Source organism: Sphaerisporangium flaviroseum (assembly GCF_039537005.1).
GTDB lineage: Bacteria > Actinomycetota > Actinomycetes > Streptosporangiales > Streptosporangiaceae > Sphaerisporangium > Sphaerisporangium flaviroseum.
Genome location: NZ_BAAAZR010000038.1, coordinates 1 through 57,671, shown reverse-complemented (window position 1 = coordinate 57,671; position 57,671 = coordinate 1). Strand labels below are relative to the sequence as shown.

The 57,671-nt window shown below is 69.8% G+C and carries 53 protein-coding genes (1 of these 53 running past the window's edge); 40 read left to right on the top strand and 13 right to left on the bottom strand.

The genetic code is table 11. The features are described 5' to 3' along the window. Window positions 1-83, top strand: the final stretch of a protein-coding gene (locus ABD810_RS32320) for an LLM class F420-dependent oxidoreductase (protein WP_344949457.1). Its footprint begins 838 nt before the window's first position; only the last 83 of its 921 coding nucleotides appear in the window; its start codon lies beyond the left edge, outside the window; it ends in the stop codon at window positions 81-83. A 51-nt stretch (window positions 84-134) separates the two neighbouring features. Here ABD810_RS32320 and ABD810_RS32315 read toward each other — a convergent pair whose 3' ends face one another. The 3 genes from ABD810_RS32315 to ABD810_RS32305 form a co-directional block, all read right to left on the bottom strand. Continuing rightward, a complete protein-coding gene (locus ABD810_RS32315; protein WP_344949453.1) occupies window positions 135-1,580 on the bottom strand; it encodes a nickel/cobalt transporter in 1,446 nt (481 codons plus the stop codon). Continuing rightward, complete coding sequence (locus ABD810_RS32310) at window positions 1,577-2,893, bottom strand: tetratricopeptide repeat protein (protein WP_344949450.1); 1,317 nt, start codon at window positions 2,891-2,893, stop codon at window positions 1,577-1,579. The genes ABD810_RS32315 and ABD810_RS32310 overlap by 4 nt, the downstream gene beginning before the upstream one ends. 83 nt (window positions 2,894-2,976) lie before the next feature. Then, window positions 2,977-4,368, bottom strand: a complete 1,392-nt coding sequence (locus ABD810_RS32305; RefSeq protein ID WP_344949446.1) for a DUF4331 domain-containing protein — start codon at window positions 4,366-4,368, stop codon at window positions 2,977-2,979. Between the two features lie 293 nt (window positions 4,369-4,661). Between ABD810_RS32305 and ABD810_RS32300 the strand changes: the two genes are divergently transcribed. Next, window positions 4,662-5,594, top strand: coding sequence for a MurR/RpiR family transcriptional regulator (locus ABD810_RS32300; RefSeq protein WP_344949443.1), 933 nt, complete (start codon window positions 4,662-4,664; stop codon window positions 5,592-5,594). Between the two features lie 22 nt (window positions 5,595-5,616). Here the strand turns inward: ABD810_RS32300 and ABD810_RS32295 are convergent, their stop codons facing one another. The 3 genes from ABD810_RS32295 to ABD810_RS32285 form a co-directional block, all read right to left on the bottom strand. Next, on the bottom strand, window positions 5,617-6,366 hold the full coding sequence (locus tag ABD810_RS32295; RefSeq protein ID WP_344949438.1) for an ABC transporter permease: 750 nt from the start codon (window positions 6,364-6,366) through the stop codon (window positions 5,617-5,619). A 143-nt stretch (window positions 6,367-6,509) separates the two neighbouring features. After that, window positions 6,510-7,505 (bottom strand): ATP-binding cassette domain-containing protein, encoded by a 996-nt coding sequence (locus tag ABD810_RS32290; RefSeq protein WP_344949433.1) that lies wholly within the window; start codon window positions 7,503-7,505, stop codon window positions 6,510-6,512. 65 nt (window positions 7,506-7,570) lie between these two features. Then, a complete protein-coding gene (locus ABD810_RS32285; RefSeq protein ID WP_344949427.1) occupies window positions 7,571-8,101 on the bottom strand; it encodes a PadR family transcriptional regulator in 531 nt (176 codons plus the stop codon). An 83-nt stretch (window positions 8,102-8,184) separates the two neighbouring features. Between ABD810_RS32285 and ABD810_RS32280 the strand changes: the two genes are divergently transcribed. The 9 genes from ABD810_RS32280 (at window position 8,185) to ABD810_RS32240 (ending at window position 20,843) form a co-directional block, all read left to right on the top strand. Continuing rightward, on the top strand, window positions 8,185-8,880 hold the full coding sequence (locus tag ABD810_RS32280; RefSeq protein WP_344949423.1) for an SDR family oxidoreductase: 696 nt from the start codon (window positions 8,185-8,187) through the stop codon (window positions 8,878-8,880). A gap of 180 nt (window positions 8,881-9,060) precedes the next feature. Beyond that, window positions 9,061-10,410, top strand: coding sequence for a formimidoylglutamate deiminase (locus ABD810_RS32275; protein ID WP_344949418.1), 1,350 nt, complete (start codon window positions 9,061-9,063; stop codon window positions 10,408-10,410). Between the two features lie 297 nt (window positions 10,411-10,707). Continuing rightward, window positions 10,708-11,610, top strand: coding sequence for a sigma-70 family RNA polymerase sigma factor (locus tag ABD810_RS32270; protein ID WP_344949414.1), 903 nt, complete (start codon window positions 10,708-10,710; stop codon window positions 11,608-11,610). A gap of 382 nt (window positions 11,611-11,992) precedes the next feature. Next, a complete protein-coding gene (locus ABD810_RS32265; RefSeq protein WP_344949411.1) occupies window positions 11,993-13,303 on the top strand; it encodes an ammonium transporter in 1,311 nt (436 codons plus the stop codon). Next, window positions 13,300-13,638 (top strand): P-II family nitrogen regulator, encoded by a 339-nt coding sequence (locus tag ABD810_RS32260; RefSeq protein WP_262848359.1) that lies wholly within the window; start codon window positions 13,300-13,302, stop codon window positions 13,636-13,638. Before ABD810_RS32265 ends, ABD810_RS32260 begins: the two co-directional genes overlap by 4 nt. Before the next feature lie 4 nt (window positions 13,639-13,642). Further along, window positions 13,643-16,006, top strand: coding sequence for a [protein-PII] uridylyltransferase (locus tag ABD810_RS32255; RefSeq protein ID WP_344949406.1), 2,364 nt, complete (start codon window positions 13,643-13,645; stop codon window positions 16,004-16,006). Window positions 16,007-16,172: 166 nt separating this feature from the next. After that, the gene (locus ABD810_RS32250; protein WP_344949404.1) at window positions 16,173-19,916 is read left to right on the top strand and encodes a nitrate- and nitrite sensing domain-containing protein; all 3,744 of its coding nucleotides are present in this window, start codon (window positions 16,173-16,175) and stop codon (window positions 19,914-19,916) included. Continuing rightward, window positions 19,916-20,275 carry a DUF742 domain-containing protein gene (locus ABD810_RS32245; RefSeq protein WP_344949401.1) on the top strand — a complete coding sequence of 120 codons (360 nt, stop codon included), beginning with the start codon at window positions 19,916-19,918 and terminating at the stop codon, window positions 20,273-20,275. Before ABD810_RS32250 ends, ABD810_RS32245 begins: the two co-directional genes overlap by 1 nt. Next, complete coding sequence (locus ABD810_RS32240) at window positions 20,256-20,843, top strand: GTP-binding protein (protein ID WP_344949398.1); 588 nt, start codon at window positions 20,256-20,258, stop codon at window positions 20,841-20,843. The genes ABD810_RS32245 and ABD810_RS32240 overlap by 20 nt, the downstream gene beginning before the upstream one ends. 159 nt (window positions 20,844-21,002) lie before the next feature. Here ABD810_RS32240 and ABD810_RS32235 read toward each other — a convergent pair whose 3' ends face one another. Together ABD810_RS32235 and ABD810_RS32230 are read right to left on the bottom strand one after the other, a co-directional pair. Next, window positions 21,003-21,959 carry an SIS domain-containing protein gene (locus ABD810_RS32235; RefSeq protein WP_344949395.1) on the bottom strand — a complete coding sequence of 319 codons (957 nt, stop codon included), beginning with the start codon at window positions 21,957-21,959 and terminating at the stop codon, window positions 21,003-21,005. Beyond that, window positions 21,956-23,053, bottom strand: coding sequence for a hypothetical protein (locus tag ABD810_RS32230; RefSeq protein ID WP_344949392.1), 1,098 nt, complete (start codon window positions 23,051-23,053; stop codon window positions 21,956-21,958). Before ABD810_RS32230 ends, ABD810_RS32235 begins: the two co-directional genes overlap by 4 nt. Before the next feature lie 206 nt (window positions 23,054-23,259). Here ABD810_RS32230 and ABD810_RS32225 point away from each other — a divergent pair, with 206 nt between their 5' ends. The 4 genes from ABD810_RS32225 to ABD810_RS32210 are packed head-to-tail and all read left to right on the top strand — an operon-like array spanning window position 23,260 to window position 27,175. Continuing rightward, the gene (locus ABD810_RS32225; protein WP_344949389.1) at window positions 23,260-24,396 is read left to right on the top strand and encodes a polyamine ABC transporter substrate-binding protein; all 1,137 of its coding nucleotides are present in this window, start codon (window positions 23,260-23,262) and stop codon (window positions 24,394-24,396) included. A 13-nt stretch (window positions 24,397-24,409) separates the two neighbouring features. Next, entirely contained in the window at window positions 24,410-25,348 is a 939-nt protein-coding gene (locus ABD810_RS32220) for an ABC transporter permease (RefSeq protein ID WP_344949386.1), read from the top strand. Further along, window positions 25,341-26,114, top strand: a complete 774-nt coding sequence (locus tag ABD810_RS32215) for an ABC transporter permease (RefSeq protein ID WP_344949384.1) — start codon at window positions 25,341-25,343, stop codon at window positions 26,112-26,114. The genes ABD810_RS32220 and ABD810_RS32215 overlap by 8 nt, the downstream gene beginning before the upstream one ends. Beyond that, window positions 26,111-27,175, top strand: a complete 1,065-nt coding sequence (locus tag ABD810_RS32210; protein WP_344949381.1) for an ABC transporter ATP-binding protein — start codon at window positions 26,111-26,113, stop codon at window positions 27,173-27,175. Before ABD810_RS32215 ends, ABD810_RS32210 begins: the two co-directional genes overlap by 4 nt. 2 nt (window positions 27,176-27,177) lie before the next feature. Here the strand turns inward: ABD810_RS32210 and ABD810_RS32205 are convergent, their stop codons facing one another. After that, window positions 27,178-27,789, bottom strand: coding sequence for a TetR/AcrR family transcriptional regulator (locus ABD810_RS32205; protein ID WP_344949378.1), 612 nt, complete (start codon window positions 27,787-27,789; stop codon window positions 27,178-27,180). 134 nt (window positions 27,790-27,923) lie between these two features. Between ABD810_RS32205 and ABD810_RS32200 the strand changes: the two genes are divergently transcribed. The 6 genes from ABD810_RS32200 to ABD810_RS32175 all read left to right on the top strand — a co-directional run bounded on the left by ABD810_RS32200 (window position 27,924) and on the right by ABD810_RS32175 (window position 35,608). Continuing rightward, a complete protein-coding gene (locus ABD810_RS32200) occupies window positions 27,924-29,210 on the top strand; it encodes a glycosyltransferase (protein WP_344949375.1) in 1,287 nt (428 codons plus the stop codon). Between the two features lie 76 nt (window positions 29,211-29,286). Continuing rightward, window positions 29,287-30,717: an aminobutyraldehyde dehydrogenase gene (locus ABD810_RS32195; RefSeq protein ID WP_344949373.1), complete on the top strand. Its 1,431-nt coding sequence runs from the start codon at window positions 29,287-29,289 to the stop codon at window positions 30,715-30,717. Between the two features lie 239 nt (window positions 30,718-30,956). Then, a complete protein-coding gene (locus ABD810_RS32190; RefSeq protein WP_344949371.1) occupies window positions 30,957-34,127 on the top strand; it encodes a sensor histidine kinase in 3,171 nt (1,056 codons plus the stop codon). Continuing rightward, the gene (locus ABD810_RS32185) at window positions 34,124-34,546 is read left to right on the top strand and encodes a roadblock/LC7 domain-containing protein (protein WP_114028917.1); all 423 of its coding nucleotides are present in this window, start codon (window positions 34,124-34,126) and stop codon (window positions 34,544-34,546) included. The genes ABD810_RS32190 and ABD810_RS32185 overlap by 4 nt, the downstream gene beginning before the upstream one ends. A gap of 23 nt (window positions 34,547-34,569) precedes the next feature. After that, entirely contained in the window at window positions 34,570-35,031 is a 462-nt protein-coding gene (locus ABD810_RS32180) for a DUF742 domain-containing protein (protein WP_425566993.1), read from the top strand. Then, window positions 35,012-35,608 carry a GTP-binding protein gene (locus ABD810_RS32175; RefSeq protein WP_344949369.1) on the top strand — a complete coding sequence of 199 codons (597 nt, stop codon included), beginning with the start codon at window positions 35,012-35,014 and terminating at the stop codon, window positions 35,606-35,608. Before ABD810_RS32180 ends, ABD810_RS32175 begins: the two co-directional genes overlap by 20 nt. Before the next feature lie 68 nt (window positions 35,609-35,676). On the opposite strand, the gene ABD810_RS32170 is transcribed toward ABD810_RS32175, so the two are convergent. From ABD810_RS32170 to ABD810_RS32155, 4 genes are read right to left on the bottom strand one after another with little or no spacing between them, the layout of a single operon-like run. Further along, entirely contained in the window at window positions 35,677-36,453 is a 777-nt protein-coding gene (locus ABD810_RS32170; protein WP_344949366.1) for an ABC transporter ATP-binding protein, read from the bottom strand. Window positions 36,454-36,462: 9 nt separating this feature from the next. After that, window positions 36,463-37,311 (bottom strand): ABC transporter permease, encoded by an 849-nt coding sequence (locus ABD810_RS32165; protein WP_344949364.1) that lies wholly within the window; start codon window positions 37,309-37,311, stop codon window positions 36,463-36,465. Between the two features lie 14 nt (window positions 37,312-37,325). Then, on the bottom strand, window positions 37,326-38,096 hold the full coding sequence (locus ABD810_RS32160) for an ABC transporter permease (protein WP_344949361.1): 771 nt from the start codon (window positions 38,094-38,096) through the stop codon (window positions 37,326-37,328). After that, window positions 38,093-39,082, bottom strand: coding sequence for an ABC transporter substrate-binding protein (locus ABD810_RS32155; RefSeq protein WP_344949358.1), 990 nt, complete (start codon window positions 39,080-39,082; stop codon window positions 38,093-38,095). Before ABD810_RS32155 ends, ABD810_RS32160 begins: the two co-directional genes overlap by 4 nt. A gap of 687 nt (window positions 39,083-39,769) precedes the next feature. On the opposite strand from ABD810_RS32155, the gene ABD810_RS32150 reads away from it, so the two are divergent. From ABD810_RS32150 to dprA, 19 genes are all read left to right on the top strand, one after another. Beyond that, the gene (locus ABD810_RS32150; protein ID WP_344949355.1) at window positions 39,770-42,754 is read left to right on the top strand and encodes a sensor histidine kinase; all 2,985 of its coding nucleotides are present in this window, start codon (window positions 39,770-39,772) and stop codon (window positions 42,752-42,754) included. Then, window positions 42,751-43,173, top strand: a complete 423-nt coding sequence (locus ABD810_RS32145) for a roadblock/LC7 domain-containing protein (protein ID WP_248960559.1) — start codon at window positions 42,751-42,753, stop codon at window positions 43,171-43,173. The genes ABD810_RS32150 and ABD810_RS32145 overlap by 4 nt, the downstream gene beginning before the upstream one ends. 5 nt (window positions 43,174-43,178) lie before the next feature. Next, on the top strand, window positions 43,179-43,562 hold the full coding sequence (locus ABD810_RS32140; protein WP_344949353.1) for a DUF742 domain-containing protein: 384 nt from the start codon (window positions 43,179-43,181) through the stop codon (window positions 43,560-43,562). A 10-nt stretch (window positions 43,563-43,572) separates the two neighbouring features. Further along, window positions 43,573-44,133, top strand: coding sequence for a GTP-binding protein (locus ABD810_RS32135; RefSeq protein WP_344949350.1), 561 nt, complete (start codon window positions 43,573-43,575; stop codon window positions 44,131-44,133). 124 nt (window positions 44,134-44,257) lie between these two features. Then, window positions 44,258-45,817 carry a signal recognition particle protein gene (gene ffh / locus ABD810_RS32130; protein WP_344949347.1) on the top strand — a complete coding sequence of 520 codons (1,560 nt, stop codon included), beginning with the start codon at window positions 44,258-44,260 and terminating at the stop codon, window positions 45,815-45,817. Window positions 45,818-46,026: 209 nt separating this feature from the next. Next, window positions 46,027-46,494, top strand: coding sequence for a 30S ribosomal protein S16 (gene rpsP / locus ABD810_RS32125; RefSeq protein ID WP_344949344.1), 468 nt, complete (start codon window positions 46,027-46,029; stop codon window positions 46,492-46,494). Window position 46,495: 1 nt separating this feature from the next. Further along, the gene (locus ABD810_RS32120; protein ID WP_203991432.1) at window positions 46,496-46,738 is read left to right on the top strand and encodes an RNA-binding protein; all 243 of its coding nucleotides are present in this window, start codon (window positions 46,496-46,498) and stop codon (window positions 46,736-46,738) included. Between the two features lie 165 nt (window positions 46,739-46,903). Continuing rightward, window positions 46,904-47,419 carry a ribosome maturation factor RimM gene (gene rimM, locus ABD810_RS32115; protein ID WP_344949340.1) on the top strand — a complete coding sequence of 172 codons (516 nt, stop codon included), beginning with the start codon at window positions 46,904-46,906 and terminating at the stop codon, window positions 47,417-47,419. 37 nt (window positions 47,420-47,456) lie between these two features. Beyond that, a complete protein-coding gene (gene trmD, locus ABD810_RS32110) occupies window positions 47,457-48,242 on the top strand; it encodes a tRNA (guanosine(37)-N1)-methyltransferase TrmD (RefSeq protein WP_344950088.1) in 786 nt (261 codons plus the stop codon). 162 nt (window positions 48,243-48,404) lie between these two features. Next, the gene (rplS, locus tag ABD810_RS32105) at window positions 48,405-48,770 is read left to right on the top strand and encodes a 50S ribosomal protein L19 (RefSeq protein WP_344949337.1); all 366 of its coding nucleotides are present in this window, start codon (window positions 48,405-48,407) and stop codon (window positions 48,768-48,770) included. A gap of 144 nt (window positions 48,771-48,914) precedes the next feature. Beyond that, the gene (gene lepB / locus ABD810_RS32100; RefSeq protein WP_344949335.1) at window positions 48,915-49,799 is read left to right on the top strand and encodes a signal peptidase I; all 885 of its coding nucleotides are present in this window, start codon (window positions 48,915-48,917) and stop codon (window positions 49,797-49,799) included. A 171-nt stretch (window positions 49,800-49,970) separates the two neighbouring features. Beyond that, window positions 49,971-50,729, top strand: a complete 759-nt coding sequence (gene lepB, locus ABD810_RS32095) for a signal peptidase I (RefSeq protein WP_344949333.1) — start codon at window positions 49,971-49,973, stop codon at window positions 50,727-50,729. A 129-nt stretch (window positions 50,730-50,858) separates the two neighbouring features. Then, entirely contained in the window at window positions 50,859-51,554 is a 696-nt protein-coding gene (locus ABD810_RS32090) for a ribonuclease HII (RefSeq protein WP_344949331.1), read from the top strand. 39 nt (window positions 51,555-51,593) lie between these two features. Beyond that, window positions 51,594-51,917, top strand: coding sequence for a DUF2469 domain-containing protein (locus ABD810_RS32085; protein ID WP_030511723.1), 324 nt, complete (start codon window positions 51,594-51,596; stop codon window positions 51,915-51,917). 528 nt (window positions 51,918-52,445) lie between these two features. After that, window positions 52,446-53,207, top strand: coding sequence for a MerR family transcriptional regulator (locus ABD810_RS32080; protein ID WP_344949329.1), 762 nt, complete (start codon window positions 52,446-52,448; stop codon window positions 53,205-53,207). Between the two features lie 318 nt (window positions 53,208-53,525). Then, window positions 53,526-53,687 carry a hypothetical protein gene (locus ABD810_RS32075; protein WP_344949327.1) on the top strand — a complete coding sequence of 54 codons (162 nt, stop codon included), beginning with the start codon at window positions 53,526-53,528 and terminating at the stop codon, window positions 53,685-53,687. Window positions 53,688-54,400: 713 nt separating this feature from the next. Then, complete coding sequence (locus ABD810_RS32070; protein ID WP_344949325.1) at window positions 54,401-54,754, top strand: YraN family protein; 354 nt, start codon at window positions 54,401-54,403, stop codon at window positions 54,752-54,754. Beyond that, window positions 54,755-56,299 carry a YifB family Mg chelatase-like AAA ATPase gene (locus tag ABD810_RS32065; protein ID WP_344949323.1) on the top strand — a complete coding sequence of 515 codons (1,545 nt, stop codon included), beginning with the start codon at window positions 54,755-54,757 and terminating at the stop codon, window positions 56,297-56,299. Further along, window positions 56,296-57,591 carry a DNA-processing protein DprA gene (gene dprA / locus ABD810_RS32060; RefSeq protein WP_344949320.1) on the top strand — a complete coding sequence of 432 codons (1,296 nt, stop codon included), beginning with the start codon at window positions 56,296-56,298 and terminating at the stop codon, window positions 57,589-57,591. The genes ABD810_RS32065 and dprA overlap by 4 nt, the downstream gene beginning before the upstream one ends. The last annotated feature ends 80 nt before the right edge of the window (window positions 57,592-57,671 follow it).

Sequence of the window (57,671 nt, the reverse complement as noted above, 5' to 3'; positions counted from 1 at the left end):
ACGTGTGCGTCCAGCCTCTGGTCAGCGACGCCGACCAGTGCCTGGAGCACCTCCGCGCGCTCGCCCCGGTCCTCCTCCGCTGAGACCCGGCCACCGGGCGCCGAGGCGGCCTCACCGGGCCCGGCGGGCGCCCGTCACAGGGCGCCGGCGAGGCTGCGTACGGCGAGGCCCGCGCCGAGGACGACGACCATCGTGGCCGTGCCGAGCGGGGCGAGCCCGGCGATACGCCCGGCCATCCCCTTGCGGGCCGCCGCCAGGCGGTCGAGCCGGGTCGCCAGCTTCACGAGCAGCAGCCCGGTCGCCGTCAGGGTGGCGGCCATGCCGAGGCCGTAGGCGCCGACCAGGGCGACGCCGAACCACGTACGGCCCAGCGCCGCCGCCCCCAGGAGCACGATCAGCGCCGACGGGCTCGGCACCAGCCCGCCCGCGATCCCCAGCCCGATCAGCCCGGCACGCTCGTGCCCCTGCCGCTCCTCCTGCCCATGGCCATGCCCGTGGCCATGCCCGTGCCCATGTCCGTGCCCATGTCCGTGCCCGTGCCCGTGTCCGTGTCCGTGCCCGTGCCCTAGGCCGCGGCCACGGGCGGCGGACCAGAGGAGGCGGACGCCGACGACGGCGATGAGCAGCCCGCTGGCCAGGCCGAGCCAGGACAGCACCGACTCCCCGGCCAACGAGGAGAACGCGCTGATCACCAACCCCACCACCAGCACGCCGGCGGTGTGCGTGGCGGTGACGGTGGCCCCGACGACCAGCGCGTCGCGCGGCCGGCCACGGCGACCGGCCAGGTAGGCGGCCATGATCGTCTTGCCGTGCCCCGGGATCAGCGCGTGCCCGGCCCCGAGCACGACAGCGAGCAGTACGGCCAGCAGGCCGAGCGGCACGGTCAGCGAGGAGGCGCCGATCAGGCCGGTGAACGTCCGGTCGAGCGCCGCGAGCGCGTCCCCGATCGGGCCGCCGACGCTCAGCCCGCTAAGAGAGGGCCCACGAGGCGCCGGCGCGGCGGCCGGGGCCGTGCCGGCCACGCGCAGCGTCACCGAACGCTGGTCGAGCGGGCTGGCGAGCAGATCGTCGGGATACTTCCGCAGCCGGTCGCTCGTGCTCACCGACGGCACGCCGGAGGGCGCCAGCCGTACCCCCTCGGAGACCGCGGTGATCTCACGCCAGCCGATGCGCTCGCCGAGGAAGGAGTCGGAGAACGCCACGGACGAGGTGGTGGCCACCGGTGCCGACAGCGGGCACGTCAGGCGGCTGGTGGCCAGCCCGCCCTGCCCGGGGGCGTACTCCAACGACGCCGGACCGACCTGCCAGGACACGGCCTTGCCGTCCACGACCAGCCGCTGGGCCCGCGCGAGCGCCGCGCATGTCGAGGCGGCGTAGGCGGCGTTCTCCCGCGGCGAGGCGGTCCCGGACCCGTCGGTGTCGACGGTGGTCTTGGCCTGCAGGGTGGGCAGTTCGGCGTAGTCGACGACGGCGGTGTTCACCACCTGACCGGGCCGGACCTCCAGCCCGTTGTAGTGGTTGACCGTGAAGTTGCCCAGGGGATGGGCCGCCACGACGGCGGCCAGGACAAGGGAGATCATGAGAACCTCGCGAGGGCGGGCAACTTGGGCGAGAAGCGCGGATTGTAGAGCTTGACCTGGGAGAACGAGCGGGACGAGCTCGTGCCGAGCGCCTTCTCGATCATGCCTCTGTGGTAGATGGAGAGCGCGTTGTGCCAGCCCCTGGCCGTGGCCTTCCGGGCGTACGGCAGGGCGTCTCGCGACCGGCCCGCCTTGTGCAGCGCCCAGGCCAGAGCGTCGGCGGCCACCATGTTGGGGTTGCGGGCGTACTCGGCCTCGGCATGCCGCACGGCCGCGCCGGGGGATCCGTGGTCGGCCTCGAACTCCGCCCACGTGAGGTCGTCGCGAACCCCGTTCGCGGCCATGAGCTGCTTCTGGGCCCTCAGCAGCGCCCACTGGTCACCCGGGTCCCGTCCGAGGCTCGTCAGCACCTCGCCGTACTCGACGATGTACTGGGCCAGGGGAAGGCGGGCGACCACGGCCGCGTAGCCGGTGGCGGCCTCGTCCAGCCGCCCGCCCAGCGCCGCCGCACGGGCGCGACCGGCCAGAGCGGGGACGAAATCCGGTGTGGACCGCAGCGCCGCGTCGTACATCTGGTCCGCGCGTTCGAGGTCTCCCGCGCGCAGCGCCAGCTCGCCGAGGTAGTAACGGCAGTAGGCGACGTCCTCGGGAGTGAACGCGTCGCGCAGCGCCGCCTCCAGCAGCTCCCGCGCCGCGGTGGTGTCCCCCCGCAGTTCGGCGTCGTAGGACGCGCGGGTGAAGGACGCGACACCGGGCTTGAGCTCCATCATCCGCTCGACGGCCTCGGCGGCTTCGGGATAGTCGCCGAGCTGGGTGTGGGCGTCGGTCAGCACGCCGTAGGCGGCCGACCCATAGGGGTTGGCCGCGACCGCCCGCCGCGCCAGCCGTACGGCCTTGGTGAACTCGTGGCGTCCCGCGGCCAGGGCCGCCTGCCCGGTGAGGACGGCGAAGTCCATGGGGGCCAGGGCCGCCGCGCGGTCCAGCGCCTCGTCGGCCTTGACGTAGTAGGAGGGGTCGGCGGTGATCCTGGCCTGCTGCACGTACGCCGCTCCGAGGGAGGCCCACGCCTGGTGGTCCCGCGGCAGCCGCTTCAGCCTGGCCTGCAGGCCGTTGACCGCCTGCGCCAGGCCGCTCGCCGAGGCCGGGGCCTCGGCGAGGACGACGGGGCCGGAGACCGTGCCGGCCGTTGATCGGGGTTGGGCGGGCGGGAGCAGCGTCGCTCCCGCCGTGATCGTCAGGGCGAGGCCCAGAGCGCCCACGCCCAAGACGGCCGCCGCCCGTGCCCTGCCACGAGGGCGATCGGGGTCGGACATGGTGATTCTCCTGATCCGAATGACGCGCGGACGCCGGTACCCGCGCCGGCTCCCGCGTGAGGCGACGGGAGCCGGCGCACCGGTCAGCGCTGGTTGACCGCCACCGCGCTGGGGAGCGGGATGTACGGGAACCGTGCCTGGAACGGCTTGTCGTTGGCGTTGACCTTGTCACCGGCGGCCAGGGCGTCGACCAGCTTGCCCGTCTGCGCGGCCCCCTCGACGGCCTGGAGCGAGATGTCCAGGACGTCGTCGCCGAGGCGGCGGCCGTTCGGGAAGCCCTGGAGGTCACCGGCCAGGACGCCCAGCCGGTTCGGGCTGGCCGTGGGCGGGATCGCCATGTTCAGCCGCAACATCTCCGAAGGCCGGAAGGCCTTGGGGTCGACGTCCTTGTTGAGGATCTGGGAGTTGAGGTCGGCCTTGATGGGGCCGTTGGCCTTGGCGATGCCGGTCAGGAAGATCTCGACCAGGTCGGTGCGCGGTGTCTTGGGCGCCGGGATCTTGTAGATGCCCTCGATCAGCTTGGGCAGCTCCGGCTCGGTGACGCGCTTGACGACGGCGGGGATGGAGGCGTCCTTGTCGGGGCTGATGGAGTTGAAGGTGTCCTTCAGGCCGGCGGGGATGACCACCTCGTTGACCAGCGGGTTCCCCAGCCGGGAGACCTGCCGGTAGCCGTTCGGGCTCCACTTCTCCGTGGTGGACCAGATGCCGATGACCGGGTTGCGCTTGGCGTCGCCCTTGAACGCGACTTCGTCCTTGGGCACCTGGATGGCGATGCTGTGGACGTTGTAGCCCTTGGTGGTGTCCTGCCCCACCTCGGACAGGTCGCCCCCGTACAGCAGGTCGAAGACCCGCAGGTCGAGGAAGAACGCCTCGTCGGCCTGGCCCGCGAAGGTCTGGCCGCCGCCGGGCAGCTTCTGGATGGACTGCGCCCGCAGGCGGGCGTAGTCGGGCATCGACGCGGCCCCGACGTTGCTCGGCGCCACCACGCCGTTCTTGATGACCGTCGTCCACCCCTGCTGAGCCGTGAACTTCTTGAGCGTGTAGCGCTGGCGGAACAGCAGGTTCTCGTCGTCGAGCGAGGTGACCGGGCCGTTGTTGTAGAGGAACGTGGAGTTGCCGCGCCTGTCCTCGTTGCGGAAAGTCCACTGGTAGGTCACGTCCGGCAGCCCGTTGCCGTTGCTGTCGATCTTGATGTTGTACCGGGACTGGGTGTCGAACGTGTAGAAGTTCGGCCCGCCGGCCGGCTCCTCGAACGGGATCCAGTTGGCCATCAGCGTCACGCTGTCGGGCTTGTCGGGGCTGACGAACGCGTACACGTCGGTGTTGTCGTTGCGAGGATCACCGGCGATCAGGGGGGCCTCGCGGTGCGAGGAGGCGCCGCCGGTATCAGGGCGGAGCAGGGTGAGCGAGGAGGCGGAAAGTGCCCCCACGATTCCTAGCACGATCAAAGATCGCCGGTTTATCCGGAGCTCCATGTCGTCATGGTCCTTTCGGCCGCCGGTCGCGATTGCCACCGGGCGCTGAGCAATGGGAGAGGTCCGGCCGGGTCCTCATCGGGGATACGCGGCCGTCGCCCATACGGATTGCCGACGGGGGGAAAACATTTGGAGCGGGATCCAGAGCGGTTCATCCGCCTGGGGCGCTAGGCACGGGTGATGACGCAAGGGGTCTGCGGTCGGCGCCCACGGCGCGGACCCGGCCGCCGTCCGCGGCGCCTCGGCGACACACCGATGAGGTCCTGGTGGGATGAGGAAAGCCCCCGCGGACGTTGTCGATCACGGGGCGGCTGCTCCGGGGGCTGGAGGTGGAAGTGGCGGACGAGCTCGAACGGATGGTCCAGGGCAGGCGGCTGTCGCCGGTCCAGCAGCGCATCGCGCACTACCTGAGCGGGCATCTGCCTGACGCGATCTTCCTTTCGAGTGTCGAACTGGCCGAGCGGGCCGGGGTGAGCCAGCCGTCGGTGACGCGCTTCGCGATGGCGCTCGGGTTCGCCGGATACCCGGAGTTCCGCCACGCGCTCCGCCCTCTGGTGGTCGGCGGGAACGGCGCCGCACACGCCGCCGAGCCGCGGCGCGGCGGCGTCAACGGCGCCGCCCACTCCGTGCACGACATGATCGACGATGAGATACGCCACCTGACCGCCATCCGCGATCGCCTGGCGTCGGGCCTTGATACGCCGAGGGCCGACGCCAACGGCCTTCCCGGCCGGATCGAGGGGCTCGGCACGGCGCTGGCGGCGTGTGAGCCGCTGCCGGTGCTCGGACTGCAGGGCTCATCGGGGCTGGTCACGACCTTCGCCTACTACGCCCGGCGCATCCATCCCGACGTGCGGCCGCTGATCCACGGCGGCGCGGAACTCGCAGAGGCCGTCCACGCTGCGCGCCGGGCGGGGTCGGAGTGGCTGCTCGCCTTCGTGCTGCCCCGCTACCCGGCGGATGCGGTGCACGCGCTGGAGTACGCCGCCAAGCTGGGGTTCCGCACGGCCGTCATCACCGACCGGGCCGAGGTGCCGTTCCCCGCGGACGTGGTGCTGCCCGCGCCTGTGGGCCGGCGGACGGTGTGCGACGCGCACACGGCGCCGCTGGCCCTCGCGATGCTGCTGGTGGAGGCGATGGCCGAGGCGGCGCCGCTGCGGACCCAGGCCCGCATGGAGGAACACGAGCGGATGACCGACCAGACGGGCGTGTTCCTCCAGCCGTGATCGGTCCGGCTCCTCGCCGATGTCACCCGGCGAGGCGCCGCATCGAACTCACCGACCAGCGGACGGTGACCAGGGCGAGCACCAGCATGAGCCCGAACGCCAGCGGGATCGAGGTGTTCGACAGGTCGCCGCCGAACAGCGCCCGGCCGGCCTCGACGGTGTGGTAGAGCGGGTTGAACGTGGCGACCGCCCGCATCCATTCGGGCGCCAGCGACATCGGCAGCAGGATGCCGGTCAGCAGAATCAGCGGCAGCGCGAAGAGCTGCATGATCTGCGACATCCCGTTCTCGTCCCGCAGTGCCAGCGCCAGCCCGTACGAAAGGCCGGACGCGAAGGTGCCGATCAACGCCATGAGAAGGACCATCAGCAGCAGGCCCGGCAGGCTCGGCCGCATGCCCATCAGCGTCCCGAGAGCCGCGATCACCAGCGCCTGGGCGATCAGCACGATGACGTCACGCAGAGTGCGGCCGAGCACGATGGCCGGACGGCTGGCGGGGCTGACGGCGAGCCGCTCGAGGACGCCGTTGCGGATCTCGGTGATCATGCCGAAGCCGACGAACATCGACCCGAAGAGCGCGATCATCACCATCATCCCGGGCGTGAACTGCGTCAGCGTCTCCGACTGCGGCACGCCGGGGGTCGTGTTGGCCAGCAGCGGGGCGAACAGGAGCATGTAGAGGACGGGCTGGAGGATGCCGAAGAGCGGCCAGATCGGATTGCGTGCGGTGTTCCTCAGCTCGTAGCCCAGGAACAGGGCGGTATGTCTGAACAAGGGGGGTCTCCAGGGGGAATATGGCCGGCTCGTCGGGGAGCGGGAGCGGCTCGACGGCGGTCGGCTCGTCTGGGAATGAGGGCCGGCTCGTCCAGGGACGTGTGCCGGCTCGTCCAGGGACGTGTGCCGGCTCGACGGTGGTTTCAGGCGGCGTCGCGCAGGGACCGGCCGGTCTTCTGCAGGAAGACGTCGTCGAGCGTGGCGCGGTCGAGGGCGATCGACTGGATGACCAGGGCCCGCTCCTCCAGGGAGCGCAGCAGGCCGGGAAGGGCGTGCTCGCCGTCGTCGAGGTAGATGCGGAGCTGGTCGCCGTCGACGCGCACCTCCCGCGTGTACGGCTGCGCCTCCAGCAGCTTCTGGGCGTCGGCGGCGTGTGAGGCGCCCTCGGGCAGCGGCTCGGCGCCGTCCGCGGCGGCCAGTCGCAGCGTCACCACATCGCCCGCGACCTCCCGCTTCAGCTCGGCCGGGGTGCCCTCGGCGACGATGATCCCGTGGTCGACGATCGCGAGCCGGTCGCACAGCGCGTCGGCCTCGTCGAGGTAGTGGGTGCTGAGCAGCACGCTGGTGCCGGAGGTGCGCAGCAGGCGGATCTGGTCCCACAGGTTGGCGCGGTTCTGCGGATCGAGGCCGGTCGTCGGCTCGTCCAGGAACAGCAGCGGCGGGCGGTGGACCAGCCCGAGCGCGATCGAGATCCGGCGCTTCTGCCCGCCGGAAAGCGTGCGCCCGGGGCGGTCGGCGAACTCGGTGAGGTCGAAGGCGGAGAGCATCTCCTCCACGCGTCCTGCGGCGTCGGCCTTGGCGATCCCGTTGACGCGGGCCGCCAGCATGAGGTTCGACCGGGCGCTGTTGGCCTCGTCGACGCCGCCCGCCTGGCTGACGTACCCGATCCGCTTCCGGATGCTCTCCGGCTCCCTGATGAGGTCATGCCCTGCCACCTGCGCAGTGCCGCTGGTCGGGGCGATCAGGGTGGAGAGCATGCGGATCATGGTGGTCTTGCCGGCGCCGTTCGGCCCAAGCACGCCGAAGATCTCGCCGGTCTCCACGCCGAGGTCGATGCCCTTGACCGCCTCGACGGTCTGGCTGCCCTTGCGGCTCCGGGTGGTGAAGGTCTTTTTCAACCCTTGGGCTGCGATGATCACAATGGCGTCCTCTCGTCGGGAGTTGATTCTTGGTCATGCCGCTACAGGAGGGTCAACCGAATTAATTACGGCAAATCACCGTTTTCGACCTTCTCGATGGCCTGCTCCACCCATTCGAGCTGGGCACGCACTTGCATGCTGCCCAGCAGCACGGTCTCGTCGACGTGGCGGCCGGCGCCGTGGGCCCTCTTGCCGGCCATGGCGCGCTCGTTCAACGCCAGCACGATCTTGAGCTGGTCCTTGCGGGCGGTGAGCGCCGCGATGAGGTCGGCCTTGGACATGTGGTTCATGAACGTGAGCGCCACTTGGAAGGGGTCGACGATGGGCCTGAACTGCCACCAGAAGTCGTTGAGCAGCCGGTGGAACTCGCGGCGGCCCTCGTCGGTGATCGCGTAGACGGTCTGACCGCCCTTGCCGCTCTCCACGACTTCGAGCAGGCCTTCCTTGGCCATCTGCCCGAGCCCGTGGTAGATCGAGCCGAACGCGACGTTCGCCCAATGTTGCGCACCCCAGAGCTCGAGAGTCTGGCGGACCTTGTAGCCGTTCATGGGGCCGTCGAGGAGCACGCCCAGAATCAGCGTACGGGTGGAGGACATACTCAAATTTGTATTCAAACTGGAGTATCTTGTCAACCGGTGAAAGAAGATCGCACCGGGGCGCAGCCCCTAGGGTGAAGTGCATGAGTGGACGACCCATAGCGCTGATCACCGGAGGTTCCCGCGGGGTGGGGGCGGCCGTCGCCCGAGCCCTCGCGCCGACGCACGACCTGCTCATCGGAGGGCGTGAGAGCACCGCGCTCCTGGAGGTCTGCGACGAGCTGGGCGCGCGCCCGTGGCCGGTGGAGCTGACCGACGAACGCGCGGTCGCCGAGGCGACCATCGGGGTCGACCGGCTGGACGTGCTCGTGCACAGCGCGGGAGTGGCCAGGGTCGGCGCGATCGCCGACCTTCCCGTCCAGGCCTGGCGGGAGGCGTTCGAGGTGAACGTGACCGCGGTGGCGGGTCTCACCCGGCTGCTGCTGCCGGCGCTCCGTGCCTCGCGGGGCCACGTCGTGCTGATCAACTCCGGTTCCGGGCAGCGTGCCAATCCGGGCTGGGCCGCCTACGCCGCGAGCAAGTTCGCGCTGCGGGCCTTCGCCGACGCGCTCCGGCTGGAGGAGCAGTCCAACGGCGTGCGCGTCACCAGCGTCTATCCCGGCCGTGTCGACACCGACATGCAGCGGGACGTGCGGCGGCAGGAGGGCGGCGACTACGAGCCGGGCAGGTATCTGTCTCCCGAATCGGTGGCACGCGCCGTCGTCACCGCCGTGACCACGTCCGACGACGCCCAGATCACCGAGGTCACGATCCGCCCCGCCGCCGGGCCCCTCAACTGACGCCGGCCTTCCCGCAGGCCCGTCCGCTGACGGCGACCTCGCTGGCTGTCCCGTCAAGCGGCGGGTGACCTCATCACCGACCATCCCTTATCGGGTTATAGCGCCACATAAGCCAATACCTTGGCAAATTAAGCCATATAACAGGACATTTATTGACTTATGTCCTGAGAGATTAGGGGAGTGTCCGACCTGACCTATTGGTGTGAGCTGGCCTGGTTGCATCCCGGTGAGGCGGTCGAGGGTGTGCTGGTCCGGGTGGAGGGCAGCCGGTTCGCCGAAGTCGTCCCCGGCGTCGCCGACCCGCCGCAGAGCGTGGTGCGGCTGGCGGGACTGACCATGCCGGGCATGGCGAACGCGCACTCGCACGCCTTCCACAGAGCCCTCAGGGGACAGGCCCAGGCCGGCGTGATGAGCTTCCACGACTGGCGCGACCACATGTACGCCGTCGCCGGACGGCTCAACCCGGACACCTACCTCGCCCTCGCGCGCGCCACCTTCGCCGAGATGGCCCTGGCGGGGATCACGGGCGTGGGGGAGTTCCACTATCTCCACCACGGCAAGGATGGCCGGGCGTACGACGACCGCAACGCGATGGGGCACGCGCTGATCGAGGCGGCCAGGGACGCGGGCCTGCGCATCACCCTCCTGGACGCCTGCTACCTCACCGGGAACATCGGCGCGCCCCTGGACGGAACGCAACTGCGCTTCGGCGACGCCGACGCGCACCAGTGGGCCGAGCGCGTGGACGACCTGGCCGGCGAGTACCTCCTCGCCGAGGACGTGGTGGTCGGCGGGGCGGTCCATTCCGTGCGCGCCTGCCCGCCCGAGCAGATGCCCGTGGTGGCGGAGTTCGGGCGCCGCAGGGCCGCGCCCGTGCACGCGCAGGTCTCCGAGCGCCGCACCGAGAACCAGCACTGCGTCGAGACCTACTGCGCGACCCCCGTCCAGGTCCTCTACGAGCACGGCGTCCTCGGGCCCCGCACCACGGCCGTCCACGCGACCCACCTGTCGGACGTCGACGTGGCCCTGCTCGGGGGCTCCTCGACGCACGTCTGCGTGTGTCCCACCACCGAGCGCGACCTGGCCGACGGCATCGGACCCGCCCGGCGCCTGCACGACGCCGGGTCGCCGGTCACGCTGGGCAGCGACAGCAACGCCATGATCGACCTGCTGGAGGAGGCCAGGGCCGTCGAGCTCGGGGAGCGTCTCACCACCGGGGAACGGGGACACTGGACGGCCGCCGACCTGCTGTGCTCGGCGACGATGGTGGGGCAGGCCTCGCTCGGCCATCCGGACGCCGGTTTCATCGTCCCCGGCGCCTGGGCCGACCTGGTGTCCGTACGGCTGGACTCGGTCCGCACCGCGGGAGCCGGCTGCTCTTCGGCGGCCGAGACCGTCATCTTCGGCGCCACAGCCTCCGACGTCCACTCGGTCGTCTCAGGCGGGCGGCGGGTCGTGGTGGAGGGCGGTCACGTGCTGGGAGACGTCGGTGCGATGCTGACCGATGCCATTGCCGCGATTCGCGAATGAATCATCGGCAGAGACGGCTCCTCAAGGCGTTCAACTGCGATTTCGCCGACGCCCTACGACCCCGCAGGGGACAACTCATACTTAAGGATGACGACTAATACCATTCTCCGGTCGTATCTCTTTAGGGAATCTTTGCCGTGAACTAGACGTTGATTCGGGCAGAAGAGGGGGAGGAGGACGCCGCGCCGGCATCGACGGCCGGAGGGGCGGACTCCACCCGCACATCGGGCGGGCGCGGCGAGACGAGGTGCCATAGGAATGGCAAGGCCGACGGGGAATCGGACGCAGGATCAGCAGGTGGCCGACAGGGATCTGCTCGGCACCTACCTGGCCGAGATCGGGCGGGTGCCCCTGCTCACCGCGGATCAGGAGGTCGAGCTCGCCAAGCGCATCGAGGCGGGCCTGTTCGCCGAGCAGCTCCTGGACAGCGGGGTGCAGGAGCCGAAGGCGTCCGACGCCACCGATGAGGAGCTCGAGCGGCTGGCCGTGTCGGGCCAGCGGGCCAAGGACGAGTTCATCCAGGCGAACCTGCGGCTGGTCGTCGCCGTGGCCAGGAAGTACTCCGGCAGGGGGATGCCGCTCATCGACCTGGTCCAGGAGGGCAACCTCGGCCTGGTCAGAGCCGTGGAGAAGTTCGACTACCGCCGGGGCTACAAGTTCTCCACCTACGCCACCTGGTGGATCCGCCAGTCCGTGGGACGTGCGATCCACGAGCAGGCCAGGCCCGTGCGCCTGCCGACCCACGCGGGCGAGCAGATGACCCGCCTGATGCGGGTCCGCCGCGACATGATGGCCGAGCTGGACGCCGAGCCGACCGACGCCGATCTCGCGGCCGTTCTGGAGCTGCCGATCGAGCGGGTCCGCGAGCTGCGCCGCTGGGCCTCAGACCCGGTGTCGCTGCAGCTCGGCGTGGGCGACGAGGACGAGACCGAGCTCGGCGACATGATCGCCGACGACACCTGGGCCAACCCCGAGCAGCAGGCCATGGACACCCTCGAACGCGAGCGTCTCGAAGACTGGCTGCTCGGCCTGGAAGGTCAGACGCGCGAGATGTTGCGCTGGCGTTACGGGCTGGTCGACGGGCGGGAGCACACCCTCACCGAGGTCGGCGAGCGGTACGGCATCGGGCGCGACCGCGCGCGGCGCATCGAGCGTGACGCTCTCGCCCGGTTGCGGAAGCTGGCCCAGGCGGCCGCGTAGGCCGCCGCCCTCGTACGGCACTGAAGGGCGATGCGCCACCTCTGGGCGCGTCGCCCTTTTCGGACCTTTTCGGCGGCCGGGCGCGTGGCCCTCCCGTCGCATGACCGCAGGTCACGGCCCAACACCGCCGTCCCTCGACCGTTCTCACGCCGCTGTGGCACGCCGATGAGGACATGCCGATATCCGCAGGGCGACTCTCCGAAACGTGGCAGAAACATCGTGCCCGTGAGTTTCACGTACGTGAAACACGCCAGGTGAAGACCTGAAACGGCAGAAGAACACGCTTTCGCCCAACGTCAGTGCGCAGCCGGTCAACGAAGCCCTGGAGCGCCCACTGCGGGAGAAATCGGCCACACGCCATTTGTAAGGAGGGTCGCATCGAATGAAGATCGATAGCGGCACTACAGCCTGGATGCTCGCGGCCACCGCACTGGTGCTGCTCATGACTCCAGGTCTCGCGTTCTTCTATGGGGGCATGACCAGGGCCAAGAGCGTCCTGAACATGATGATGATGTCGTTCGCCAGCATCATCACCGTAACCATCGCGTGGGTGCTCTACGGTCACTCGCTGGCCTTCGGCACGAACGGGAACGAGTTCCTCAACAAGTTCGTCGGCGGGCTCAACGAGGTCGGGCTGCAGAGCCTGGTCGACACCGCCACCAAGCCAGACGGCACGGGCATGCCGAGCCTGGTGTTCTCGGCCTTCCAGCTGACCTTCGCGATCATCACCGTGGCCCTGATCAGCGGCGCGATCGCCGACCGGGCCAAGTTCGGCGCCTGGGTGGTCTTCTCGATCGTCTGGGCCACGCTTGTCTACTTCCCGGTCGCGCACTGGGTGTGGGGCGGCGGCTGGCTGACCCAGCTCGGCATCGAGGACTTCGCGGGCGGCACGGTCGTCCACGTCAACGCCGGCGCCGCGGGTCTCGCGCTCGCCTTCGTGCTCGGCAAGCGGAGTGGCTGGCGCAAGGATCCCATGCGCCCGCACAACCTGACTTTGGTCCTGCTGGGCGTCGGCCTGCTGTGGTTCGGCTGGTTCGGGTTCAACGCGGGCTCCGAACTCGCGGTCGACGGCACCACCGGCCTGGCGTTCATGAACACCCAGATCGCGACGGCGGTGGCCGCCGGTGCCTGGATCCTGGTCGAGAAGCTCCGGGACGGGCACTCCACGACCCTCGGCGTCGCCTCGGGCGCGGTGGCCGGTCTGGTGGCCATCACCCCGGCCTGTGGCTTCGTCGACCCCTGGGCGGCGATCGTCATCGGCGCCATCGCGGGATCGGTCTGTGCCTACGCGGTCGGCCTGAAGTACAAGCTGGGCTTCGACGACTCGCTCGACGTGGTCGGCGTGCACCTTGTCGGCGGCGCGCTCGGCGCGATCTCCCTCGGTTTCCTCGCCGCGTACCCCTTCCTCGACCCCCAGGCGAAGGGACTGTTCTACGGTGGCGGGTTCACCCAGCTGGGACGCCAGATCCTCGGCCCCGTGGTCGTCGCGCTCTACTCCTTCGTCCTCGCCTGGATCATCGGCAAGATCATTGACAAGACGATGGGCTTCAGGGTCACTGAAGAGGACGAGGTCACCGGCATCGACATCACCACCCACGCCGAGACCGGATACGACCTCGGCTCCGTTCACGCGTCGGGAGTGGCGGCCGTGAACGGTCCTGTCCAGTCAGTGACGAAGAAGGTAGACGCATGAGGCTCATCACAGCGGTGATCAAGCCATTCAAGCTCGACGACGTCAAGGCCGCTCTGGAGCAGTTCGGCGTCAAGGGCATGACGGTCAGCGAGACCAGCGGATACGGCCGGCAGCGCGGCCACACCGAGGTCTACCGCGGGGCCGAGTACCAGGTCGACCTGGTACCGAAGGTCCGCGTGGAGGTCCTCGCCGAGGAGGAGGACGCCGAGGACGTCATCGACGTCATCGTCAAGGCGGCCCAGACGGGCAAGATCGGCGACGGCAAGGTCTGGTCCGTCCCCGTGGAGACCGTGATCAGGGTTCGCACGGGAGAACGCGGACCGGAGGCCCTCTAACCGGATGATGAGAGGCGACGCTCGCTCATATGCCGCGGCCCGCAAGGAGCGGGCCGCGGACATCGACCGCTGGCTGGCCGACCTCTTCCGTACGGCGGTGCCACAGCCGTACGGAAGGGAAGGCCGGAACGGGCTCGGGGGGGCCAAGAGTGGGTTCGCGTCCGGAGAGGAACGCGGTGCCGGGGCCACCCCGATGGGTCCCGGCGCCCCGCCGGCCGGGACAGGCGCGGCCTTCGCGGGCACCGGTGTCGCGCTGGTGGCGGTGGGAAGCCTGGGGCGAGGAGAGCTCGCCCCCGGCAGTGACCTGGACCTGGTGCTGGTCCACAACGGCCAGGACGACGTCGGCCGCATCGCCGACCGCATCTGGTATCCCATCTGGGACTCGGGCCTCGGGCTCGACCACTCGGTCCGTACGGTCGACGAGGTCACCAAGGTCGCGCGCGAGGACCTCAAGGCGGTGCTCGGGCTGATCCAGGCCCGCCACGTCACCGGGGACCCCGAGCTGACCCGGGCGGCACGCGAGGCCGTGCTCGCCGAATGGCGCGCGGACTCCCGCCGCCGGCTCGCGGAGTTGCGCGAGGCCACGGACAAACGCGCCGACACCTCGGGCGAGCTGGCCTTCCTGCTCGAACCCGATCTGAAGGACTCCCGCGGCGGCATACGCGACGTGCAGGCCATGCAGGCCGTCGCCGCCGCCTGGGTCGCCTCCGCCCCCGGGCCCCGGGTGCGTGAGGCGTACGAGTTCCTGCTGGACGTCCGGCACGGGCTCCACATGGTCACGGCCCGTGGCGCCGACCGGCTGGTCCTCCAGGAGCAGGACGCCGTGGCCGCGGCGCTCGGCCTGCTGGACGCCGAGGCGCTGATGCGCCGCCTGGCCGAGGCCGGCCGGACCATCTCCCACGCCTTCGACGCCACCTGGCGCACCGTCGACCGCCTGCTGTCCGGCCCGGCGCCCCGAGGGCGCCGCCCGCTGGCCGACGGAGTGGTCGAGCACGGCGGCGAGGTCGTCCTCGCGCGCGGGGTCAATCCCAAGGACGACGCGGTCCTGGTGCTCAGGGCGGCGGCCGCCGCCGCCGAGGCGGGGCTGCCGATGGCTCCCGCCACGGTGTCGGTGCTCGCGGCCCAGTCACCCGCACTGCCCGTCCCCTGGCCGGACGAGGCGCGCGACGCGCTGGTGGCGCTGCTCGGCGCCGGGCGCGCGGCCGTGCCGGTGTGGGAGGAGCTCGACCAAGCGGGGATCATCGTCAGGCTCATTCCCGACTGGGAGCGCGTGCGCCACCGCCCGCAGCGCAACCCGGTCCACCGGTTCACGGTCGACCGCCACCTCATCGAGGCGGCGGCGGGCGCGGCGTCGTTCACCCGCGAGGTGTCCCGGCCAGATCTGCTGCTCATCTCCGCCCTGCTGCACGACGTCGGCAAGGGCTGGCCGGGCGACCATTCCACCACGGGCGAGATCGTCGCCAGGGACATCGGCGCCCGCATGGGCCTTCAGCCGGCCGACGTGGAGACGCTGGCCACCGTGGTCCGCCACCACCTTCTGCTTCCCGAGACCGCCACCCGGCGCGACCTCGACGACCCGGTGACGATCTCGCGGGTCGCCGAGGCGGTCGGGTCCCGTGAGGTGTTGGAGTTGCTGGCCGCCCTGGCCATCGCCGACGGCAACGCGACCGGGCCCGCCGCGTGGAACTCCTGGAAGGCGTCCCTGGTCTCCGAGCTGGTCCGCAAGGTCCGTTCGGTGCTGTCGGGCAGCCCGCCCGCTCCCGCGCCGTCACTGTCGCCGCGGCAGGCGTCCCTGGCCAGGCACGGCGGCGGTGCGATCCGTGTGAACGGCGGGGCCGTGACCGTGGTGGCGCCTGACCGTCCCGGGCTGCTCTGGCGGGCGGCCGGCGTGCTCGCGGCGCACCGCATGGTGGTGCGCTCCGCCTCGGCGGCCTCCGCCTCCTCCACGGCGGTCATCGAGTTCTCGGTCGTTCCCGAGTACGGCACCCCGCCTGATCCGGCCACGCTGGAGGCCGATCTGCGGCTGGTGCTGGCGGGCCGCCTGGACATCGAACAGCGGCTGGCCAGGCGCACGAGATCGCTGCGGCCGGCCCGGGTTCCCGTCGCTCCGCCGAGGGTCAGCCTGGTGGACGACGCCTCGCAGACGGCCACGGTCGTGGAGGTGCGGGCACATGATCGGCCAGGGCTTTTGTGGCGAATTGGGCGTGCGTTTGGTGAATGTAACCTTGACGTCCGGGCTGCGCGCGTGGAGACTCTCGGCGCGGAGGCGGTTGACGTCTTCTACGTGGTGGACAGGGCCGGTCGGCCCATCACCGACGGTGTGCAGCGTGCACAGGTTCGCGAGCATGTGCTCGCGGCTCTGCGCTGATCTACGCAGGTCGGAGGCGTCGGCGTAGCTCCGGGATTCATAACAATTACGTTCTGTGTCCCGGTTCTGGTCACGGTGTTGGTGACCTTGTGGTCGAATTGTCCCCGCTTATGTACTTATCAGCCATGCCGTCATCCATGCATGGAAGATAGCGGGGGGTGGCGCGGTGAGCACAACGGAAACCGAGACCAAGACACTCCAGCCCGGCGCGGGGGGCGGATCCGGAGCCAAGCGGCACAGGCGCTCCGGTGGCCAGAGCGGCCCGGCCCGCCAGCGCGGACGGAGTGGCGCGTCACGACTCTCCCTGCGCAACTGGCGAGTGCCCGCACGCCTCACGGCGCTCATCCTGGTGCCCACGATCGTCGGCGTGCTGCTGGCCGGTCTGCGTGTGGTGTCGTCCATCGACAGCGTCGCCGCCTACCAGCGCAACGCGGTGGCGGCGGAGGTCGCCGGTCACCTGCGCGATCTCGGCCTGGCGCTGGGGTTGGAACGCGACAGAACGATCTGGTTCCAGACCACCCGCCAGCAGAGGACCGCCCTGGCCGACCAGCGCAGGGCCGTCGACGCGGCGGTGGCCAGGGTCCGCGCCGACCTGGGCGCGATCGACTCCGGGTACGGCGTGCGCGCCGTCGAGGACGCCCTACAGGTCGGCCACCGCCTCGACACCATGCCCGTCATCCGCAAGGGCGGCCAGGCCGCGAAGTACACCGACGTGATCAACTCGCTGTTCCGGCTGCACGACGAGATCAGCCAGACCAGCGAGGATCCGCAGCTCATCGGCGACGCACGGGGCCTGAGCGCCTTGGCCCACGCCAAGGAAGAGATGTCCCAGCAGCGCGGCACGCTCCTTGGCACGCTGCTGCGCGGGCAGCGGTTCACGCCCGACACGCTTGAGGGCTTCATCGCCTCGCGGTCGCGGCAGAAGGCCGCCATGGCCACGTTCAGCGGCGAGGCCGGAGTCGAGAACGGGCGCTATCTCGCCCAGACCCTCCGCGGCACCGAGGTCATCCGCGCGGAGCTGACCAAGTCGTGGGCCATCGCCCTGGCCAGCCGTAACCTGCCGGTGCGCGACGGGAACGTGCGCACCAACCCCGTCAGGCAGTGGTTCGACGACAGCACCAAGACCATCGAGTTGCTCCAGCAGGTCGAGACGCGGGTGGCCGCCTCCGTCGCCTCCCGGGGGTCCGCCCTGGAGTCCGCGGAGCGGCGTAACGCGATCATCGCCGGGATCCTGATCCTCGCCCTGATCCTGCTGGTCCTCGCGACCACGGTCCTGATCGCCCGGTCGTTGGTCAGGCCCCTGCGCAGGCTGCGGTCGGAGGCGCTGGAGATCGCCGGGTTCCGCCTGCCCGCGGTGGTACGGCGGATGCGCGAGAACGGCGAGGGAGTCGAGGCCCCCGACGTCCAGCCGATCCTCGTCGGCACCCACGACGAGATCGGGGAGGTCGCCACCGCCTTCGACGAGGTCCACCGCCAGGCCCTGCGCCTCGCCGCCGAGGAGTCGCAGCTGCGCGGCAACGTCAACGCGATGTTCGTCAACCTCTCGCGCCGCATCCAGACGCTCGTCGAACGGCAGATCTCGCTGATCGACGGCCTGGAGCGCGGTGAGCAGGACGGCGGGCGGCTCGGCGACCTGTTCAAGCTCGACCACCTGGCCACCCGCATGCGCCGCAACAGTGAGAACCTGTTGGTCCTCGCGGGCCACGAGGCAGCACGCAAGCGCAGCCAGCCCGCCAAGCTGGTGGACGTGGTGCGAGCGTCGCTGTCGGAGGTGGAGGGCTACGAGCGGGTCACCGTCAAGGTCCACCGCAACTCCGCCGTCGCGGGGCACGCGGCCAACGACGTGGTCCACCTGGTCGCCGAACTGGTCGAGAACGCTCTGGCCTTCTCGCCGGGCAACAGCCGGGTCGTGGTGTCCAGCAGCATGATCGAGGGCGGCGGCGCCCTGCTCGCCATCAGCGACGCGGGCATCGGCATGGATCCGGAAGAGATCGCCGAGGCCAACCGGCGGCTGGCGGACCCCCCTGTCGTGGACGTCTCGGTGTCCCGCCGGATGGGCCTGTTCGTGGTCGGCCGCCTGGCGCAGCGCCACAACATCCGTGTCCAGCTCCGGCGCGGAGACACGGCCGGCCTCATCGCCATGGTCCTCTTCCCGCCCCAGCTCATCACGGTGGCGGGCGGGCGTGGACCGGTGCTGCCTCAGCGGGGCGCTCCGCAGGAGGAGACCGCTTCTTCGCCCGCGTTCGGCGGACCCCCTCCGGCGTCCAACGGGTCCTCCACCTTCAACGGGTTCACGCCCGTCGGGTCCTCGCCCGGTTTCAAGGGCCGGGGACCGGGACAATCCAGGCTCACCAGGGCGTTCGGCGACCCCACGCCCTCCGGGCCCTCGGAGTACACCGGCCCTCAGCCGGAGTACACCGGCCCTCTGTCGATGCCCGGAGCCTCCGAATCGCCGTACTCGCCGGCCACGGGAGCGGCGGGTCCGGGCACCGGGCCCCTCGGTCCCGGCACCGGGCCTGCCGGACCCGCTGGAGGGCACGGCGCAGCAGGTCCATCCGGGCCGCCCACCGGCCCGTCGGGGCGGCCCACGAGGGCGCCCGGATCGGCGTCGAACCCGCTGCCGGCGCGGTCGCCGGGGTCCTCCACCGGCCCCAACCCGCTTCCGGCGCGGTCGCCCGGGTCTTTCACGGGCCCCGACCCGGCGCCAGCGAGGCCGCCCGGGTTGTTCACGGGCCCCGACCCGGCGCCAGCGAGGCCGCCTGGCTACTCCACCGGGCCGGACATGCCGCGCGCGAGGACCTCCGCCGAGCCGTCCACCGGCCCGGTACGACGTCCGGCCGAGGCGCTCCCGTACGAGCCGTCGGGCCCCCCCACCGGACCGGCGCGCCGGTCCACCGGGCCGTCGGGACCGCCAACGGGACCGGGCGGTCCCTCGACGGGACCCGCCACCGGGCCGGAGGGGCCGCTGGAGCGGGGGGACGAGTTCCTGCCGATCTTCGCATCCGTCGAGTCGGCGTGGTTCCGCCGTCCCGACACCCCGCCCGCCGCGGACACGCGGGACCAGGCTCCGGCCGGCCCGCGTGGGCCTGCCGCCTCGGGTGGTCCGAGGCGGGCCGAGGACCCGCCGCCGGCGCCGGAGACCTCGCGTGACGGCTCAGCCGGTGAGGCGTGGAGCTCCAGCGCCGACTCCGGCTGGCAGGCGGCCGACGCGGTGAAGGACCCCTCCATGGGAGGCATCACCGCGGCCGGTTTGCCGAAGCGGACTCCGAAGGCCAACCTTGTGCCGGGATCGGTCTCCGGCCCGTCCGTCCCCGCCGCGGCCCCCGCGCCGCGTCCGGACGTGTCCGCCGATCTCATCCGCGCCCGGATGTCGCGCTTCCAGCAAGGGATCCAGCGCGGCAGGGCGGACATCTCGGAAGGCACGTCCCGTGCTCCTGAAACCGACCAACCCCGTATTGACTGGCGCCGTACTGATGAGGAGGGGCTCGTGATTGAGCTAAGTCACGAGGCACGCAGGTTCGACTGGCTGATCACGGAGTTCGTCAGCGGAACACCGGGCGTGGCGCACGCCGTCGTGGTCTCGGCCGACGGGCTCAGGCTGGCCAACTCCGACGGGTTCCCGCCGGACCGGGCCGACCAGCTCGCCGCCGTCGCGGCAGGGCTGCTGAGCCTGACGGTCGGCGCGTCCCGCGTGTTCGAGGGCGGCGGCGTGACGCAGACCGTCGTCGAGATGCAGCACGGCATCATGCTGGTCATGGCGATCAGCGACGGCTCGTGCCTGGCGGTGCTGGCGTCTCCGGACTGCGACATGGGCCTGGTCGCCTACCAGATGACCTTGCTGGTCGAGCGCGCGGGCCAGGTTCTGACTCCGGCCCTGCGCGCTGAGTTGCAGACGTCCAGGATCCGGTGATGCTCGGGGGTGACGGGACCGAGGACGAGCCTCTCTTCCGTCCGTATGCCGTCACCGGTGGCCGGGCCGAGCCCAGCTACCACCTCGCAATGGAAACTCTGGTCTCATCGGCCCCGATAATGAGCGATGATTTGTCCCTGCTCACTCCCGAGCAGGAAGCGATCATCGTGCTCTGCCACTCAGTCCGTTCGGTCGCCGAGATCTCCGCGCTGCTGCGGGTTCCCCTCGGTGTGGCCCGCGTGCTGATCGCGGATATGGCCGACGAAGGTCTGGTTCGCCTGCATCTGCCGCGGCTTAACCAGGGACAACCAGACCACAACCTGCTGGAAAGGGTTCTCAGTGGACTTCGCAGGCTCTAGCCGTGGCGCGCTCACGTCGACGAAGATCGTCGTCGCGGGAGGGTTCGGCGTCGGCAAGACCACCTTTGTGGGGGCGGTGTCGGAGATCCTCCCGCTGACCACCGAGGCGGTCATGACCGACGCCAGCGCGGGTATCGACGATCTGGGTCTGACCCCGCACAAGACCACGACCACGGTGGCGATGGACTTCGGCCGGTTGTCGCTGGACCAGGATCTGATCCTCTACTTGTTCGGCACGCCCGGTCAGCACCGGTTCTGGTTCATGTGGGACGACCTGGTCCGTGGTGCGATCGGGGCGGTGGTCCTGGTCGACACGCGGCGGCTGGCCGACTGCTTTCCCGCGATCGACTACTTCGAGGAGGCACAGCTCCCTTTCGTGGTCGGGATCAACGGCTGGGACGGCCACTACCCGCACGTCGAGCAGGAGGTCCGGGAGGCGCTCACGCTGGCCCCGCACATCCCGATCGTGCGCACGGACGCCCGCTCCAGGGACGCCGTCAAGTCCACGTTGATCACGCTGGTGGAGTACGTCCTGACGGTCAGGTCGGCCTACGGCCGCACGAGCTGACGCACGACCCGGCACGGCGGGCGACGAGGAGCCGCGGAAGTCCCAAAGGAGCTCGCCCGCGGCTCATCGGGCTCCGACGCGGGCGCGCCCGCGTTCCATCGGACCCTGACGCGGGCGCGCCCGTGTTCCATCGGACCCTGACGCGGGCGCGCCCGCGGTTCACGCGGAGCCGGCCCACCACGTTCCCGCGACCAGCTCGGCCACGAGGGTCTCGGTCAGCAACGCCACGTCGGGATCGTCGTCGCCCGCGTACCTGATGGCGTGCGCGCCCTCCACCGCGCCGCCCACGGCCAGCACGGTCGAGCCCCGATGCCGCACCCAGTCCATCGCCTGCGCGTCGTAGCGGGAGCCCGGGAACAGGATGGCCCGGTAGTCGATCGTCTTGGTCAGGTACACGTCCACGTGGGCCCAGTCGCCCGTCTCGCAGGCGTCGGCGGGTCGGCGCGGCCCCTCGCGGAACATCAGCGCCGACTGCTCGGCCGACGACAGCCGCTCGGCGGGCGCGATGGTGTAGACGCCGTGCGGCCCGTCGAGGAGCGTCAGCGCGTCGGCCAGCCAGGCGCCCCGGCGGTCCAGCAGGTCGGAGGTGGCGTCGGCGGCCCGGCGTACCAGGCCGGACATCCCGGTTCCCGCGCCGGTGAGCCGGGCACGCAGCGCGAGCAGCAGCGCCAGCGTGTGCTGGAAGGTGCGGCAGGACACACCGCCGCGCTCCTGGCCCGCGAGCATCTCCACGACCAGGTCCGCCCCCTCGGTGACCGGAGACCCCGGCGTGTTGGTCAGGGCCAGCACCGGCGCCTTCCCCTGGTAGCGCGACAGCGCGTCCAGGGTCTCGCGGCTTCCTCCGGTGGCCGAGATCGCCACGACCAGCGTGTCGTCGGCGGGTGGATAGCCGAGGGCGGCCGATCCGTACTCCGCGGCCGCGTCGATGCCCGCCGCGCGCAGCCGTAGCGCCGCCACGCCCGCCGCGTAGCGTGAGCTGCCCATGCCGAGGAGGGTCACGCGCCGGATCCCCTCCGGCAGCCCTTCGAACGGGTCCCGCGCGTCCAGGGAGTCGGCCAGCGCGTTGAGCGCGGCGGGCTTGGCCTCCAGATCGGCGAGGTACAGCTCGGGGTTCACAGGTTCTCCTCGAAGGGGGAGGGGGTGGTCACCGCGCCGGGGAAGCGGCCGCGGAGGACGCCCATGGGGGCGTAACGCCACCGGGGGAGGTGGCGGGCGGCGTAGATCAGCTCGCGGCACTCCTGCTCGATCTCGAACGGGCCGAGCAGCGCCTCGTCGAGCAGCGCGGACCCGCCACGCGCGGCCAGGCGCTCGCGGTAGGCCGACAGCAGCATGCCGCGCGCGGCGGAGGCCCACCGTACCGTCTCGTCCGGATCGGCCTCCCTGCGCTTGATGGCCACCTGGGCCACGTGCTCGATGCTGGTGCCGAGCTGCGCGAGGTCGCGGGCCGCCGGCTGGAAGGGGTCCGCGCCGGAGACCGTGGGGTTGCCGTCGAAGTCGATGACGGCGTAGCCGTCGCGCCAGCGGAGGGTCTGGCCGACGTGCAGATCGCCGTGGATGCGGATCAGCGGGGTCGCGCTCACGCGGGTGAGCGGCTCCATCGCCCGGGAAAGCGTCTCCACCCGCCCGGCGAGCCAGGCGCCGTCCTCCCCGCCGGTCAGCGCCAGCGCCTCGCCCAGGGCCCGCTCGGCACGCGCGGCCCACCCGGCGCCGGACCCGGCCGTCCGTACCGGGCCGGGGAACGCCGGCGAGGGGGTGGCCATCGCCACGTGCAGGTCGGCGGCGAGCCGCCCGAGGTCGGCGGCGAAGGCGGTACGCCCGGCCACGGCCTCGTCCAGGCACCACTCCCAGCCGTCCCTGGCGTCCGGCAGGTAGGCAGTGACCAGGGCGACGAGCATCTCCGGGCCGCCGGGGGAGCGGCTCGTCAGCGCGGCGTACGGCAGGGCGGTCGCGGTGAACCCGACGGCCGTCAGGTGGGCGAAGACCTCGGGGGCGGGCTGGGGGAGGGCGAGCGGCGGGGTGAGCCATTTGACCACCACCCGCTCGTCCACCACGACCGAGTGGTTCGTCTGGTCGACGTCGAAGCCCCGCTCGGTGGCCGTGTCCTCGACGGCGGGCAGCGGGTGGAACCGGCGGACCGTGTGGCCCTCCGGCGGATCCCCGCCCGCCGACAGCGCGTGGACGAGCTGTACGGTCGTGCCGTCACCTGCCACGGGCGTTCGCCCTTGAGACGGACCACCGTCAGGATCTGTTGAACTCAGATTCAACTCAGCAACCAAACTACGAGCTAACAATGTCCGGCAAAGTCTTGCTCATGTTGATATGTGCTGCAACACTCCTGCTTTGGTCTGCCGTGCGAAGGTCAGGCACTGCGGCCTTTGCGTACCTCAGAACCATCAAAATCTAAGGAGTAGCGGCCGTGTCGCGAACCCGGTACACCCGTCGTCTTCCGGCTGCGGCGGTCGCCGCCGGACTTGCGCTTGCTCTCGCGGCGTGTGGCGGTGGCAGCTCGACGAGCGCCGACGGCGCCGCGCCGACCGCGGCGACCGACCAGCTCAACGCCAACGCCGACTTGACCAAGCAGTCCCTGACCATCACCATCTGGGACGGCTACAGCCCCAAGGACCTGCGTGACAAGGTCAAGGCCAAGCTGGGCTTCGAGATGAAGACGGCCATCCACGCCACCAACGAGGAGGCGATGGCCAAGCTCGCGACGAACACGGACAGCGGTATCGACGTGGGGTTCGTATCGGGTCAGTACGCCCAGGCGCTCAACGAGCAGGGCCTGCTCGAGCCGCTCCACCCGGAGCTCATCCCCAACCTCGCCAACCTCTACCCCGAGGCGTCGCAGCTCTCGTTCGACAAGGGCAACAAGTTCTCGGTGCCCTACACCTGGGGGACGACGGGCATCTGCTACCGCACCGACCTGGTGAAGACCAAGCCGACGAGTTGGAACGATATTCTGAGCCCGCCGGCGGAGCTCAAGGGCAAGGTCACGATGATGACCACCGAGCGGTGGCTGGCCCTTCCCGCGCTGAAGTCCCTCAACTACTCCATCAACTCCACCGACGACAAGCAGATCGCCCAGGCGAAGGACCTGCTGGTCAAGGCCAAGGAGTGGGGGATGCTCTACGACGACACCACCTTCGGCGCCAAGCTGGAGAAGGGTGAGGCGGCGATGGTCGAGGCGTGGGACGGCTGGTGCCCGACCACGAACCCGAAGATCAAGTTCGTGGTGCCCAAGGAGGGCAGCGACCTCTGGTCGGACACCATGGTGATCATGAAGTCCTCCAAGAACAAGGAGGCCGCCCACGCGTTCATCAACTACATCCTCGACCCGGCCACCCACAGCTGGGTGTCGGAGAACATCCTGTACAAGGTGCCCAACAAGGCCGCGATGGACCTGGTCGCCCGGAACAACCAGAAGCTCCTGCAGGACAACGAGCCGCTGAGGATGAACCCGGCGGAGCTGCTGAAGGGCGAGTCGATCATCGACCTCGGCGAGGCCTCGACCAAGTACACCAGGCTCTCCACCGAGATCTCGGCGAACCAGTAGCGACGGTTGCGACTTGACTACCAAGCACGATGTCGCACGACCCGGCGCGGTGACCGGCCCCTCCACGGGCCGGTCACCGCGCCGGTCCCGTGCCCTCGGCCGACTGGGCGCCCGCCTTGTGTTCCTCGGCCCGGGACTCGGCTACCTGATCGTCTTCCTGCTGGTCCCGCTCGCCCTGATCCTCAGCTACACGATCTTCCGGCGGGGGCGGTTCGGCGGGGTGGTGTACGAGGCGACGGGCGAGAACTTCACCCGTCTGTTCGATCCGCTCTACTTCGACATCGTTCTCAGCTCGGTGCGGACCGCCGCGGTCACCACGCTGATCGCGTTGCTGATCGGCTACCCGACGGCCTACGTCATCGCCCAGCTCCCCCGTAAGTGGAAGACCATCGCGCTGCTGGCGGTGGTCCTGCCGTTCTGGACCAACTTCGTGATCCGGGTCTACGCCTGGGTCATCCTGCTCAGCGGGCCGGGCCTGGTGAACGAGACCCTCACCGGCATCGGCCTGATCGACAAGCCGATCCAGCTCCTCTACAACGAGGGCACCATCGTCACGGGGCTGCTCTACTCCTACCTCCCCCTGATGATCCTTCCGTTGTACGCGGCGATCGAGCGGCTGGATCCGCAGCTTCGTGAGGCGTCGGCGAACCTCGGGGCGCGTCCGTCGCGCACCTTCCTGTCGGTGACGCTTCCGCTCACCCTGCCGGGGGTGCTCACCGGCTGCGTCTTCGTCTTCGTGCCCTGCCTCGGCAACTTCGTGATCCCCGAGATCCTCGGCGGAGGCCGCTCGATCATGGTCGGCAACCTGGTCAGGGACCAGTTCCTCAAGGCGCGTGACTGGCCGTTCGGCGCGACGCTGGCACTGGCGGTCATCGCCGTGCTGATCGTCCTGCTGTTCCTGCAGGCATGGGCGTCTCGGACGTACGGCGGGACGGAGGGCCGTCGTGCGTGAACGGCGCCTGATCTACGTGCCCTTCTGGGCGACCTACGTCTTCCTCTACACGCCCATCATCGTGCTGGTGGTGATGTCGTTCAACGCCGGCAAGTCGCCGTACGTCTTCGAAGGGCTCAGCCTGAAGTGGTACGGCGAGCTGGCCACCGACGACACGATCAGGAACGGCCTGATCAACACGCTGATCGTCGCCGTGGGAGCCACCGTCCTGTCGACCGTGCTCGGCACGCTGCTCGCCGTGGGGATGGCCCGCCACACCCGGTCCCGGCTGCTCGACGCGCTGGGCCTGCTGCCAGCCGTGCTGCCGGACCTGGTGGTCGCGATCGGCCTGCTGGTCTTCTACGCGGCGGTCAAGATGACGCTGGGGCTGCACTCGGTGATCCTCGCCCACACGGTCTTCGGCATGGCGTTCGTGGCCGCCGTCGTGCGCACCCGGCTGACCCACGCCGACACCTCGCTGGAGGAGGCGTCCCGCGACCTCGGCGCCTCGCCGCTGGCCACCTTCGCCCGGATCACCCTGCCGACGCTGGCCCCCGGCATCGCCGCGGGAGCGCTGCTGGCGTTCACGCTGTCCCTGGACGAGTTCGTGATCGCCTTCTTCACCGCGGCCCCGACCGAGCCGACGCTGCCCATCGTCATCTACTCGATGGTGCGCTTCGGGGTCACCCCTGAGATCAACGCGCTGGCGACGATCCTGCTCGCGGTGAGCTTCACCGTGATCATCGTCGCCCAGCGGATGACCCGACTGACGGAGTCCGTTTCATGAGTGCTGTTCCGGAGGCACCCGTCCTCCCCGAGACCCTGGTGGGCATCGAGGGCGTGTCGCGGCGGTTCGGCGACGTCACCGCCCTGGACGACGTCACCCTGGACATCCGGCAGGGCGAGTTCTTCGCCCTCCTCGGCCCGAGCGGCTGCGGCAAGACCACGCTGCTGCGCATCCTCGCGGGGTTCGAGTCACCCGACAGCGGCACCGTCACGCTCGACGGCGCCGACCTGCTGTCGCGCCCGGCGCACCGCCGCCCGGTCAACCTGATGTTCCAGTCGTACGCGCTGTTCCCCCACATGACCGTCGCCAAGAACGTCGCCTACGGGCTGGAGCGCGAGGGGCTGGCCCGGGCCGAGGTCGCGTCCCGCGTGCGGGAGGTGCTCGCGACCGTCGGGCTCGGCGAGCAGGCGAACCGGCGCCCCCACCAGCTGTCCGGCGGGCAGCGTCAGCGCGTCGCGCTGGCCAGGGCCATCGTCAAGCGCCCCCGCCTGCTCCTGCTCGACGAGCCGCTGTCGGCGCTGGACAAGAAGGTGCGCGCCGAGATGCAGCTGGAGCTCAAGCGCCTGCAGCACGAGGTCGGCATCACCTTCGTCGTGGTCACCCACGACCAGGAGGAGGCGATGTCGCTCGCCGACCGCATCGCCGTCCTGGACGGGGGCCGGGTCCAGCAGGTCGACGCGCCCGTGCGGCTGTACGAGCGGCCCGGCACGGCCTTCGTGGCCGGCTTCATCGGGGACAACAACCTGTTCGAGGGAACCGCCGCCGGCGGCGGCCTGTCCGTACCGGGCCTCGGCACGCTGCCCGCCGAGGGCGGCTTCGCGGCCGGTGCCCCGGCGCTGCTGGGCGTGCGGCCGGAGTCCATACGGCTCGGCGAGACCGGGACCCTCCGCGGGGTCGTCGCGGACGTGAGCTTCTACGGAGGCGTGTCCCACATCGCGGTGCGGGTGCCCGGCCACGACCGGCCGATCCTGGTCGCCGCGCAGGGGCCCACCCGGGTGCGGGCGGGCGCGGAGGTCGCCCTCGGCTGGTCGGCCTCGGACGCGGTGCTGATCGCGCGGTGACGTCAGTGGATGGCTTCGAGCGTGTTGCCGGTGACGGTACGGGCGTAACCCAGGATGAGCTCCGCCGCCTCGCCGGGCCCGATCACCGGGTGGCGGGCCGTGATGCGGTAGCCGTAGGCGTCCTCCAGCGCGACCAGGTTGCGGGAGATCGCCACCGAGTCCTCGGTGAGGGTGAACACGCCGAGCGCGGCACCGGTGTCCAGGATCGTCTGGTACATCGCGACCTGCCGGTCGTAAAGCGTGGTGAGCAGGACGGCGTAGGTGCGGTTGCGGGCCGCCGCGCCGCCGAGCTCGTTGAGCAGCCGCACGCCCGGGTCGTCGGGGCCGACCGGCAGCCCGGAGTGGACCGTGACCACCAGCTTCTCCGCGGGGTCGGTCAACCGTGCGATGCGCTTGACGCGCAGCTCGTAGAACCGCTCCATCCCGGCGTGGTGGGCCTCGACCAGAAGCTCGCTCAGGTCGGGGTAGTGGTAGAGCACCGCGCCCGATGTCAGCCCGGCTTCCTCGGCCACGTGATTGAGATGGACCCCCTGGGTGCCGTGACGGAGGATCGCTCGCCGGGCGGCCTCGATCAGGTCCACCCGCCGGTCCGCTCGGCTCTTGCGCGAGCTCATGCCAGCCTCCCCTATGCCCCGTTGTTGAAGATGAAGTCTAAAACGCCTCATCCGCTTCAGGCCATAGCCGCCTGGTTACCCTCCGGCTCTGCCCCCATGTATTTGAATCCTTCTTCAATTTCGATGGAGTACTGATGGCAACCATCCTGTTCATGCCGGAAAGCGCCTACGGGCCCACGAACAACTGCGTCGGCATCGGCGACATCCTGCGGCGCCGCGGGCACCGCGTGGTGTTCGCCGCGGAGGCGTCGTGGAAGGGCAAGCTGACGGCCCTGGGCTTCGAGGAGGACCTCGTCGACCTGGCCCCGCCGGCCGAGGAGGAGCAGGACGCCGGGCAGTTCTGGAAGGACTTCATCCGCGACACCGCGCCGGAGTACCGCAAGTCCACCTTGGCGCAGCTGGAGACCGTCACCAAGCCGATCTGGGACGCGCTGATCGACGGGGCGAAGTACTGCGAGCCGCAGCTCAAGGCGATCATCGAGCGCGTGAACCCCGACGTCATCGTCGAGGACAACGTGATCACCTTTCCCGCGCTGCTCACGGCGGGCAAGCCGTTCGTGCGCATCGTCTCCTGCAACCCGCTGGAGGTGAAGGGCGACGGCGTCGCGCCGGTGTTCAGCGGCCTGCCCGCCGACGACCGCGGCGAGTGGGACGCCTTCCGCGCGGAGTACGACCGCACCCACCGGGAGATCTGGACCGCGTTCAACGAGTGGGTCGTGGAGCAGGGCGCCCCGGCGCTGCCCGAGCTGGAGTTCATCCACGAGGGCGACCTGAACCTGTACGTGTACCCCGAGATCGCCGACTACACCGACGCCCGCCCGCTCGGCGCGTCGTGGCACCGCCTGGACTCCTCGGTCCGCGAGACCGACGAGTCCTTCGAGCTGCCCGCCTCGCTGGCCGACCGTGAGGGCGCGCTGGTCTACTTCTCCCTCGGCTCGCTGGGCTCCGCCGACGTGCAGCTGATGCAGCGGGTCCTCGACGTGCTCGCCACCACGCCCCACCGGTTCATCGTGTCCAAGGGCCCGCTCCACGAGGAGATCAAGCTCGCCGACAACATGTGGGGCGCGGAGCTCGTACCGCAGACGAAGATCCTCCCGATGGTGGACGTGGTCATCACCCACGGCGGCAACAACACCACCACCGAGGCGCTGCACTTCGGCAAGCCGATGATCGCGCTGCCGCTGTTCTGGGACCAGTACGACAACGCCCAGCGCATCCACGAGCTCGGCTACGGGGTGCGGCTCTCGACCTACACCTTCACCGACGAGGAGCTCACCGGCGCGCTGGAGAGGCTGACCGGCGACACCGCGCTGCGGGCACGCCTGGCGGAGGCGGGCGAGGAGATCCGCCGCCGGGACGGCCTGCGCAAGGCCGCCGACCTCATCGAGGAGACGGCGACCCGCACCGCCGCCTCCGCCTGAGCACCGCTCACGCCGGTCCCCGTACCGCCCGCCGGTACGGGGACCCGCCGCACCGACCCGTCTAGGAAAGAGCACCATGAGCAGGACACCCGTCAACCCCGCCACCGGAGAGCGCCTGGCCGGGGTGCCCGACTCACCGCTCGGTGAGGTCGCGCGAGCCGTACGTGAGGCGCGGGACGCCTACCGGCAGTGGTCGGCGGCGACCCCGGCCGAACGGTCGCGGGTGATGCTGCGCCTGGCCGATCTCGTCGAGGCGGACGCCGAGGAGCTGACCCGCCTTGAGGTGGCGGAGACGGGCAAGCCGGCCACGGTGTTCCGCGACGGTGAGCTGCCCTTCGCGGTGGACAACCTGCGGTTCTTCGCCGGGGCGGCCCGATCCCTCGACGGCACGGGCGCGGGCGTCCTGAGCTCCGGCTACACCTCGGTGCTCGTGCGCCGCCCGATCGGGGTCGTGGCCTCCATCACCCCGTGGAACTTCCCGCTGGTGATGGCGGTCTGGAAGCTCGGCCCGGCGCTGGCCGCGGGCAACGGCGCGGTCATCAAGCCCGCCCCGCAGACTCCGGGCACGACGTCGCGCCTGGCGGAGCTGATCGCGAAGGCGGGCTTCCCCGAAGGGCTCGTCCACGTCGTGACCGGAGACGCCGAGGTGGGGGAGGCCCTGGTCGCGGACCCCGGGATCGACATGATCAGCGTGACCGGCTCGACCGCCACCGGCCGTTCGGTGATGCGGCGCGCGGCCGGCGACCCCGGCGACGCGCGCTCAGGGCTCAAGCGCGTGCACCTGGAGCTGGGCGGCAAGGCGCCCGCGCTGGTGTTCGGGGACGCGGACCTGGCCGAGATGGCCAGGGGGGTGTCCATGGGCGCCACCTACAACACCGGGCAGGACTGCACGGCCGCGACACGCGTGTACGTGGAGCGCGGGGTGTACGACGAGACGGTGGAGGCGCTCAGGGCGACGCTGGCGGCCATCCAGATGGGCGACCCCTGGGACGCGTCGACCGACATCGGGCCGCTCATCTCCGAAGGCCACCGGGCACGCGTGCACGGATTCGTGGAGCGGGCCGTGGCCGGGGGCGCCCGGATCCTGTGCGGCGGGGCCGTCCCGGAGGGACCCGGGTTCTTCTACCCGCCCACGCTGGTCGCCGGCGCGGCCCAGGACAGCGAGATCGTCCAGGGCGAGCTCTTCGGGCCGGTGCTGGTCGTGCTCCCGTTCTCGGACGAGGACGAGGCGGTCCGGCTGGCCAATGACACTCCGTACGGGCTCGCGTCCTCGGTGTGGTCGCGGGACGTGGGGCGGGCCCTTCGGGTGGCCCACCAGCTTGACGTGGGCGTCACCTGGATCAACGACCACCTGCCGATCGCCTCGGAGGCGCCGCACGGCGGGGTCAAGGGAAGCGGCTTCGGCAAGGACATGAGCCAGGAAGCCGTCCAGGAGTATTCGGTGACCAGGCACCTGATGATCAAACACGCCGCTTCGGAGGCCCGTGACGGGTTCCGTCCCGCATAGTTACGGAAGCGAGAAGAGTGTTTTATCCAGGAATCTAGCCATATATGGCTATTTGTTCGTGAATGTGCTGTTGGCCGATCTGGTAAGGGTGTGCTCCAATTACCCTCGCCTGATGGATGTCTCGGACGTCTCATGCGCCTCGCGCGTGACGTACCCCCCTGCACGCCAGGCTTGGTGAGAGGTTGCGAAAACCAGTGAGGACAGAAGACCCTCGGGGTAACCCAGGTCAGGGTGACCGTGTGGAGCGGTCCGGGCCGTCCGTGGCGCGCACAAGTCAGGGCGGAAGCTGGCTCCGGCTCCAGAACTGGCGCGTCCGATCGCGACTCGTGGCCCTCATCATCATCCCCACGATCGTCGGCGTCATCCTCGGCGCCGTGCAGCTCACGAACGCCATCGCGACCTCCTCCGAGTACCGCCGCCTCACCGAGGTCGCCGAACTCGTGCAGAAGATCGATGTGCTCATCCACGAGGTGGACAAGGAACGCGACCTCACGGCCCTGTACATCGCCGAAGGGCGGCGCCAGGCGCGGTTCAAGAGGGTCAGGACCCAGCAGGACGCCGTCGACAAGGCCAGGGAGCCGGTCCTGTCCGCCGTCTCCGGCCTCGACACCTCCCACACCGCGCGTGTCCGCGCGGAGGCCGAGCAGATCCGCCGCTGGCTGGAAGGCCTTCCCGGTCTCCGTACGCGTATCGCCGACGCCAGCGTGCCCTCGCGAGCCGCGCTCGGTATGTACTCGCGGCTCGTCACCGTCCTCGGATCGATGCAGGGTGAGCTGGGCACCTCCGGCAACGACCAGCGCCTCTTCGGTGACAGCATCGCTCTTGCCGCCCTCAGCCGTGCCAAGGAAGAGGTCTCCCGTCAGCGAGGCCTCATGACGGTGAGCCTCACCACGCTCGGCAGGAACGGCGGCGGCTTCGACTACGACGACTTCGTCGACTTCCCCGGCTCCTGGAGCCGCCAGCAGAGCGAGACGGCCACGTTCCTGGCCGAGGCCACGCCCGCCGACGTGAAGTACTACAACGACACCGTTCGCGGGCAGGACGTCGACAAGGCCGACTGGATGCGCGCCCTGGCACTGGCGCAGCTGCGCCAGTTCAAGGAGATCCAGGACCTCGACCCGATCAGCGCCAACGACACCGCCCGCTGGTACAACGCCACCTCGGCCGTCGCCGACCGCATGCGCAAGGTGGAGGAGCGGCTGGTCGGCTCCGTCGTCCAGCAGAGCCGGACACTGCAGGAGGACGCGCAGCGCCAGGCCCTGATCTCCGGCGGCCTGATCCTCGTCCTGCTGCTCCTCGTTCTGATCATCACCGCCGTGGTCGCGAGTTCCCTGACCCGGCCGCTTCGCCGGCTGCGGGCCGAGGCGCTGGAGATCGCCGGCTCCCGGCTGCCGGAAACGGTCCAGCGGTTGCGAGAGAGCACCGACAGCAGCCCGACCGCCGAGGTGGTCCCCATCGGCGTCACCTCACGCGACGAGATGGGAGAGGTCGCCCGGGCCTTCGACGAGGTCCACCGCGAGGCGATCCGCCTGGCGGGCGACGAGGCCCGCCTGCGCAGCAACGTCAACTCGATGTTCGTCAACCTCTCCCGGCGCAGCCAGACGCTGGTCGAGCGCCAGCTCACCCTGATCGACGGGCTGGAGCAGGGCGAGCAGGACGAGAACCGGCTCGCCAACCTGTTCAAACTGGACCACCTGGCCACCCGCATGCGCCGCAACAGCGAGAACCTCCTGGTCCTCGCCGGGCAGGAGACCGCGCGCCGGTGGAGCCAGCCGGTGCCGATCGTCGACATCGTCCGCGCCTCGCTCTCCGAGGTGGAGAACTACGAGCGCGTCGACGTCCGCGTGCAGTCGGGGATGGCCGTGGTGGGCCAGGCGGTCAACGACGTCGTCCACCTGGTCGCCGAGCTGGTGGAGAACTCCATCTCCTTCTCGCCCCGCGACACCAAGGTCGTGGTGTCGAGCAACCGCATCGACGGCGGCGGCGTGATGATCTCCGTCAGCGACAGCGGCATCGGCATGACGGCCGACGAACTCGCCGAGTCCAACTGGCGTCTGGCCAACCCGCCCGTCGTGGACGTCTCGGTGTCCCGCCGGATGGGCCTGTTCGTGGTCGGCCGCCTGGCGCTGCGCCACAACATCCGCGTGCAGCTCCGCCAGCAGGACACAGGCGGCCTGAACGCCATGGTCGTGCTGCCCGAGACGCTGCTGTCCGCGCCGGGCGCGCCGCAGTACCCCGGCATGCCCGCCGGCATGCCCGCGGAGGCCGCCATGGGCGCCGGCCAGTTCGGTGCGCCGCCGCAGGCGTCCTCGTTCGACGCCGGGGCGTTCACCCCTCCCAGCGGCTTCGAGAACCCCGCCTCGCGCGGAATGCGCGCTCCGGTCTTCGGAGCCGATGCCCCCGGGGTCGGCGCGGCCGCCGGCTCGGTGAACCGCGGCCCCTTCGAACGCGGTCCCTTCGAACGTGACCCGTTCGAACGCCCACCGGCCCCCGCACGCGACGCCTTCGAGCGCCCGGCTCCGCGCCCGCGCGACCCGTTCGGCGCCACGCCTCCCGACGGACGCGGGCCGTTCGAGCAGGACGCCGCCGACGAGGACCCGTTCGACCGCTACTTCAACCCCAACCCGCCGCTCGACACCCCGTGGCCCGCGGACACGCCGCCTCCCGGCAGCGCTCCTGCGTGGTCGTCCGACCTGGCCAACCAGGACACCGCCTCCTGGCCCGCCGTCCCTCCGGCCGGTGGCGGGCCGTCCGGTCCGCTGACCGGTGGCGGGCTCTCTGGCCCGATGACCGGCGGTGGGTTCTCCGGCCCCATGAACGGCGTTTCCGGCACCGGCCCGGTCGACAGGTCGGGCCGGTCGTTCGGAGCGGTGCCCGACATGGACCACACCGGCCCCCTGCCCGCCGTCCACAGCTCCCCCCTGGACGGCGGGGACGAGTTCCTGCCGATCTTCGCGGCCGTCGAGTCCGACTGGTTCCGGCGTACGGACGAGCCCGCGCCCCGCCACTCGGCGGCGCCATGGCAGGACGAAATGGTGCATTCGGCTACGCAGTCGCCGGAGCAGGAGGTCGAGGAGCCCGTCGTGGACGAGCCGGTGGATACCAGGACGTGGTCATCTCCGGGCGACGCGGGCTGGCAGGCGGCCCAGGCGGCGAAGGAGCCCTCCCTCGGAGGAATCACCCCCTCAGGGCTGCCGAAACGCGTGCCCAAGGCCAACCTGGTGCCCGGGTCGGCCGAGACCGGGCCCGCGGTCCTCACCCCCCCGCCGTCGCTCTCGCCCGATCGGGTGCGCAGCCGGCTGTCGAGTTTCCAGCAGGGAGTGCGGAAAGGCCGGGCCGCCGCTCGCGGCGAGCTGAACGATGACCTTTCCCCTAACACACATCTTGAACGTAACAAGGAGGACTCGTGAGGGAGCTGAGCCAGGCCGCCCGTGGAGTCAACTGGCTGATCACCGACTTTGTGAACAACGTCCCAGGCGTGGCGCACACAGTCGTGGTATCGGCCGACGGGCTGCCACTGGCCTTCTCAGAGGGTTTTCCCAAGGACCGGGCGGACCAGTTGGCCGCGGTGGCCGCGGGTTTGATCAGCCTGACGCAGGGGGCCTCCCGGGTCTTCGAGGGTGGAGCGGTCACCCAGACCGTGGTGGAGATGCAGCGGGGCCTGTTGCTGATCATGTCGGTCAGCGATGGTTCGTGCCTCGCGGTGCTGGCAGCCGCCGACTGTGACATGGGCCTGGTCGCCTACCAGATGACGTTGTTGGTCGAGCGTGCAGGTCAGGTGCTGACCCCGGCTGTGCGTGCCGAACTCCAGGCATCTCAACCTAGGTGAGAGGCCGATGACAGGAGGACGCTGTGGCACGCCGCGGCTGGACTGAAGACGGCGATCCGCTGAGCGGCGGATCGCCGTACCCGCCGATCGAGGACCCCCGCCGGTTTTCCGGCGCGGTGGCCCCTCTTCCCGGGCCGGAACCGATGGAACAGAGTTCCCTGGTCCGGCCGTACGCCATGACGGGGGGCCGCACCGCCCCTCGCACCGCGCTCGCCATGGAGGCGCTCGTCTCCTCCTCCACATCGGTACATCAGGATCTTTCAATCCTCACTCCCGAGAAGCAGGCGATCAGCACGCTGTGCCGCCAGGTGCGGTCGGTCGCCGAGATCGCCGCGATGCTGCGCATGCCCTTGGGCGTGGCCCGCGTCGTGATCGCCGACATGGCGGCCGAGGGCCTCGTCCAGGTGCACCACCCGCAACTGGACACGGGGAAGCCGGACCTCAACTTGCTCGAAAGGGTTCTCAGTGGACTTCGCAGGCTCTAGCCGTGGCGCGGCGCTGACGTCGACGAAGATCGTCGTGGCGGGGGGGTTCGGCGTCGGCAAGACCACCTTCGTGGGCGCGGTGTCGGAGATCGTCCCCCTCACCACCGAGGCGGTCATGACCGACGCCAGCGCCGGCATCGACGATCTGGGGTTGACCCCCCACAAGACCACCACGACCGTGGCCATGGACTTCGGCCGCGTGTCGCTCGACCAGGATCTGATCCTCTATCTGTTCGGCACGCCCGGCCAGCACCGGTTCTGGTTCATGTGGGACGACCTGGTCCGCGGCGCCATCGGCGCCGTCGTGCTCGTCGACACCCGCCGCCTGGCCGACTGCTTCCCCGCGATCGACTACTTCGAGGAGGCGCAGCTTCCGTTCGTGGTCGGTATCAACGGCTGGGACGGCCGCTACGCCCACGCCGACGAGGAGGTGCGCGAGGCGCTCACGCTGGCCCCGCACATCCCCCTCGTACGGACCGACGCCCGTTCGCGCGACTCGGTGAAGAGCACCCTCATCGCCCTGGTCGAGCACGCCCTGACGATGCGGGTGGCGGTCCCCGGCTGGGGAGGCCGCTGAGCTCCCGGCCGGGACCGCCGTAGGCGGGTGATCCGGCCGGGAACGCCACTCCCAGGCCCGCCTGCCGGCTAGGCCTCGGAGTGCTGCTGCTTGTCGCGTACCAGCCGCCCGACCTCGGCACGCAGGCGCACGAAGGCCGGAAGCTGCCGGGTGGCGATCTGGTCGCGCGGGGACGGCAGGTCGACCGCCAGTTCACCGGCGACCCGCGCCGGGGACTTCGTGAGCACCACCACCCGGTCTCCGACGTACACGCTCTCGTCGATGTCGTGGGTGATGAGCAGGATGGTCATGCGGTGGTGCCGGCGCACGCTGAGCACGAGATCCTCAAGGTCCTCGCGGGTCTGGGCGTCCACGGAGCCGAAGGGCTCGTCCATGAGCAGCAGTGAGGGGCGGTAGGCGAGGGCGCGGGCGATGGCCACGCGCTGCTGCATGCCGCCGGACAGCTCCCACGGGTACTTGCCGGCCGCGGAGGGAAGGCCCACCGCTTCCAGCGCCTCGGCGGCGGCCTGGCGCCGGGCGGCGCGGTCCTGTCCGCGCTGGCGCAGCGGCAGGGCCACGTTGTCGCCGACCGACATCCAGGGGAACAGGGACCGGCTGTAGTCCTGGAACACGACGGCCAGGTCACCCGGGGTCTCCGCCACCGTGGTGTCGCGGATGCGGATCTGGCCTTCGGTGGGCTGGATGAGCCCGGCGATGGAACGCAGCAGCGTGGACTTCCCGCAGCCGGACGGGCCGACGACGCACACCAGCTCCCCTTCGGCGACCTTCAGGTCGATCCCGCCGAGGGCTTGGTGGGCGTTCGGTCCTTCGCCGTACGTATGACGCAGGTTGACGACATCGAGCACGGTGGTTCCTTAGTTCGTCTGCCGGGCTTGCCGGTGCCAGGAAAGGACGTGTCGCTCCACGAACAGGAAGGTCCCGTTCAACACGTAGCCGAGAAGGCCGAGCAGGACCATGCCACCCCACATCCCGGCCAGGTCCAAGGTCTGCTGCTTGGCCTGGATCAGGTAGCCGATCCCATTGAGGGCGCCGACCAGTTCGGAGACGACCATCAAGATCACCGCCATCGAAAGGCTCACGCGCATGCCGGCGAAGATCTTGGGTGCGGCGGCCGGCAGGATGATCCTGAAGAACCGCTGCGCCCTGCTCAGCCGGAAGACCTGCGCCGTTTCGGAGTGAAGGCTGTCCAGGTAACGGGCCCCGTCGATCGTGTTGATCAGGATCGGCCAGATCACCGTGTAGACGATCGTCGCCAGCTGCATCGGCGTGCCGATTTTGAAGATGATGATGAAGAGCGGGATGAGCGCCGGCGGCGGGATCGCCCTCGCGAACTCGAAGATCGGGTTGACGTAGTCGAACAGCGTCCTGGAACGTCCCAGGGCGATCCCGAGAACGATCCCGAGTATGCAGGCCAGCGCCCAGCCGCTGAACAGCCGCCCGATGCTCGGCAGGAAGTTGGCGCTCGCCTCTTCGGTCAGATAGAGGGCGCTCGCCGGTCCGGAGAACCACAGTTCGTGCATGTGGACGAGGATCCGGGACGGCGGCGGGAAGAAGGGCGACTCCGCCTGCCGGGTGCCGAGCTCCCAGGCGATGATCACGATCGGGACCAGCCATACGCGCCTGATCACCGAGCCGAGGCCGTGCCGTACGGTTCCGTTCGCGGACGCCGGAGAGGGACCGGCTCCGTCGTGCAGGTCGGTCACGGTCGTAACCGTCATCATGCGCCTCCGGCCTTTGTCACGTGCCACCGGAAGGCCCAGCGATGCGCGCGTACCAGCACGGCGTTGGCGGCGAAGCCGAGGATCCCCGTCCACACCGTGGCGGCGAGCATGATGTCTGTGCGAAGGCCCGACTGTGCGCGGATCATGAAGGCGCCGATGCCGTCCGCGCCCCCGGCGAGCAGTTCGGCGCTGATGGTGACGATGAGGGCGATCGCGGTGGCCACGCGGACACCGGTGAAGACGAAGGGCGCCGCGCTGGGCAGCGAGACCCGGCGCAATATGGCGAGCTCTCCGAACCCGAAGCTCCGCAGGGTGTCCTTGGCCACGGGATCGACGTCTCGGAGCCCGTACATCGTGTTGATCAGCACGGGCCACACCGCCGCGTAGACCACGACCGTGCCCTTGATCCCGTGGTCCCACGGCATGAGCAACGTGACCAGCGGAATCAGGACGACCGAGGGGATGGGGCGCAGGAACTCGATTAGGGGCCGCACGGCCAGCTCGGCCGCGGGCAGGGTGCCGAGCAGCACTCCGAGGGGGGCGGCGATCAGTACGGCGACGAGCAGCCCGCCTCCCCACACGGTGAGCGTCCCGCTTATGTCGGCGAGGAACTCGGGGTTCACGACGAGCTGGAACGCGGCCGCCAGCACAGTGGAGATCGGCGGCAGCAGGACGGGATCGACCAGGCCGCTCCGTCCCAACGCTTCCGCGACGGCCAGAAGGCCCGCGGCGCCCACGACGCCGCGGACCACTCGAGGATTGATCATTGAGGGAGCGGGACCAGGAGCGGAGCCACGTCGAACTTGCCCTTGAGGAAGCCGTATTCCAGCATCAGGTCCGCCACCCGCTGGATCCGCGCCGCGCTCAACGAGGTCGGGAAGGTCCCGAGGTTCATGACGGCGGCCACGTCGGGCTTGATCTGGGTGTAGTTCGGCAGCACCTTCTCCACCGCTTTGCGGTCAGAGGAGGCGATCTGCTGGCCCTTCAGGATGGCGCGCTGGAAGGCCGCCATGGTCTTCGGGTACTTCTTGGCCCACTCCGCGGTGCCCACCCAGCCGGCGATCGGGAAGTCGGCCATCGAACCGGTCATCGTGTCGGCGATCACCCGGGCGCCGCTCTCCTTCTGCACGTTGGTGAGGAAGGGCTCGGTCAGCCAGGCCGCGTCGATGCTGCCGGACTGGAGCGCGGCCGGTGCGGCGGGGAAGGGGAGGGGGACCCAGTTGACGCTCTTGTTCGGGTCGAGCCCGGCGGTCTTGAGGGACGCGCCGACGGCCAGCTGGCCGATGCTTCCGAGGGAGGCGATGGAGACGCGCTTGCCCTCGAGGCCCTTCACATCCTGGATCTTGGAGTCCTTCGGCACGACGATCTCGAAGATGTTCTCCTTGGCCTGGTAGGCGTCGGCGACGACGCGGAAGTCGCCGGTCTTCTCCTCCTGGGCGTGGATGACGCCGAAGTAGGCGATGGCGGCGATGTCCAGGCTGCCGTTGAGCAGCTTCGGAAGGGTGGCGATGGTGCTCGGAGTGATCTCCGGCTTGACCGTCAGCCCTTCCTCCTTGAAGAACCCGCGCTCCTGGGCGATGTAGATTGCCGAGTGGTCGGCGATGGCGGAGACCGCGACCGAGATCTCCGTCTTTTCGAGTCCGCTGCCGCCGCCCGTGGACGACGTCGAAGTGGTGTTCGAGCCTCCACATGCCGTGAGTGCCAAGCTGGCCACGGCGCCGACGATGAAGGTACGACCCCTAAGGCTTCTCATTGAGGTGGTCCTTTTTTAGTTGTGGGGGGAAGAGGGCCTGCCAACCCCTGGGGAGGGCATGGTGGCATGGCGAGCGTGAAGCCTAGCGGAGGAAGATCGGGGCTTACACGGATAAGCGGTCTATGTCATGAAACTCGTAAAAAAGTCCGCTTTATTACCATTTTCGACCGTATGTGTTTTATAACCGTTTGGAACGCGACAACAGCGCTCTGGCCGGGATGGTGACCCTGCGTGGTGCCCACCTGTCACCGTGATCTCGTACGCCCCAACTGAAACCGATTCAGCGGCCCCTAATAATCGATTGGACCGTTCTAAATACCCACAGCTATTGGTCGACCTCGTAGGCTTATGCTCCAATTGCCCCCTGACTTGCCATGTGTCACACAAACATGTGGCCTTCCCCCCAAACGCAGACCAGCTGGCGAGAGGTTGCGACCAGTGAGGACAGCAACAATCGAGAGCGGTCGCCGTACCAAGCCGGACGCAGCCGAACCGCCGCCTTCGGACCCGGGTGCACCCACCGGCCCGGGCCACAGATCCACACGGTCGAAGGCGCTGCGTAACTGGCGGGTACGTACCCGTCTCATCGCGCTCATCCTGGTGCCCACCACGGTGGCCGTGCTGCTCGGCGGCTTCCGAGTGGCGAGCTCTATTCAGAGCGCAACCGAATATGAACGTGTACGGACAGTGGCGGAGTTCGTCACGACCCTGGGAGACCTGGTCTACCAGCTCGACCTCGAACGGGACCTCTCCGGACGGTTCGTCGCCAACGGCCGTCGCGGGAACCAGCTGAAGCTGCTCATCAGCGACCAGCAGAACGCCACCGACTCCGCCGCCCAGCGGGTGCGCGACCGCGAGGAGACGATCCGGCCCGCTCTCGGAGACATCGGCCGCCAGGAGTTCAACCGCGTCCTGGACCGCCTGTCCGAGCTGCGCACGCTGCGGGAGACCGTCGTCGGCAACTCACAGCTCCCGGCCGTTCCGGCCCTGCAGAAGTACGACCTGGTCATCGACGACCTGCTGGCCGTGTTCGACGAGACGGCACGAGGCAGCACGGACGAAGCCCTGGACGCGAGCGCCGCGGCGCTGGCGTCACTGGCCAGGGCCTCCGAGCAGTCGTCCAGGCAGCGAGGCCTCCTGGCCGTGGCCCTGAGCTCCGGGAAGTTCGACCAGAGCGGGCTGGCCTCGTTCAACACCGCCAGGTCCCAGCAGAGGAGCGAGCTGAACTCGTTCCTCTTCAGGGCGACGCCCGCCGAACGCCAGGCGTACTCCGACACCGTCAGCGGCCCGAAGATCGACATCGCCGCCGGTCTTGTCGAGCGCGTCCTCTCCCTGAGCAGCGAAGGCGCCACGCTGAGGAACCTGGGCGGCGGCCCCAACGACGTGGACTACTGGTTCACCTCGTCCAGCGACGGCCTTACCCGCATGCAGGCCGCCCAGCGGGCGCTGGGCCGTTCCATCGTCGACCGCGCCGACGAACTGGCCCGTGCCGACCAGAGCCAGGCCGCGGTCAACATCGGCGTCGTGGCGCTGCTGCTGATCCTCGTCCTGGTCATCACCACCGTCATGGCCCGGTCCCTGGTGAGCCCGCTGCGCCAGCTTCGCCGTGAGGCGCTGGAGATCGCGGGCCGGCGGTTGCCCGAGATGGTGCAGAAGCTGCGCGAGTCGGAGGGCAATACCGGTCCACCGGACGTGCAGCCGATCGGCGTGGGATCCACCGACGAGGTCGGGGAAGTGGCGCGGGCCTTCGACGAGGTCCACCGCGAGGCCATCCGCCTGGCGAGCGACGAGGCGCAGCTGCGAAGCAACGTCAGCGCCATGTTCGTGAACCTCTCCCGTCGTACGCAGACGCTGGTGGAGCGGCAGATCACCCTGATCGACGGTCTGGAGCAGGGCGAGCAGGACGACGGGCGGCTGGGAGACCTCTTCCGGCTGGACCACCTCGCCACCCGCATGCGCCGCAACAGTGAGAACCTCCTTGTCCTCGCCGGGCAGGAGCCCGCGCGCCGGTGGAGCCAACCCGTCCCGCTGCTGGACGTCACCCGGGCGTCACTGTCGGAGGTGGAGAACTACGAGCGGGTGGCCATGCAGGTCCCCAGTGGTGTCTCCATCGTCGGCCAGGCCGTCAACGACGTCATCCACCTGCTGGCCGAGCTCGTGGAGAACGCGATCTCCTTCTCGCCCCGCGAGACGCGGGTCACGGTGTCGGGCAACCGCATCGACGGCGGCGGCGTGATGATCTCCATCACCGACGCCGGCATCGGCATGACCGACGAGGAGCTCGCCCAGACCAACTGGCGGCTCGCCAACCCGCCGGTCGTCGACGTCTCGGTGTCCCGGCGAATGGGCCTGTTCGTGGTCGGCCGGCTCGCCCTGCGAAACGGCATCCGCGTGCAGCTTCGGCGGCACGACACCGGCGGGCTGACCGCGATGGTCCTGCTGCCGGAGTCGCTCATGGGCATGCCCGCGCATCCTGTCGGCGCCGGCGCCGCTCCGGGCGGGCAGTCGTACGCCGGTGCGGGGGCACCCGCATGGTCGGGCGCGCCGCAACCCGCGGGCCAGAGCCTGTTCGCATCGAACACGCAGGCCAACGGCACCCTCGACTTCCAGACCGGCCCCGGCGCCTTCGGCTCGTTCACCGAGCCCGGCGCGTTCGGCGCCACCAACGGTGGACCCATGGGCCCGACCACCGGCGGCGGGCTCGGCGGCCCCGGCCAGGGGTCGTACGGCGGCCCGCCGACCGGCGGCGGCTACGGCGGCCCGGTCACGGGTTCCGGCGGTTACTACGGTCCGGGCTCCGGCGGTTTCGGCGGACCCCCCACGGGTCCGGGCGGCGGCTACGGCGGACCGCCGACCGGCGGCGGCTACGGCGGTCCCGCCACCGGCGCGGGCGGCTACGGCGGCCCGCCCACCGGTTCGGGAGGGTTCGGCGGCCCGGCCTCGGATGCCTTCAGCGCTCCGGCGGCGGCTGCGGGTGGCTACGGCGGCCCGCCCACCGGTCCGGGCTACAGCGGCCCGCCCACGGGCTCGCCCGGGTACGGCGGTCCACCCACAGGCGGGGGCGGCTACGGCGGCCCGCCGACCGGTCCGAGCCTCTTCACCGGTCCCGCAGGGAGGCCGGGCGGGCCTCCGACCGGCCCCGGTGGACAGGGTGGCGACCTGCCGGTCCGCCTGCGCCCGCGCCGCTACGAGAGCCAGGACCTGGACGCCGTCACCGGCCCCCTCCCAGCCGTGCGCAGCTCTCCCATGGAGCAGGAGGAGGAGTTCCTGCCGATCTTCGCATCCGTCGAGTCGGCCTGGTTCCGGCGCGTCGACGCCGAACAGGACAAGGAGAAGGCCTCCACCGGATGGCAGGAGATCCCCGCCGACGCCGGATGGCAGGCGGCCGCGGTCGTCCAGGAGCCGGTGCGCGACGGGACCACCTCCGCGGGCCTGCCCAAGCGCGTGCCCAAGGCGAACCTCGTGCCGGGAACGGCCGGAACGCCAGAGACCGCGGCCACACCGCTGCCGGTCATGCCGGCGCTCTCACCTGACCGGGCGCGCAGCCGCCTGTCGAGCTTCCAGCAGGGCATCCGGCAAGGCCGTGCGGTCGCCCGTGGTGAGCTGAGCGAGGACGAGGTGGCGTACAACGCCGAGCTGCGGCGCATTCAGGGCGACAAGGAGGACAAGTGAGAGAGCTGAGCCAAGCCGCCCGCGGGGTCAACTGGTTGATCACTGACTTCGTCCGAGGAGTGCCGGGGGTGGCGCACACCGTGGTGGTCTCCTCGGACGGGCTGCCACTGGCCTACTCGGAGGGCTTTCCCAAGGACCGGGCGGACCAGCTGGCCGCGGTGGCCGCGGGTTTGATCAGCCTGACGCAGGGGGCCTCCCGGGTCTTCGAGGGTGGAGCGGTCACCCAGACCGTGGTGGAGATGCAGCGGGGCCTGTTGCTGATCATGTCGATCAGCGATGGTTCGTGCCTCGCGGTGCTGGCCGCTCCCGACTGTGACATGGGTCTGGTGGCGTACCAGATGACGCTGATGGTCGAGCGCGCCGGTCAGGTGTTGACCCCGGCCGTGCGCGCCGAACTTCAGGCGTCGTCACCGCGGTGACCTCCATGGGCGGTCCGGGCTGGGAGGACGGATTACGGCGCTACCAGCAGGAGCCGTCGTCCCCGGTCCGGCCCTTCACGGTCACCGGAGGACGCTCGGCGCCACGGACGCATCTGGCCATGGAGACGCTGGTCCATTCCACTATTCCGGCATATCAAGATATTTCTGGCTTGATTCCGGAGTACCAGGCGATCAACTCCCTCTGCCGTCAGGTACGTTCCGTCGCCGAGATCTCCGCGCTGCTGCGGGTGCCGCTCGGCGTGGCCCGGGTGCTCATCTCGGATATGGCCGCCGAAGGCCTGGTCCAGCTGCACCAGCCGCAGCTCGACGCCGGGAAGCCGGATCTCAACTTGCTCGAAAGGGTTCTCAGTGGACTTCGCAGGCTCTAGCCGTGGCGGGTTGACGTCGACGAAGATCGTCGTCGCGGGCGGGTTCGGCGTCGGCAAGACGACCTTTGTGGGCGCGGTCTCGGAGATCGTCCCCCTCACCACCGAAGCGGTCATGACCGACGCCAGCGCCGGCATCGATGACCTGGGCCTGATTCCAAGAAAGACCACCACGACGGTGGCGATGGACTTCGGCCGGGTCTCCCTGGACAGCGAGCTGATCCTCTACCTGTTCGGCACCCCCGGGCAGCACCGGTTCTGGTTCATGTGGGACGACCTCGTCCGCGGCGCCATCGGAGCCGTCGTGCTGGTGGACACCCGCCGGCTCGCCGACAGCTTCCCGGCGGTCGACTACTTCGAGGAGGCGAAGCTGCCGTTCGTCATCGGGCTCAACGGCTGGGACGGGCTGCACCCGCACCAGGACGAAGAGGTGCGCGACGCCCTCACCCTGGGCCCGCACATCCCGATCGTACGGACCGACGCGCGGCAGCGGGACTCGGTGAAGAGCACGCTGATCGCCCTGGTCGAGCACGCTCTGACGATGCGGGTCTCGGTACCGGGCTGGAGGGGCTAGCGGCGACCGGACCTCCCCGCCCGCCGCTCGAAACGCGTGTCCGGCCCGTGGAGCGGATAGGCTGGGAGGTCGAGTCGCAGACGTAATCCCCGGACGACCCGTAGCGCAGAGGCTGGCCAATCACGTGTTCGAGACGCTTTCCGACCGGCTGACATCGGTCTTCTCCTCCCTCAAGTCGAAGGGGAGGCTGTCCGACGCCGACATCGACGCGACCTGCCGAGAGATCCGCATCGCCCTTCTCGAGGCGGACGTCGCGCTCCCGGTCGTCAAGGACTTCGTGTCCCATGTCAAGGAGCGCGCCCGGGGCGCGGAGGTCTCCCAGGCGCTCAACCCCGCCCAGCAGGTCGTCAAGATCGTCAATGACGAGCTGGTGCAGATCCTGGGCGGAGAGACCCGCCGGCTGAGGTTCGCCAAGAACCCGCCGACGGTCATCATGCTCGCCGGTCTCCAGGGCGCAGGAAAGACCACGCTGGCCGGCAAGCTCGCCCGCTGGCTGCGCGAGCAGGGCCACGCCCCGGTCCTGGTCGCCGCCGACCTGCAGCGGCCCAACGCGGTCCAGCAGCTCCAGGTGGTCGGGCAGCGGGCCCAGGTCGCGGTGTACGCCCCCGAGGCGGGCAACGGCGTCGGCGACCCGGTCGCGGTCGCCCGTGGCTCCATCGACCACGCCAAGCGCCAGCAGCACGACATCGTGATCATCGACACCGCCGGGCGCCTCGGCATCGACCAGGAGCTGATGCGCCAGGCCGCGGACATCCGCGACGCCGTCAGCCCCGACGAGGTCCTCTTCGTCGTCGACGCCATGATCGGCCAGGACGCCGTCACGACCGCCCAGGCGTTCATGGAGGGCGTCGGCTTCGACGGCGTCGTCCTCACCAAGCTCGACGGCGACGCCCGCGGCGGCGCCGCGCTCTCGGTGCGCCACATCACCGGCCGCCCGATCATGTTCGCCTCCACGGGTGAGAAGCTCGAGGACTTCGACGCCTTCCACCCCGACCGCATGGCGTCCCGCATCCTCGACATGGGTGACATCCTCACCCTGATCGAGCAGGCCCAGCGCACGTTCGACGAGGCGGACGCCGCCAAGATGGCGGGCAAGCTCACCTCGGGCGAAGGCTTCACCCTCGACGACTTCCTCGAGCAGATGATGATGGTCCGCAAGATGGGCCCGCTCAAGAACCTGCTTGGGATGATGCCGGGCATGGGGCAGATGCGCGAGCAGCTCAACCAGGTCGACGAGCGCGACCTCGACCGGGTCGCGGCGATCATCCGCTCGATGACCCCGGGCGAGCGCCAGGAACCGAAGATCATCAACGGCTCCCGGCGTGCTCGCATCGCGCGCGGCTCCGGCGTCACCGTGACCGAGGTCAACAACCTCGTCGTCCGCTTCTTCGACGCGCAGAAGATGATGAAGCAGGTGGCGGGCGGCATGGGCATCCCCGGGATGCCCGGAGGCCGCAAGGGCGGCAAGGCCGCGCAGAAGAAGTCCAAGAAGGGCCGCAGGGTCAGCGGCGACCCCCGGAAGGCCGCGCTCGGCAAGGCGGGAGCGGCCGGCGACGGGTCCGACGCGCCGCAGCTTCCTCCGGGTCTCGGCGGTCTCGGCGGGCTGGGCGGGCAGCTTCCTCCCGGCTTCGAGCTCCCGCCGGGTTTCGACCCCTCCAAGCTCCGGCTGCCCGGCCAGAAGTAGCCGTCATCGCGGCTCGATGAGGCGCCGATCGGGCGCCGATTCGGACAGATGCCGGATCGTCTGGCAGAATGACATGTTGGAACACCGTGACCGTGGGTGCCCTCTCACCCCCGCGAGTCACGCTTGTCCCTTGGGCGGTCATCCCGTCGTGCCCCACTCGGCGAGACGCCCGCTCACCCACGCTCGAAAGTCCAGGAGAGACCACACCCGTGGCAGTCAAGATCAAGCTCAAGCGGCTCGGCATGATCCGCAACCCGCAGTACCGCATCGTGGTAGCCGACAGCCGCACCAAGCGTGACGGCCGTGCGATCGAAGAGATCGGCCTCTACCACCCCAAGGAGAACCCGTCGTTCATCCAGGTGAACTCCGAGCGGGCGCAGTACTGGCTGGGTGTCGGCGCGCAGCCGACCGACCCGGTCATGAAGCTGTTCAAGCTGACCGGTGACTGGCAGAAGTTCAAGGGCGAGCCGGCTCCGCCGGCGCTTCTGGTCGCCGAGCCCAAGCCCGACCGTCACGCGATCTACGAGGCCGCCGCCAAGGAGTCGCTGTCCGGTGACACCGGCAGCAGCAACGCCACCACGCAGCGCAAGCCCCGCAAGACCGTGAAGGCTGACGAGACCCCCGCGACCCCGGCCGAGCCGGTCGCCGTGGAGGAGAAGCCGGAAGGCGAGGCCTGAGGTGCTTGAGGAAGCCCTCGAGCATCTGGTCAAGGGCATCGTCGAGCATCCCGACGACGTTCTGGTTCGTGCCCGCCGCATCCGCAGCGGGCGCGTCCTCGAGGTTCGGGTCCATCCCGAGGACCTCGGTAAGGTCATCGGCCGCGGTGGCCGCACGGCGAAGGCGCTTCGCACCGTCATGAACGCCCTCGCCGACGGCAAGTACGTACGGGTCGACCTGCTCGACCTGAACGAAGCCCGGTAGCGAGACCACAGAGGCCGCAACCTCTGGACAGGGGACCCCCGGCGACGGGCGGTCCCCTGTCGCGGTTCGCGGGCCAGCACGTCCGCGGAGCCGGGTTCGCCCACATCGGCAGGGTGGCCCGGCGTCTGCGGACGTGGGCATCCAACTCTTCGAAGGAGCAGCGACGTGCAGCTAGTCGTCGGCCGCATCGGCCGCCCCCACGGCATCCGTGGCGAGGTGACGGTCGAAGTACGCACCGACGATCCGGACCTGCGCTTCGCCCCCGGCACCTCGCTCGACACCGACCCGGCGGGCGCGGGCCCGCTCCTGGTCGAGGGCATGCGCTGGCACAAGACCATCCTGCTGCTGCGCTTCGAAGGCGTCGGCAGCCGCGAGGACGCCGAGGCGCTCCGCGACACCATGCTCGTGATCGACTCCGGCGACGTCCCCCCGCCCGCCGATCCCGACGAGTTCCACGACCACCAGCTCATCGGGCTGTCCGTCGTGACGACCGATGACCGCGCCGTCGGCGAGATCGTCGACGTCCTCCACCACGGCCAGGATCTCCTGGTCATCCGGCGGGAGAACGACGAGGTCCTCGTCCCGTTCGTGAAGGCACTGGTGCCCGAGGTCGACCTGGCCGGCGGGCGCGTCGTCGTGGACGCCCCGCCCGGCCTGCTCGACCCGGAGGAAGAGGCCTGATCATGGAGCGACAGGCAGGAGCGTGCCGGCGGTGAGCATGCGCGTCGACATCATCTCGATCTTCCCCGAGTACTTCGCCCCGCTCGACGTCTCGCTGATCGGCAAGGCGCGGCACAAGGGCCTGCTCGACATCCGCCTGCACCAGCTCCGCGACTGGACCCACGACGTGCACCGCACGGTGGACGACACGCCGTACGGGGGCGGGCCCGGCATGGTGATGAAGCCCGAGCCGTGGAGCGAGGCCATCGACGCCGTCGCCGGCTCCGGCGGCCCCCCGCCGCGGCTGATCGTGCCGACGCCGAGCGGGCGGCCGTTCACCCAGGAAGTGGCCCTGGAGTACGCCAAGGAGCCGTGGCTACTCTTCGCGCCCGCCCGCTACGAGGGCATCGACGCCCGCGTCATGGCCGAGTACGAGTCCCGCCTGCGCGTCGACGAGGTCAGCATCGGCGACTACGTGCTGGCCGGGGGAGAGGCGGCGGTGCTGGTCATCGTCGAGGCCGTCGCCCGCCTGCTGCCCGGGGTCCTCGGCAACGCCGGCTCGGTGACCGACGACTCGTTCGCCCCCGGGGCCATGGCCGGCCTGCTGGAAGGCCCCGTGTACACCAAGCCGCCCGTGTGGCGCGGCCACCAGGTGCCACCGATCCTGCTCTCCGGCAACCATGGGGCCATCGCCCGCTGGCGCCGCGACGAGGCGCTGCGACGTACGCTCGCCAAGAGGCCCGAGCTGGTCGCGCGACTCGGCCCCGAGGGCCTTGACAAGCGTGATCGTGAGGTCCTCGGCGAGGCTTCGTTTCGCTTCGGGCCAGAAGATATGGCAAACTGAATCGCTGCTGCCAATTGCCCTGCGATTGGCGCGGCCGGCCCGGGCAGACTGGCCCGGCATCCGAGACGTATTCAGCCCAGTGCTCGTGTCTTCCTCGTCGCCGTGCCCCAGGCATGGCCGGGCGGACCTCCGAGTGCTCGCTTCAAATGAGGAACCGCTGTCATGCACACGCTGATCCAGGAGCTTGAGAAGGCCTCCGTTCGCAGTGACGTCCCGAGCTTTCGCCCGGGCGACACGCTCGAGGTCCATGTCCGCGTCGTTGAAGGCAACCGGTCCCGTATCCAGGTCTTCAAGGGATTCGTGCTGCGCCGCCAGGGCGGCGGCGCCCGTGAGACGTTCACCGTCCGCAAGGTGAGCTACGGCGTCGGCGTCGAGCGCACGTTCCCGGTGCACAGCCCGGTCATCGAGAAGATCGAGGTCGTGACCCGCGGTGACGTCCGCAGGGCGAAGCTGTACTACATGCGTGACCTGCGCGGCAAGGCGGCCCGCATCCGCGAGAAGCGCGACGCTCTGCCCACCGGCAAGTAGGCCCGCACCACGGTGGCCCGCACCCGTCAGGGATGCGGGCCATTTCGCTGGAACGTGATGGCCGGCCAGGTCGCCGACTTTCTTTGGAAGCGATGCCGAGTCGGCGACCCGCCGTAGAGCAAGCATCATTTAGGCTCGACAGCGATGACTAGCGATGGCCAGGGGGCCGGCGGGCCGCGCCGCCCCGTCGAGGACGAGGTAGACGTGGTCGCGGAAGACACCAAGCCGACAACCAAGGACGGCAAGGAAAAGAAAGGCTCCTTCTGGCGCGAGCTACCTGTCTTGGTGGTGGTCGCCCTGGTCTTGGCGCTCATCATCAAGAGCTTCGTGATCCAGGCGTTCTACATCCCGTCGGAGTCCATGGAGAACACCCTGCTGGTCAACGACAGGGTGCTGGTCAACAAGCTCGTCTACCACACGCGTGACATCGAGCGCGGCGACATCGTGGTGTTCTCCGGTGTCGACTCCTGGGCCAGCGAGGTAGAGGTCCCCGAGCCGTCCAATCCCGTGGCGGGCTTCTTCCGCTGGGTCGGCACGGCCTTCGGCGTGGTCCCCGGCGAGAAGGACTACATCAAGCGCGTCATCGGCGTGCCCGGCGACACGGTGAAGTGCTGTGACGCCAAGGGGCGTGTCACCGTGAACGGCGTGCCCCTCGACGAGAAGGACTACCTCTACCCCGACGACCAGCCCTCCCAGAAGTTCTTCGAGATCAAGGTCGAGAAGGACCGCCTGTGGGTGATGGGCGACCACCGCTCCGTCTCTCTCGACTCCCGTTCGCACCAGGGTGACCCCGGTGGGGGCGCGATTCCCAAGGACAAGGTCGTCGGCCGGGCCTTCGTCGTCGTGTGGCCGTTCTCCCGGGCGACGACGCTGTCGATCCCGGACACCTTCAACCAGGCCACGCTGAAGAGCATCGCCACGGTCGGCGAGGCGGCCTCGCCGCTGCTGCTCGGCTTCGCCGGAGCGTTTCCCCTGATGGCCCTGCGCCGCCGCCTGCGCTCCAGACCGGGTGGTAGTCCCACCTCCTGACCCCGGCCGCCGGCCGTGCTCCTGGCGCCTCTCAGCGTGTCCGTGAGATCCCCTGATATCGGTCCGGCCGTCGGCTCGCGGCAGGCCGGCCGTCGACAGCCGCCCCCGAAAGACGAAGGAGACAGGGGCCTATCTCCCCCGGGCACCTGCCAGGGACGCCCCGACATTCCGATGAGCGTCACAGAGGACAAGCCGGAACCCAGAGACCTGGACGCCGCCGAGGCGCCGGCCCTCAAGGGTCCGGAAGCCACCGGCGACCGGGAGACCGTGGACCCGGACTCCGCACCCGGTGCCGGCCCCGCTGCGAGTCCGTCCGGTGCGGACGGTGCCGCCGATCCGGCCGATCCGGCCGATCCGGCCGGTCCGTCCGGCAAGGGGAAGAAGTCCGCGTGGTGGGAGTCGATCCTCCTGGTCTCGACCGGAGTGGTCGCCGTGGTGCTGGTGCACCTGTTCGTGCTCGACTCCTTCTACATCCCGTCCGAGTCCATGGAGAGAACCCTGCTGATCAACGACAGGGTGATCGTGAACCGGCTCACCGGCGATCTCGGGCGCGGCGAGGTCGTGGTATTCAAGGGCTGGGACGACACCACCACGATCAAGCGAGTCATCGGCATCGGCGGTGACCATGTGAAGTGCTGCGACGCCAAGAAGCGGGTCACGGTCAACGGCGTGCCGATCGACGAGGAGGCCTACCTCCACCCGGACGACTTCCCCTCCCAGCACAAGTTCGACGTCACCGTGCCGAAGGGGCGGCTGTGGCTGATGGGCGACCACCGCGCGGCCTCCGAGGACTCCCGCGCCTTCATGGACAACAGGTTCCAGGGCACGATCTCCACCGATGACGTGATCGGACGGGCGTTCGCCCTCTATTGGCCGCTGTCGCGCGTCGGCACTCTGCCGGTTCCGGAGACCTTCTCAAAGGTGCGATAGCGTATCCCTCCGCTCGATTGGGGCGTAGGCTGGGCCCATGGTCGCGCTCGCATCGCCGTTGATCGGCCAGAGGGCTCGACTCTCCCGTGGATCCGTTCCCTCGCGGCGGGGCGCCGAGCCGCCTGCCTCATGACGGTTCTTTTCCGCCCGCGCCCGAGCATCGTACGGCGCGATTCGGGACTCTACGGGTACGAGCGAGCGCTCGCGCGCCGTGGCCTGTCCCCGGTCGCCGGAGTGGACGAGGCGGGCCGGGGAGCCTGCGCCGGTCCCCTGGTGGTCGCGGCCGTCGTCCTGCGCACCGAGATAGAGGGCCTGGCCGACTCCAAGCTGCTGACCGCGAGCCGTCGTGAGGTGCTGTACGAGCGCATCCACGCGACCGCTCGAGCGGTGAGCGTGGTGGTGATCCCACCGGAGGAGATCGACACCCGTGGCCTGCAGAAATGCAACATCTCAGGGATGCGGCGGGCCGTCGCCGGTCTCGGGTGCGATCTCGGGTACGTTCTGATCGACGGGTTCCCGGTGCCCGGTCTGCCCGCGCCTTCGCTGGCCGTGTGGAAGGGTGACCAGGTCTCGGCATGTATGGCGGCGGCGTCCATCGTCGCCAAGGTGACCAGGGACCGCATGATGACCTCGTTGGACGACCAGTATCCCCAGTACGGCTTCGCCGAGCACAAGGGGTACGTCACGGCCGCCCATCGGCGAGCACTCGCGTCTCATGGGCCCAGTCCGCATCATCGGTTCTCCTTTGTGACAGTGAACTCGGTGATGCGGTCAGGAGCGGGCCCGGAGATAGGCGAGAATGGAGTGGGGGCCGGTGTCGCCTGATTGGCCGCGCCGGGGCAAGAAGGGAAGTGGAGGACCGGGATGAGCGCAGAGGATCTCGAGAAATACGAGACCGAGATGGAGTTGCAGCTCTACCGGGAGTACCGCGATGTGGTCGGCCTGTTCACCTATGTCGTCGAGACCGAGCGGCGCTTCTATCTGACCAACTCCGTCGATCTCGACGTGCGAACGGCCGAGAACGGCGATGTCTTCTTCGACGTCAAGATGCAGGACGCGTGGGTGTGGGACATGTACCGCCCTGCGAGGTTCGTCAAGAACGTCCGAGTTGTCACGTTCAAGGACGTCAACGTGGAAGAGCTCGCCAAACCCGACCTGGAAATGCCCAAGGAAGGCTTCTCCAGCTAACTCCCGCCACCGCGCGACTAACTCCCGCGGCTAACTCCCGCCACCACGCGGCTAACCCCACCCCCGCGCGCATTCTCGGCTCAGGCCGCCGGAACCTGCTCCGGCGCCGGTACGGCGAGGCGTGGTAAGGCGAGGCCGGTGCCGCCCATACGGCGCCCGGCCCTGTGAACCGAGTGGACACCGCACTTGTAGAGCTTGTGGGGTAAGTGCGGCGGGCCGCCTTGGTCTCGGTCCTCGCCTTATCTCGGTCCTCGCCTTATCTCGGTCCTCGCCTTGGTCTCGGTCCTCGCCTTGGTCTCGGTCTTCGCCTTCGGCTCGGGCAGTCCTTCCAAGGGAGCCTGGCGGCCCCGGTGAGAACCGCGCCGCACGTATCAACTCACTCCCTGATCAGCTCAACTCACTCCCTGATCAGCGGCCAGATCATGACGCGTCAGACACCAGTACCGGCCTCTACCCCCGTCAAAGCCCAAACATCCAGGGAAATGGGCTCTTGAACCTCCCGCTACGTCAGGTCCTAACGTGGTCAGCGTGATCGGGACAGGCGACATCGGACATAGGTGGAGCATCGGGGAACTGGCGCAGGCCAGTGGGGTGACCGTGCGTACGTTGCATCACTACGACGAGATCGGCCTGCTGACCGCGAGCGAGCGCACCGCATCGGGTCACCGCCGCTACACCGAGCACGACCTCCGGAGGCTGTACCGCGTACGGGCCCTGCGCACGCTCGGCCTGTCCCTGGAGGAGATCTCAGGCGTGCTCGCCACCTCGGCGGACGACCTCGTATCGATGCGCCATCTCCTCACCACCCAACTGCGCAAGCTGGGGGAGCACGCCGCGCGGATCGAACAACTCCAGAGCCAGATCCTCGGGCTGCTCAGCAGCATCGATGACTCGTCGATGCCCGATCCGGACCAGTTCATGACGACCTTGGAGATGATCTCGGTGTTCGAGACCTATTTCACGCCGGAGCAACGAGAGCAACTGGCCGACCGCAGGGCCCAACTCGGTCCCGAAGCGATCGAGGCGGCCAAGACCCAGTGGGCCGGACTCGTCGAGGAAGGGCTTCAGCACATGCGGGCCGGCACGCCCGTCGAAGATCCGCAGGTTCAGGACCTCGTCCGGCGCTGGGATGCGGTGGGGAACATGTTCCACGTCGGCGAGGAGACCAAGAGCGTCGTCCAGAGGATGTGGGAGGAGAACAGCGCGCAGATCAGCCAGCGCCTGCCGTGGCCGGCCGAGCAGATGACGGGCTTGGTGGCCTACATGAAGCAGGCCCGAGAGGCCGTCTGACCAGCGAAACCACCAGCCAGAGACCTTTGCCACGGCGCCTCCCTCGCACCCACGCCACGCCGACTGCGAGGGAGCGGCACGGTCCATCACACGGTCCGTACAGGCGAGGCGTCCACGCTCGGAACGGTCAGACAGGCGAGGTCTCCACGCTCGGCACGATCGTGCAGGAGAGGCCCAACGCCCGGGACGTCGAGCAGGAGGCGACCCCACGTCCGGCGGTCGAGCGGGCGAGGCGTCACGTCCGGCACGGTCGAGCAGGTGAGGCCCCACGCCTGGCACGGTTGGTGAGCAGCACCTCGGCTGGCGGCAGCCGGTGCCGTGGTCGCGATCACCTACAACTCCTCGGCCGACCTAGCCGAGCTGGTAGTGAAGTCGATCCAGGAGGCGGGTGGCAGCGCACTCGCCGTACGGATCGACGCTGCGGACCGCGCCTACATCACCGGAGCCACCATCAACGTCGACGGCGGCAACGCCGCCTGAGGCGCGGGCGCCTGAGTGATCAAGGCGCTAGACCAAGAGCGAGACCTTCGCCGTCAGCGTGGCGAGCTTGGTGGTGTTCAGTTACGGCCGTCCCCGCGCGTCCGCGAGGCAGGGCGGCGGCTTCAGCCTGGCGGGCGGTGTTGAGGGTCGTTGTGGTTCGCGGGTAGGGCGGCGGCTTCACCTTGGCGGGTGGTGTTGAGGGTGGTTCTGGTTCGCGGGTAGGGCGGCGGCTTCACCTTGGCGGGTGGTGTTGAGGGTGGTTCTGGTTCGCGGGTAGGGCGGCGGCTTCACCTTGGCGGGCGGTGTTCAGGGACGTTTGCTTCCCGGGGGACGGCGGCAGCTTCAGCCTGGCGGGCGGTGTTCAAGAACGTTCTGCCCCGGCGCCGCCTGCACGTTGGCGGCTCCAGCCCGTGTCCTCCACGGGTCCCTGCTCTGTCGTACGGCCTAGATGCCCGCCCGCGACCCCTGCACGCTTGTCCACAGCCTGCGGCCATACGGACCGATGCCGCTTATCGGGTGACGGGCCACATTCCTAGCGCTCCCGATCTCCATACACCGGCTGGCTGGACGGGTATGGGCGGCTTTGACCACCGGGCGCCAGCCCGCCAGGTGCGTCCCCAGGCCGGTCCCCCGCGTCTGGTTATCCACAGAGTGCTGTTCTGGCTCATGGCGCGTGGACATCGTGCGTGAAGGTCGGGACCGGAGGTGGTCCCATGGCCGCAACGCATGAGCTGGGAAAGCACGGCGAGCAACTCGCCGTCGACTACCTGCGTGCAGCAGGTTTGCAGATCCTGGAGCGCAACTGGTGGTGCTCCGAGGGCGAGATCGACATTCTGGCTCGTGACGGGCCCGTCCTCGTGGTGGTGGAGGTCAAGACCCGCTCCGGGCGCAGCCACGGCACCGCGTTCGAGGCCGTGACGCAGGCGAAGGTCGCCAGGCTTCGCACGCTGGCGGCCAAGTGGCTCAGTGGCCAGTCCGAATGGTTCACCTCCATCCGCATCGACGTGGTCGCGCTGGAGCGGTTCGCCGGAGAGTTCTCCATCCGGCACGACCGGGGGGTGTCCTAGATGGCCGTCGCCCGTACGCGGTGCGTGGCCCTGGTCGGAGTGAGTGGTCACGTCGTCGAGGTCGAGGCCGACGTGGGCCACGGCATCGCGGGAGTCAACCTGATCGGCATGCTCGACACGGCCCTGAGCGAGGCTCGTGATCGCGTCCGCTCCGCGATCATCAACAGCCGGTACGCCTGGCCCGACGCCCGGGTCACTGTCAGCCTGTTCCCCGCCAGCCTGCCCAAGCGTGGAAGCCTGTTCGATCTCGCCATCGCGATCGCCTTACTCGGAGCGGCCGGTCTGGTCCCAAGGCAGCGGATCTCGCTACCCTTCTTTCTCGGGGAGCTCGGTCTCGACGGCACCGTCAAACCCGTGCGTGGTGTCCTCCCGGCCGTGGTGGCGGCGGTGGAGGCCGGAGCCCGATCCGTGGTCGTCCCCGTGGCGAACGCGGCCGAGGCCGGCCTGGTCCCGGGCGTGGCGGTAGTGCCCGTTCTCACGCTCGCCGAGTTGGTCGAGTGGCTGCGAAGCGGTGACGACGCCCACATGCCCACTCTCTCTGAGGTGACCGAGCCGTCATCGTCCGAGCCGGGCGGGCATGCGGGGTCCCCGCCCGATCTGGCCGATGTCGCAGGTCAGGCCATGGCCCGCCGCGCTCTCGAAGTGTGCGCCGCGGGTGGCCACAACCTGTGGATGATGGGGCAGCCCGGCACGGGGAAGACCATGCTCGCCGAGCGGCTGCCCACTCTGCTGCCACCGCTCGACCGCGACCAGGCACTCGAGGTCACGGCCATCCACTCGGTCGCCGGCACCTTGCCTCCGGGGCGTCCATTGCTGACGCACCCGCCGTTCATGGCACCACACCACACCGCGACCATCGCGGCCATCGTGGGCGGAGGAAGCGGGGTGATCCGGCCGGGCGCGGTCTCCCTCGCTCACAGAGGTGTGCTGTTTCTCGACGAGGCACCCGAGTTCCCCGCCCGGGTCCTCGACTCTCTCCGGCAACCGCTCGAGTCGGGCCAGGTCACGGTTGCGCGGGCGGCGGGCACGGTGTCCTTCCCCGCCAGATTCATGCTCGTCCTCGCCGCCAACCCCTGCCCCTGTGCGCAGCCGTCCACTCCAGAGAGTCCGTGCCAGTGCACGCCTCACCAGCGGCGACGCTATCTCGCTCGCCTTTCCGGTCCGCTGGTCGACCGCATCGACGTCAAGGTGCGGCTTGCCCGCTCCACCCGGCGTGAGTTGCTGTCGGACCGGCAGTTCATCGAGCCGAGCGCCGTCGTGGCCGAGCGCGTGTCCCTGGCACGCGAGCGCACGCTCAAACGTCTCGTGGGCAGGCCGTGGAGGTGCAACGCCGAGATCCCGACCGCGGTGCTGCACGGCGAGTTCCGGCTGTGTCCGTCCGCGATGTCCCCTCTCTACCGCTGCCTGGACACAGGAGAGCTGAGCGCCCGCGGGCTCGACCGCGTCATACGGGTCTCCTGGACACTCGCCGATCTCATAGGCAAGGACGCACCCGAAGTGACGGAGACCAACACCGCCCTCGGCCTATGGCTAGGTGCCGAATGAACAACACTCCGCCCTCCGTCGACAGCGCCATCGCCGACGTGGTCACCCCTCAGACCAGCAACCCCATCGACGTCACCGGCGGAGCCGGCCAAGCATATGGGGGCGATTCGGAGAGGAGCGTGGTCTTGGGCGGTCTTCGGTGGGATGCCGCGCGACGGGCCAGGGTCACGTTGATGCGGGTCGCGGACGCCGGAGACGGCGTCATGGGCAGGCTTGTCGCGGCGTATGGCCCCGAAGATGCGCTCGGCCAGGTGAGCCGGGGCAGCCTCGACCCGGGTTTCGTCGAGGAGCTATCAGCCGACAAGAAGCGCCCGCCCGACCTCGATCGCATCCTTAACGCGTGGCGAGCACGGTTGCAGGCAGCGGATCCGGTCGCGGATCTCACCGAAGGAGAGCAACTGGGCGCCCGCCTGATCGTGCCCGGTGACCTCGAATGGCCCACCCAGCTCGACGATCTTGGACCCGAACGTCCCCTGGGGCTCTGGGTCCATGGGGACGCCGATCTTCGCTTCTCCTGCCTGCGCTCCGTGGCCGTGGTGGGGTCCAGAGCGGCGACCCCGTATGGCATCCACGTCGCCGCTGAGTTCGGTGTCGGCTTGAGCGAGGCCGGCTGGACGGTCATATCGGGTGGTGCGTACGGCGTGGATGCGGCGGCTCATCGAGGGGCTCTCGCGGGTCACGCTCAAACGGTCGCGGTGCTCGCATGTGGCACCGACATCGCCTATCCCGCCGCCAACCAGGACCTCTTCGCCGCGATCCGGGCCCGGGGCGTGGTGGTCAGTGAATGCCCTCTCGGCGTCCGGCCTACCCGGCTGCGCTTTCTCGTTCGTAACCGTGTGATCGCCGCGCTGGCGCGTGGCACCGTTGTGGTGGAGGCCGCGCTGCGCAGCGGAGCGCTCAATACCGCAGGTCATGCCGTTGCCCTCAGACGTCACCTGGCGGTTGTGCCTGGACCGGTGACATCCGAGAACTCCGCAGGGTGCCACCGGCTGATCCGGCGGGCGGAAGCCGTATGCGTCACCACGGTTCGGGAAGTGGTCGAGCTGGTCGGTGCGATGGGTGACGATCTCGCGCCGGAACCCAGAGGACCGGTCCTGCCTCGGGACGCGCTCGACGACGAGACCCGGAGCGTCCTGGAAGCCGTGCCTGCACGGACCGGGGCCGGCCCCGCGACGATCGCCGTGGCGGCGGGCGTCGATCTGATGACCACACTGAGCTCCCTCGGAGCCCTCGCCGCAGCGGGATACATCGAACGGGTAAACCGCGGCTGGCGCCTCCGCCGAGGCAAGTAGCCTGCCGCAGCGGGTGACGGGTGTGTAAGCGGCCACGAGAAACTCCTGATCAGCGGACAGAAAAGTCGAGGCTGATGGAC

Excerpts from the sequence above, each read along its gene's own strand:
- ABD810_RS32315 (WP_344949453.1), bottom strand. The coding sequence starts at position 1,580 with ATGATCTCCCTTGTCCTGGCCGCCGTCGTGGCGGCCCATCCCCTGGGC.
- ABD810_RS32310 (WP_344949450.1), bottom strand. The coding sequence starts at position 2,893 with ATGTCCGACCCCGATCGCCCTCGTGGCAGGGCACGGGCGGCGGCCGTC.
- ABD810_RS32305 (WP_344949446.1), bottom strand. The coding sequence starts at position 4,368 with ATGGAGCTCCGGATAAACCGGCGATCTTTGATCGTGCTAGGAATCGTG.
- ABD810_RS32285 (WP_344949427.1), bottom strand. The coding sequence starts at position 8,101 with ATGTCCTCCACCCGTACGCTGATTCTGGGCGTGCTCCTCGACGGCCCC.
- ABD810_RS32280 (WP_344949423.1), top strand. The coding sequence starts at position 8,185 with ATGAGTGGACGACCCATAGCGCTGATCACCGGAGGTTCCCGCGGGGTG.
- ABD810_RS32265 (WP_344949411.1), top strand. The coding sequence starts at position 11,993 with ATGAAGATCGATAGCGGCACTACAGCCTGGATGCTCGCGGCCACCGCA.
- ABD810_RS32260 (WP_262848359.1), top strand. The coding sequence starts at position 13,300 with ATGAGGCTCATCACAGCGGTGATCAAGCCATTCAAGCTCGACGACGTC.
- ABD810_RS32255 (WP_344949406.1), top strand. The coding sequence starts at position 13,643 with ATGATGAGAGGCGACGCTCGCTCATATGCCGCGGCCCGCAAGGAGCGG.
- ABD810_RS32245 (WP_344949401.1), top strand. The coding sequence starts at position 19,916 with ATGCTCGGGGGTGACGGGACCGAGGACGAGCCTCTCTTCCGTCCGTAT.
- ABD810_RS32210 (WP_344949381.1), top strand. The coding sequence starts at position 26,111 with ATGAGTGCTGTTCCGGAGGCACCCGTCCTCCCCGAGACCCTGGTGGGC.
- ABD810_RS32205 (WP_344949378.1), bottom strand. The coding sequence starts at position 27,789 with ATGAGCTCGCGCAAGAGCCGAGCGGACCGGCGGGTGGACCTGATCGAG.
- ABD810_RS32200 (WP_344949375.1), top strand. The coding sequence starts at position 27,924 with ATGGCAACCATCCTGTTCATGCCGGAAAGCGCCTACGGGCCCACGAAC.
- ABD810_RS32195 (WP_344949373.1), top strand. The coding sequence starts at position 29,287 with ATGAGCAGGACACCCGTCAACCCCGCCACCGGAGAGCGCCTGGCCGGG.
- ABD810_RS32160 (WP_344949361.1), bottom strand. The coding sequence starts at position 38,096 with ATGATCAATCCTCGAGTGGTCCGCGGCGTCGTGGGCGCCGCGGGCCTT.
- ABD810_RS32155 (WP_344949358.1), bottom strand. The coding sequence starts at position 39,082 with ATGAGAAGCCTTAGGGGTCGTACCTTCATCGTCGGCGCCGTGGCCAGC.
- ABD810_RS32140 (WP_344949353.1), top strand. The coding sequence starts at position 43,179 with ATGGGCGGTCCGGGCTGGGAGGACGGATTACGGCGCTACCAGCAGGAG.
- trmD (WP_344950088.1), top strand. The coding sequence starts at position 47,457 with ATGCGCGTCGACATCATCTCGATCTTCCCCGAGTACTTCGCCCCGCTC.
- rplS (WP_344949337.1), top strand. The coding sequence starts at position 48,405 with ATGCACACGCTGATCCAGGAGCTTGAGAAGGCCTCCGTTCGCAGTGAC.
- lepB (WP_344949335.1), top strand. The coding sequence starts at position 48,915 with ATGACTAGCGATGGCCAGGGGGCCGGCGGGCCGCGCCGCCCCGTCGAG.
- lepB (WP_344949333.1), top strand. The coding sequence starts at position 49,971 with ATGAGCGTCACAGAGGACAAGCCGGAACCCAGAGACCTGGACGCCGCC.
- ABD810_RS32090 (WP_344949331.1), top strand. The coding sequence starts at position 50,859 with ATGACGGTTCTTTTCCGCCCGCGCCCGAGCATCGTACGGCGCGATTCG.
- ABD810_RS32085 (WP_030511723.1), top strand. The coding sequence starts at position 51,594 with ATGAGCGCAGAGGATCTCGAGAAATACGAGACCGAGATGGAGTTGCAG.
- ABD810_RS32070 (WP_344949325.1), top strand. The coding sequence starts at position 54,401 with ATGGCCGCAACGCATGAGCTGGGAAAGCACGGCGAGCAACTCGCCGTC.
- ABD810_RS32065 (WP_344949323.1), top strand. The coding sequence starts at position 54,755 with ATGGCCGTCGCCCGTACGCGGTGCGTGGCCCTGGTCGGAGTGAGTGGT.
- dprA (WP_344949320.1), top strand. The coding sequence starts at position 56,296 with ATGAACAACACTCCGCCCTCCGTCGACAGCGCCATCGCCGACGTGGTC.